The 54,299-nt window shown below is 63.8% G+C and carries 57 protein-coding genes and 2 pseudogenes (2 of these 59 only partly in view); 37 read left to right on the top strand and 22 right to left on the bottom strand.

Features of this window, described 5'->3' with window-relative positions:
- Positions 1-483, bottom strand: partial view of an alanine transaminase gene (gene alaC / locus LXM55_RS10460; RefSeq protein ID WP_047305701.1) — the start only. It extends 729 nt beyond the left edge of the window; the window shows 483 of its 1,212 coding nt (coding positions 1-483); its start codon is at positions 481-483; its stop codon lies beyond the left edge, outside the window.
- A 280-nt stretch (positions 484-763) separates the two neighbouring features.
- Between alaC and LXM55_RS10455 the strand changes: the two genes are divergently transcribed.
- From LXM55_RS10455 to LXM55_RS10415, 9 genes are all read left to right on the top strand, one after another.
- Positions 764-1,426: a LysE family translocator gene (locus LXM55_RS10455; protein WP_233320306.1), complete on the top strand. Its 663-nt coding sequence runs from the start codon at positions 764-766 to the stop codon at positions 1,424-1,426.
- Between the two features lie 69 nt (positions 1,427-1,495).
- Positions 1,496-1,984: a GyrI-like domain-containing protein gene (locus tag LXM55_RS10450; RefSeq protein ID WP_233320305.1), complete on the top strand. Its 489-nt coding sequence runs from the start codon at positions 1,496-1,498 to the stop codon at positions 1,982-1,984.
- A gap of 254 nt (positions 1,985-2,238) precedes the next feature.
- Complete coding sequence (gene kdpF, locus LXM55_RS10445) at positions 2,239-2,337, top strand: K(+)-transporting ATPase subunit F (protein WP_233320304.1); 99 nt, start codon at positions 2,239-2,241, stop codon at positions 2,335-2,337.
- Complete coding sequence (locus tag LXM55_RS10440; RefSeq protein WP_233320303.1) at positions 2,321-2,491, top strand: hypothetical protein; 171 nt, start codon at positions 2,321-2,323, stop codon at positions 2,489-2,491. Before kdpF ends, LXM55_RS10440 begins: the two co-directional genes overlap by 17 nt.
- A 13-nt stretch (positions 2,492-2,504) precedes the next feature.
- Positions 2,505-4,211 carry a potassium-transporting ATPase subunit KdpA gene (kdpA, locus tag LXM55_RS10435; RefSeq protein WP_233320302.1) on the top strand — a complete coding sequence of 569 codons (1,707 nt, stop codon included), beginning with the start codon at positions 2,505-2,507 and terminating at the stop codon, positions 4,209-4,211.
- A gap of 9 nt (positions 4,212-4,220) precedes the next feature.
- Positions 4,221-4,904: a potassium-transporting ATPase subunit KdpC gene (kdpC, locus tag LXM55_RS10430; protein WP_233320301.1), complete on the top strand. Its 684-nt coding sequence runs from the start codon at positions 4,221-4,223 to the stop codon at positions 4,902-4,904.
- 12 nt (positions 4,905-4,916) lie between these two features.
- Complete coding sequence (gene kdpB / locus LXM55_RS10425; protein WP_233320300.1) at positions 4,917-6,989, top strand: potassium-transporting ATPase subunit KdpB; 2,073 nt, start codon at positions 4,917-4,919, stop codon at positions 6,987-6,989.
- A gap of 59 nt (positions 6,990-7,048) precedes the next feature.
- The gene (locus LXM55_RS10420) at positions 7,049-9,742 is read left to right on the top strand and encodes a sensor histidine kinase (RefSeq protein ID WP_233320299.1); all 2,694 of its coding nucleotides are present in this window, start codon (positions 7,049-7,051) and stop codon (positions 9,740-9,742) included.
- Entirely contained in the window at positions 9,739-10,431 is a 693-nt protein-coding gene (locus LXM55_RS10415) for a response regulator (protein ID WP_233320298.1), read from the top strand. The genes LXM55_RS10420 and LXM55_RS10415 overlap by 4 nt, the downstream gene beginning before the upstream one ends.
- On the opposite strand, the gene LXM55_RS10410 is transcribed toward LXM55_RS10415, so the two are convergent.
- On the bottom strand, positions 10,410-10,562 hold the full coding sequence (locus LXM55_RS10410; RefSeq protein WP_233320297.1) for a hypothetical protein: 153 nt from the start codon (positions 10,560-10,562) through the stop codon (positions 10,410-10,412). The genes LXM55_RS10415 and LXM55_RS10410 overlap by 22 nt on opposite strands.
- Positions 10,563-10,784: 222 nt before the next feature.
- Here LXM55_RS10410 and LXM55_RS10405 point away from each other — a divergent pair, with 222 nt between their 5' ends.
- Positions 10,785-11,288 carry a GNAT family N-acetyltransferase gene (locus tag LXM55_RS10405; RefSeq protein ID WP_233320296.1) on the top strand — a complete coding sequence of 168 codons (504 nt, stop codon included), beginning with the start codon at positions 10,785-10,787 and terminating at the stop codon, positions 11,286-11,288.
- A gap of 71 nt (positions 11,289-11,359) precedes the next feature.
- Here LXM55_RS10405 and LXM55_RS10400 read toward each other — a convergent pair whose 3' ends face one another.
- Positions 11,360-11,845, bottom strand: a complete 486-nt coding sequence (locus LXM55_RS10400) for a GNAT family N-acetyltransferase (RefSeq protein WP_233320295.1) — start codon at positions 11,843-11,845, stop codon at positions 11,360-11,362.
- A gap of 182 nt (positions 11,846-12,027) precedes the next feature.
- Between LXM55_RS10400 and LXM55_RS10395 the strand changes: the two genes are divergently transcribed.
- The 4 genes from LXM55_RS10395 to LXM55_RS10380 all read left to right on the top strand — a co-directional run bounded on the left by LXM55_RS10395 (position 12,028) and on the right by LXM55_RS10380 (position 14,640).
- On the top strand, positions 12,028-12,462 hold the full coding sequence (locus LXM55_RS10395; protein WP_233320294.1) for a YybH family protein: 435 nt from the start codon (positions 12,028-12,030) through the stop codon (positions 12,460-12,462).
- A gap of 67 nt (positions 12,463-12,529) precedes the next feature.
- A complete protein-coding gene (locus LXM55_RS10390; protein WP_016968142.1) occupies positions 12,530-12,874 on the top strand; it encodes a YciI family protein in 345 nt (114 codons plus the stop codon).
- A 24-nt stretch (positions 12,875-12,898) separates the two neighbouring features.
- Positions 12,899-13,390, top strand: coding sequence for an SRPBCC family protein (locus LXM55_RS10385; protein WP_233320293.1), 492 nt, complete (start codon positions 12,899-12,901; stop codon positions 13,388-13,390).
- Positions 13,390-14,640: an RNA polymerase sigma factor gene (locus LXM55_RS10380; RefSeq protein WP_233320292.1), complete on the top strand. Its 1,251-nt coding sequence runs from the start codon at positions 13,390-13,392 to the stop codon at positions 14,638-14,640. Before LXM55_RS10385 ends, LXM55_RS10380 begins: the two co-directional genes overlap by 1 nt.
- A 31-nt stretch (positions 14,641-14,671) precedes the next feature.
- On the opposite strand, the gene LXM55_RS10375 is transcribed toward LXM55_RS10380, so the two are convergent.
- Positions 14,672-15,526, bottom strand: a complete 855-nt coding sequence (locus LXM55_RS10375; RefSeq protein ID WP_233320291.1) for a LysR family transcriptional regulator — start codon at positions 15,524-15,526, stop codon at positions 14,672-14,674.
- Between the two features lie 89 nt (positions 15,527-15,615).
- Between LXM55_RS10375 and LXM55_RS10370 the strand changes: the two genes are divergently transcribed.
- The 5 genes from LXM55_RS10370 to LXM55_RS10350 all read left to right on the top strand — a co-directional run bounded on the left by LXM55_RS10370 (position 15,616) and on the right by LXM55_RS10350 (position 19,727).
- Entirely contained in the window at positions 15,616-16,050 is a 435-nt protein-coding gene (locus tag LXM55_RS10370; protein WP_233320290.1) for a multidrug/biocide efflux PACE transporter, read from the top strand.
- Between the two features lie 189 nt (positions 16,051-16,239).
- A complete protein-coding gene (locus LXM55_RS10365; protein WP_233320289.1) occupies positions 16,240-16,848 on the top strand; it encodes a paraquat-inducible protein A in 609 nt (202 codons plus the stop codon).
- A complete protein-coding gene (locus tag LXM55_RS10360) occupies positions 16,848-17,462 on the top strand; it encodes a paraquat-inducible protein A (RefSeq protein WP_233320288.1) in 615 nt (204 codons plus the stop codon). Before LXM55_RS10365 ends, LXM55_RS10360 begins: the two co-directional genes overlap by 1 nt.
- Complete coding sequence (locus LXM55_RS10355; protein ID WP_233320287.1) at positions 17,455-19,146, top strand: PqiB family protein; 1,692 nt, start codon at positions 17,455-17,457, stop codon at positions 19,144-19,146. The genes LXM55_RS10360 and LXM55_RS10355 overlap by 8 nt, the downstream gene beginning before the upstream one ends.
- A complete protein-coding gene (locus LXM55_RS10350; protein ID WP_233320286.1) occupies positions 19,143-19,727 on the top strand; it encodes a PqiC family protein in 585 nt (194 codons plus the stop codon). Before LXM55_RS10355 ends, LXM55_RS10350 begins: the two co-directional genes overlap by 4 nt.
- 70 nt (positions 19,728-19,797) lie before the next feature.
- On the opposite strand, the gene LXM55_RS10345 is transcribed toward LXM55_RS10350, so the two are convergent.
- Positions 19,798-20,715 carry a LysR family transcriptional regulator gene (locus LXM55_RS10345; RefSeq protein ID WP_233320285.1) on the bottom strand — a complete coding sequence of 306 codons (918 nt, stop codon included), beginning with the start codon at positions 20,713-20,715 and terminating at the stop codon, positions 19,798-19,800.
- 199 nt (positions 20,716-20,914) lie between these two features.
- Here LXM55_RS10345 and LXM55_RS10340 point away from each other — a divergent pair, with 199 nt between their 5' ends.
- The 6 genes from LXM55_RS10340 (at position 20,915) to LXM55_RS10315 (ending at position 26,683) form a co-directional block, all read left to right on the top strand.
- Complete coding sequence (locus LXM55_RS10340; protein ID WP_233320284.1) at positions 20,915-21,673, top strand: 5-oxoprolinase subunit PxpA; 759 nt, start codon at positions 20,915-20,917, stop codon at positions 21,671-21,673.
- Positions 21,674-21,782: 109 nt separating this feature from the next.
- Complete coding sequence (locus tag LXM55_RS10335) at positions 21,783-22,025, top strand: acetyl-CoA carboxylase (RefSeq protein WP_233320283.1); 243 nt, start codon at positions 21,783-21,785, stop codon at positions 22,023-22,025.
- Between the two features lie 10 nt (positions 22,026-22,035).
- Positions 22,036-23,409 carry an acetyl-CoA carboxylase biotin carboxylase subunit gene (locus LXM55_RS10330; RefSeq protein WP_233320282.1) on the top strand — a complete coding sequence of 458 codons (1,374 nt, stop codon included), beginning with the start codon at positions 22,036-22,038 and terminating at the stop codon, positions 23,407-23,409.
- Positions 23,406-24,278, top strand: a complete 873-nt coding sequence (locus tag LXM55_RS10325; RefSeq protein WP_233320281.1) for a 5-oxoprolinase subunit B family protein — start codon at positions 23,406-23,408, stop codon at positions 24,276-24,278. The genes LXM55_RS10330 and LXM55_RS10325 overlap by 4 nt, the downstream gene beginning before the upstream one ends.
- Positions 24,275-25,249, top strand: coding sequence for a biotin-dependent carboxyltransferase family protein (locus LXM55_RS10320; protein WP_233320280.1), 975 nt, complete (start codon positions 24,275-24,277; stop codon positions 25,247-25,249). Before LXM55_RS10325 ends, LXM55_RS10320 begins: the two co-directional genes overlap by 4 nt.
- Before the next feature lie 111 nt (positions 25,250-25,360).
- Positions 25,361-26,683 carry a purine-cytosine permease family protein gene (locus LXM55_RS10315; protein WP_233320279.1) on the top strand — a complete coding sequence of 441 codons (1,323 nt, stop codon included), beginning with the start codon at positions 25,361-25,363 and terminating at the stop codon, positions 26,681-26,683.
- A gap of 27 nt (positions 26,684-26,710) precedes the next feature.
- On the opposite strand, the gene LXM55_RS10310 is transcribed toward LXM55_RS10315, so the two are convergent.
- Both LXM55_RS10310 and LXM55_RS10305 read right to left on the bottom strand, forming a co-directional pair.
- Positions 26,711-28,321 (bottom strand): inorganic phosphate transporter, encoded by a 1,611-nt coding sequence (locus tag LXM55_RS10310; protein WP_233320278.1) that lies wholly within the window; start codon positions 28,319-28,321, stop codon positions 26,711-26,713.
- Between the two features lie 171 nt (positions 28,322-28,492).
- The gene (locus tag LXM55_RS10305; RefSeq protein ID WP_233320277.1) at positions 28,493-29,515 is read right to left on the bottom strand and encodes a transporter; all 1,023 of its coding nucleotides are present in this window, start codon (positions 29,513-29,515) and stop codon (positions 28,493-28,495) included.
- Between the two features lie 275 nt (positions 29,516-29,790).
- On the opposite strand from LXM55_RS10305, the gene LXM55_RS10300 reads away from it, so the two are divergent.
- Positions 29,791-31,416 carry a methyl-accepting chemotaxis protein gene (locus tag LXM55_RS10300; RefSeq protein WP_233320276.1) on the top strand — a complete coding sequence of 542 codons (1,626 nt, stop codon included), beginning with the start codon at positions 29,791-29,793 and terminating at the stop codon, positions 31,414-31,416.
- A 205-nt stretch (positions 31,417-31,621) separates the two neighbouring features.
- Here the strand turns inward: LXM55_RS10300 and LXM55_RS10295 are convergent, their stop codons facing one another.
- Positions 31,622-31,939 carry a PepSY domain-containing protein gene (locus tag LXM55_RS10295; RefSeq protein WP_233320275.1) on the bottom strand — a complete coding sequence of 106 codons (318 nt, stop codon included), beginning with the start codon at positions 31,937-31,939 and terminating at the stop codon, positions 31,622-31,624.
- Positions 31,940-32,095: 156 nt separating this feature from the next.
- Here LXM55_RS10295 and LXM55_RS10290 point away from each other — a divergent pair, with 156 nt between their 5' ends.
- A complete protein-coding gene (locus tag LXM55_RS10290; protein WP_233320274.1) occupies positions 32,096-33,007 on the top strand; it encodes a sterol desaturase family protein in 912 nt (303 codons plus the stop codon).
- On the opposite strand, the gene LXM55_RS10285 is transcribed toward LXM55_RS10290, so the two are convergent.
- On the bottom strand, positions 32,985-33,665 hold the full coding sequence (locus LXM55_RS10285) for a helix-turn-helix domain-containing protein (protein WP_233320273.1): 681 nt from the start codon (positions 33,663-33,665) through the stop codon (positions 32,985-32,987). The two genes, LXM55_RS10290 and LXM55_RS10285, sit on opposite strands and share 23 nt — an antisense overlap.
- Entirely contained in the window at positions 33,666-34,793 is a 1,128-nt protein-coding gene (locus LXM55_RS10280) for a glycerophosphodiester phosphodiesterase (RefSeq protein WP_233320272.1), read from the bottom strand. It abuts the gene before it with no gap.
- Positions 34,794-35,040: 247 nt separating this feature from the next.
- Here LXM55_RS10280 and LXM55_RS10275 point away from each other — a divergent pair, with 247 nt between their 5' ends.
- Positions 35,041-35,376 carry a DUF2025 family protein gene (locus tag LXM55_RS10275; protein WP_233320271.1) on the top strand — a complete coding sequence of 112 codons (336 nt, stop codon included), beginning with the start codon at positions 35,041-35,043 and terminating at the stop codon, positions 35,374-35,376.
- 51 nt (positions 35,377-35,427) lie between these two features.
- Here the strand turns inward: LXM55_RS10275 and LXM55_RS10270 are convergent, their stop codons facing one another.
- Together LXM55_RS10270 and LXM55_RS10265 are read right to left on the bottom strand one after the other, a co-directional pair.
- Positions 35,428-35,751, bottom strand: coding sequence for an antibiotic biosynthesis monooxygenase family protein (locus LXM55_RS10270; protein WP_233320270.1), 324 nt, complete (start codon positions 35,749-35,751; stop codon positions 35,428-35,430).
- Positions 35,748-36,467, bottom strand: coding sequence for a CTP synthase C-terminal region-related (seleno)protein (locus LXM55_RS10265; protein WP_233320269.1), 720 nt, complete (start codon positions 36,465-36,467; stop codon positions 35,748-35,750). Before LXM55_RS10265 ends, LXM55_RS10270 begins: the two co-directional genes overlap by 4 nt.
- Before the next feature lie 88 nt (positions 36,468-36,555).
- On the opposite strand from LXM55_RS10265, the gene LXM55_RS10260 reads away from it, so the two are divergent.
- Positions 36,556-37,434 (top strand): LysR family transcriptional regulator, encoded by an 879-nt coding sequence (locus LXM55_RS10260; RefSeq protein WP_233320268.1) that lies wholly within the window; start codon positions 36,556-36,558, stop codon positions 37,432-37,434.
- 5 nt (positions 37,435-37,439) lie between these two features.
- Here the strand turns inward: LXM55_RS10260 and LXM55_RS10255 are convergent, their stop codons facing one another.
- The 5 genes and pseudogenes from LXM55_RS10255 to LXM55_RS10240 form a co-directional block, all read right to left on the bottom strand.
- Complete coding sequence (locus LXM55_RS10255; protein WP_233320267.1) at positions 37,440-37,979, bottom strand: DUF1003 domain-containing protein; 540 nt, start codon at positions 37,977-37,979, stop codon at positions 37,440-37,442.
- An 89-nt stretch (positions 37,980-38,068) separates the two neighbouring features.
- Positions 38,069-38,509, bottom strand: a pseudogene (locus LXM55_RS32645) (methyl-accepting chemotaxis protein); the annotation flags it as partial.
- Positions 38,510-38,662: 153 nt separating this feature from the next.
- Positions 38,663-39,298, bottom strand: a pseudogene (locus LXM55_RS32640) (PAS domain-containing protein); the annotation flags it as partial.
- Between the two features lie 448 nt (positions 39,299-39,746).
- The gene (locus tag LXM55_RS10245) at positions 39,747-40,817 is read right to left on the bottom strand and encodes a diguanylate cyclase (protein WP_233320265.1); all 1,071 of its coding nucleotides are present in this window, start codon (positions 40,815-40,817) and stop codon (positions 39,747-39,749) included.
- A gap of 181 nt (positions 40,818-40,998) precedes the next feature.
- Positions 40,999-41,607: a TetR/AcrR family transcriptional regulator gene (locus LXM55_RS10240; protein WP_233320264.1), complete on the bottom strand. Its 609-nt coding sequence runs from the start codon at positions 41,605-41,607 to the stop codon at positions 40,999-41,001.
- Positions 41,608-41,810: 203 nt separating this feature from the next.
- Between LXM55_RS10240 and LXM55_RS10235 the strand changes: the two genes are divergently transcribed.
- Positions 41,811-42,869, top strand: a complete 1,059-nt coding sequence (locus LXM55_RS10235) for an MBL fold metallo-hydrolase (protein ID WP_233320263.1) — start codon at positions 41,811-41,813, stop codon at positions 42,867-42,869.
- 101 nt (positions 42,870-42,970) lie between these two features.
- Positions 42,971-43,120, top strand: coding sequence for a hypothetical protein (locus LXM55_RS10230; RefSeq protein WP_233320262.1), 150 nt, complete (start codon positions 42,971-42,973; stop codon positions 43,118-43,120).
- On the opposite strand, the gene LXM55_RS10225 is transcribed toward LXM55_RS10230, so the two are convergent.
- Both LXM55_RS10225 and LXM55_RS10220 read right to left on the bottom strand, forming a co-directional pair.
- Positions 43,102-43,419, bottom strand: a complete 318-nt coding sequence (locus tag LXM55_RS10225) for an XRE family transcriptional regulator (protein ID WP_233320261.1) — start codon at positions 43,417-43,419, stop codon at positions 43,102-43,104. The genes LXM55_RS10230 and LXM55_RS10225 overlap by 19 nt on opposite strands.
- Positions 43,420-43,525: 106 nt before the next feature.
- Positions 43,526-44,317: an AraC family transcriptional regulator gene (locus LXM55_RS10220; protein WP_233320260.1), complete on the bottom strand. Its 792-nt coding sequence runs from the start codon at positions 44,315-44,317 to the stop codon at positions 43,526-43,528.
- A 114-nt stretch (positions 44,318-44,431) separates the two neighbouring features.
- On the opposite strand from LXM55_RS10220, the gene LXM55_RS10215 reads away from it, so the two are divergent.
- Positions 44,432-45,247, top strand: a complete 816-nt coding sequence (locus LXM55_RS10215; RefSeq protein WP_233320515.1) for a sulfite exporter TauE/SafE family protein — start codon at positions 44,432-44,434, stop codon at positions 45,245-45,247.
- Positions 45,248-45,325: 78 nt separating this feature from the next.
- Here LXM55_RS10215 and LXM55_RS10210 read toward each other — a convergent pair whose 3' ends face one another.
- The 3 genes from LXM55_RS10210 to LXM55_RS10200 all read right to left on the bottom strand — a co-directional run bounded on the left by LXM55_RS10210 (position 45,326) and on the right by LXM55_RS10200 (position 48,725).
- Positions 45,326-46,306, bottom strand: coding sequence for a hypothetical protein (locus LXM55_RS10210; protein ID WP_233320259.1), 981 nt, complete (start codon positions 46,304-46,306; stop codon positions 45,326-45,328).
- A gap of 157 nt (positions 46,307-46,463) precedes the next feature.
- Positions 46,464-47,711 carry a ribonucleotide-diphosphate reductase subunit beta gene (locus tag LXM55_RS10205; RefSeq protein ID WP_233320258.1) on the bottom strand — a complete coding sequence of 416 codons (1,248 nt, stop codon included), beginning with the start codon at positions 47,709-47,711 and terminating at the stop codon, positions 46,464-46,466.
- 750 nt (positions 47,712-48,461) lie between these two features.
- Positions 48,462-48,725, bottom strand: coding sequence for a DUF2790 domain-containing protein (locus LXM55_RS10200; RefSeq protein ID WP_016968107.1), 264 nt, complete (start codon positions 48,723-48,725; stop codon positions 48,462-48,464).
- A gap of 411 nt (positions 48,726-49,136) precedes the next feature.
- Between LXM55_RS10200 and acs the strand changes: the two genes are divergently transcribed.
- The 5 genes from acs to LXM55_RS10175 all read left to right on the top strand — a co-directional run.
- Positions 49,137-51,092, top strand: a complete 1,956-nt coding sequence (gene acs, locus LXM55_RS10195; RefSeq protein ID WP_233320257.1) for an acetate--CoA ligase — start codon at positions 49,137-49,139, stop codon at positions 51,090-51,092.
- Between the two features lie 612 nt (positions 51,093-51,704).
- Positions 51,705-52,481, top strand: a complete 777-nt coding sequence (locus tag LXM55_RS10190; protein ID WP_102860678.1) for an ABC transporter substrate-binding protein — start codon at positions 51,705-51,707, stop codon at positions 52,479-52,481.
- Between the two features lie 92 nt (positions 52,482-52,573).
- The gene (locus LXM55_RS10185) at positions 52,574-53,263 is read left to right on the top strand and encodes an ABC transporter permease (RefSeq protein ID WP_016968104.1); all 690 of its coding nucleotides are present in this window, start codon (positions 52,574-52,576) and stop codon (positions 53,261-53,263) included.
- On the top strand, positions 53,260-53,958 hold the full coding sequence (locus LXM55_RS10180) for an ABC transporter permease (RefSeq protein ID WP_022640331.1): 699 nt from the start codon (positions 53,260-53,262) through the stop codon (positions 53,956-53,958). The genes LXM55_RS10185 and LXM55_RS10180 overlap by 4 nt, the downstream gene beginning before the upstream one ends.
- 1 nt (position 53,959) lies before the next feature.
- Positions 53,960-54,299: the beginning of a succinylglutamate desuccinylase/aspartoacylase family protein gene (locus LXM55_RS10175; protein ID WP_233320256.1), read on the top strand. Its footprint extends 773 nt past the window's final position; 340 of the gene's 1,113 nt are visible here — the first part of the coding sequence; it begins with the start codon at positions 53,960-53,962; the stop codon falls past the right edge of the window.

Here is a 54,299-nt window from a genome sequence, read left to right as displayed (position 1 = left end):
CAGCTCGGCGAAGAAGTCCACGCCGGGTACCAGTGGCACCGAGCGCACCTGGGCGCCGGCGATCACCGCGCCGTAGATGTGGATCGGGTAGCTGGGGTTGGGTACCAGCACCGTGTCGCCCTGGTCCAGGGTGGCCAGCATCAGGTGCGCCAGGCCTTCCTTGGAACCGATGGTGACGATGGCTTCGCTTTCCGGGTCGATGTCGACCTCGTAGCGGTCCTTGTACCAACGGGAAATCGCCCGGCGCAGCCGTGGAATGCCTTTGGAGGTGGAGTAGCCATGGGTGTCTTCGCGCTGGGCGACGGTGACCAGTTTCTCGACGATATGCGGCGGAGTCGCGCCGTCGGGGTTACCCATGCTCAAGTCGATGATGTCTTCGCCGCGCCGACGCGCAGCCATCTTCAGCTCGGCAGTGATATTGAAAACGTAGGGGGGAAGACGATCGATGCGCGCAAAGCGGCGCGGCGAACCTTGTTCGGCCATTGTTGCCTCGAAAAGACGTAAGCGCCCGGAACCGTCCGAGCGACGTTGGCCACTGCGGTGGCCTGCGGGGCAGACGATAAGGGCGGCGCTGGCGCCTTGTCCAGAGGGGCGGAAGATTATTTTTGTGGCGCCGGGCGGATTTGCGAGGGCTGATGATTTGCCGATATAACGTGCACGCTTTTTGCCTGCAAGGGCTGCGATCCAGATCGGCCTGGGCGATTTTTCAGGGCTCGGCGGGCCTCGATACCTCTTCGAACAACAGCATCAAACGGGATGAATGATGGAGTTTACCAGCGGCTTCTTGCTGAGCCTTTCACTGTGCCTGGACATCGGCGTGGCCAATATCGCGATGATTACCCTGGCCATGCAGCGTGGCTATTTCCAGGGCTTCTGCCTGGGCCTGGGGACCTGCGTGGGTGACCTGATCTACGCGCTGCTGGCCCTGGCCGGGATGACCGTGCTGCTGCAGTACGAAAGCGTGCGCTGGGTGCTGTGGATTGGCGGGTCGGCACTGCTGGTGTACTTCGCGGCGAAGATGATCCATGCCGCGATTCATCACAGCACGACACTGGCCACGGCCGGGGAGGCGGACCGCGGTTCACCGCGCAAGGAGTTCTTGCGCGGGATCTTCCTGGCCATGTCCTCACCTAGCGCGATCCTCTGGTTCGCCGCGGTGGGCGGCACCCTGATTGCACGATCCGGGGGCGGCGGGATCGCCAATTCCGGGTTGTTCCTCGCCGGTTTCTTCTGTGCCGGGCTGCTCTGGACCCTGGGCCTGTGCCTGGCCGCGACCCAGGGCGGCAAGCTCTTGGGGGATAAGCTGCTGCGCTACTCCTACTTGGCATCTGCGGCGATCTTCTGCTATTTCGCGGTGTACGTGATCCTATCCGGTTACCAGGAGTTCATCGTCGGCGCTGGGGGCACCGACCTTCCGGCGCTCTGATCCTGGCCCAGGCGATTGGCTTCTATACTGGCTGGCGAACCCATCTTTTCTGCGGCAGGAGTGGCATTCATGGATGAGCAAAAACAGGGCGCAGGTCCCGAACCTCGCTTCGAAAGAGAGCGTTTTCTGCTGATCGCCGGCTTCAGCGAGCGGTTTACCCCAGGCGCCGGCCAGGACATCGGCCAGTTGTGGCAGCGCTTCATCCCCCACATCGGCCGGGTGCCGGGGCAGGTGGATGAGGTGACCTACGGCGTCTGCTGCAACCCCGACGGCCAGGGCAGCTTCGAATACCTGGCCGGGGTCGAGATCAGCAAGCTCGACGATCTGCCCGAGCGCTATCGCTGGATCGAAGTGCAGCCGCAGAACTACGCGGTGTTCGAGCACGGCGGTTCCCTGCAGGAGCTGCCACAGACCTTCAACTACATCTGGAAAACCTGGCTGCCCCAGTCCGGCCGCGAGGCCGCCGATGCTCCGGAATTCGAGCGCTACAGCGCCGATTTCAACCCCGAGACCGGCAGCGGCGTGGTGGAGGTCTGGCTGCCGCTGAAAAGTGAATGATCCCCTCGGGGGCGCTGGCCGGCCCCCGATTTTCCCCGCCTGCCGCGCAATCTATACGCCGTCTTAATACCGCCCCCCGCAATCAGTGCCCGACCTTGATGCGCCCTCACCTAACCTGCGTGGCGCAGAGGAGAGCGGTGGACGAGGCGTTCCCGACTCCCTGCCAGCGCCCGTTGCCGGGCGCTCTGACCGGTTGCGCGCCGGGCCGCTAGCTGCGGTCGCGGCGCCGCCTCAACGGATTAAGGGGAGCTGCCTTGCTGACACTGCAATTCATCTATGGCGCCAGCGGTTTCTGCGCCGTGCTGCTGTTCGCCTACCTGGGTTACGCGCTGATCCGTGCCGAGAAATTCTGATGACCGCACCCAGCGCCTGCCACGCATTTTCATTCGCCCGTCCGGGCATTTACGAGAAAGGAAACCAGCCATGTTCGACCTGATCTTCGTGGGCCTGCCCCTGGGGTTCTTTGTGCTGACGGCCCTGGTCATCGTCGCCATGGGCAAGATTTGAACGGAGTATCGACATGTTGAGTACTGTGCTGGAATACGCGGTGATCCTCGGTCTGATGACCGGGCTAGCCGCGCTGATGGGCCAATGGCTGGCCCGGGTGTTCAGCGGCCGTGGCCACGCCTTGCCGGAGCGCGCCACCTATCGCCTGCTGGGGATCAACCCCGCTGAAACCATGGGCTGGGCGCGTTACGGCTCGGCCTTGCTGCTGTCCAACGCGGCGATGATGCTGCTGGGCTACCTGGTCCTGCGCCTGCAAGGCATGACGCCTCTCAACCCCCTGGGGCTGGCGGCGCAGACCCCGGACCTGGCGTTCAACACCGCCGCGTCCTTTATCACCAACACCAACTGGCAGGCCTATTCCGGGGAAAGCAGCCTGTCGAACTTCAGCCAGATGGCGGTGATCACCTTCCTGATGTTCGTCGGCGCTACCGCAGGGGTTGTCGCGGCTGCCGGCTTCATTCGCGGCCTGAGCCGTTCCAGCTCGGCGGACATCGGCAACTACTGGGTCGACTTCACCCGCACCCTGTACCGGGTGATGCTGCCGCTGTGCCTGCTCATGGCCCTGGTCTATGTCTGGCAGGGCATGCCCCAGACCCTCAATTCCGAGGCCCTGGCCACCACCCTGGAAGGCGCCCAGCAGCAGTTGATCGTCGGCGCCGTGGCCAGCTTCGAGTCGATCAAGCACATCGGCACCAACGGCGGTGGCTTCTTCAGCATGAACGCCGCCCACCCGTTCGAGAACCCGACGCCGCTGACCAACGTCCTGCACATCCTCAGCATGTTGCTGATCCCTTCGGCGCTGACCTACGCCTTTGGCAGCATGCTGCTGCGCCGGCGTCAGGGCTGGGTGTTCTTCGGCACCTTCCTGGTGATGTTCGTCGGCTTCCTGGCCATCGTCTTCACCGCGGAGCAGGGCGGCAATCCGCTGCTGACCCAGGTCGGTGTCGACCAGCAACTGTCGGCGACCCAGAGCGGCGGCAACATGGAAGGCAAGGAGCTGCGCTTCGGCATCGCCGACACCGCGCTGTTCGTCACCACCACCACCGGCGCCACCACCGGTTCGGTGAACGCCATGCACGACTCGCTGACCCCCATGGGCGGCTTCGTGCCCCTGGCGCAGATGATGCTCAACTGCGTGTTCGGCGGTGACGGCGTGGGCTTTATCAACCTGATCCAGTACGCCCTGCTGACGGTGTTCCTGGTGGGCATGATGATCGGCCGCAGCCCGGAATTCCTCGGCAAGAAGATCGAGGCCCGGGAGATCAAGCTGGTGATGCTCTCGGTGCTCGCGCACCCGATCTGCATCCTTGGTTTCACCGCCCTGGCAGCGCTGTGGCCGGACACCATGAACAGCCTCAACAACCTTGGCCCGCATGGTTTCAGCGAGGTGCTCTACGCCTACGCCTCGGGCACTGCGAACAACGGTTCGGCGTTTGCCGGGCTGAACGCCAACACGCCGTTCTTCAACACCACCATCGGCCTGGCGATGCTCATGGGGCGCTTCTTCACCATGCTGCCGATGCTGGCCGTGGCCGGTTCCCTGGCGGCGAAAAAGAATATCCCGGCCGGTGCCGGCACCATTCCCACCGCCACACCGCTGTTCATGTTCCTGGTGGTGTTCGTGGTGCTGGTGGTCGGTGGCCTGACTTTCCTGCCGGCCCTCGCGCTCGGCCCGCTGGTGGAGCAACTGCAGTTGCTGGCCGGCCAGACCTACAAATAAGGGGTTGTGATGACTACGCAAATGCAAACCCAAGGCGCCACCACGGTGCTGTTCAAGGGCCTGTTGCGCCCGGTGCTGGTGTCGGCGGTGTTCTTCATGCTGCTCACCGGGCTGGCCTATCCGCTGGCGACCACGGTGCTGGCCAACCTGCTGTTTCCGTTCCAGGCCCAGGGCAGCCTGGTGCAACGTGACGGCCTGGTGGTGGGATCAAAGCTGATCGGCCAGTCCTTCAGTCGCCCGGAGTATTTCCAGGGCCGCCCGAGCATGACCCTGGGCAGCGATCCGTTGGACCCGAGCAAGAGCGTGCCCCAGCCCTACAACGCCGGGGCCAGTGGTGCCAGCAACCTGGGCCCCACCAGCCAGAAGCTGGTGGACAGCGTGGCGGCGCGGGTCAGCGCCTACCGCCAGCTCAACGGCCTGGCGGCGGACACTCCGGTGCCGGTGGACGCGGTGACCGCTTCGGCTTCCGGCCTGGACCCGCACATTTCCCTGGCCAACGCCCAGCTGCAATTGAACCGGGTCGCCCGCCTGCGCAACCTGCCGCTGGCCGATCTGCAGGCGCTGCTGCAGGACCACAGCGAAAGCCGCACCTTCGGCCTGCTGGGCGAGCCCCGGGTCAATGTGCTGCAACTCAACCTGGCGCTGGATGCCCAAGCGCCCCTGCATTCCTCGCCCGTTGCGGCCAGTGAGTAAGAGACGTCGATCATGAGTAGCACCCCTCGTATAGCGTTGTTCGACCGTGGGCTATTGCTCACCGCGTGCCTGGATGCCGTGAAGAAGCTGCTGCCCCAGGCGCAGTGGAAGAATCCGGTGATGTTCGTGGTCTACCTGGGCAGCGTCCTCACCACCCTGCTGTGGTTCCAGTCCCTGGGTGGCGCGGGCGAGGCCTCCAGTGGCTTCATCCTCAGCATCACCCTGTGGTTGTGGTTCACCGTGCTGTTCGCCAACTTCGCCGAAGCCCTGGCCGAGGGCCGCAGCCGGGCCCAGGCCGCCAGCCTCAAGGGCATGAAGCGCCAGACCCTGGCCAAGCTGTTGCAGCAGCCCAAGCATGGCGCCGCCTGGCTGCCGATGGCCGCCAGCGAGCTGCGCAAGGACATGGTGGTGCTGATCGAGGCCGGCGACCTGGTGCCGCTGGATGGCGAAGTCATCGAAGGCGTGGCCACGGTGGACGAGAGCGCCATCACCGGTGAATCGGCGCCGGTGATCCGCGAGGCCGGGGGCGACTTTTCCTCGGTCACCGGCGGCACCAAGGTGCTGTCCGACTGGCTGGTGGTGCGCATCAGCGTCAACCCCGGCGAGTCGTTCCTGGACCGGATGATCTCCATGGTGGAGTCGGCCAAGCGCCAGAAAACCCCCAACGAGGTGGCCCTGACCATTCTCCTGGTCGGCCTGACCCTGCTGTTCCTGCTGGTGATCGTGACCCTGAGCCCGTACTCGATCTTTGCCGTGGCCATGAGCGGCACCGGCAGCGTGATCAGCGCCACGGTGATGGTGGCGTTGCTGGTGTGCCTGATTCCCACCACCATCGGCGGCCTGTTGTCGGCTATCGGCGTGGCGGGCATGAGCCGGATGATGTCGGCCAACGTCATCGCCACTTCCGGGCGGGCCGTGGAAGCGGCGGGGGACGTCGACGTGCTGCTGCTCGACAAGACCGGCACCATCACCCTGGGCAACCGTCAGGCCAGCGCTTTTCTGCCGGCGCCAGGGATCAAGGACAGCGAGCTGGCGGACGCCGCGCAACTGGCTTCCCTGGCGGACGAAACCCCGGAAGGCCGGAGCATCGTGGTGCTGGCCAAGCAGAAGTTCGACATCCGTGGCCGCGACATCGAGGCCCTGGGCGCCAGCTTCGTGCAGTTCACCGCGCAGACCCGCATGAGCGGCGTCGACCTGCCGGAGGGCCGCAGCATCCGCAAGGGCGCGGCCGATGCCATTCGCCGGCACATCGAAGCCCTGGGGGGCAGCTTCCCGCCGGCCTTGCAGGCCAAGGTCGATGAAGTCTCGCGGCGCGGCAGCACGCCGCTGGTGGTCAGCGACGGCGTCCAGGCCCTGGGCGTGGTGGAGCTCAAGGACGTGGTCAAGGGCGGGATGAAGGAGCGCTTTGCCGAACTGCGGCGCATGGGCATCAAGACCGTGATGATCACCGGCGACAACCGCCTGACCGCCGCGGCGATTGCCGTGGAGGCCGGGGTCGATGACTTCCTCGCCGAGGCGCGTCCCGAGGACAAGCTGCAACTGATCCGCGACTACCAGGCTAAGGGCAAGCTGGTGGCCATGACCGGCGACGGCACCAACGACGCCCCGGCCCTGGCCCAGGCTGACGTGGCCGTGGCGATGAACAGCGGCACCCAGGCGGCAAAAGAGGCGGGCAACATGGTCGACCTCGACAGCAACCCGACCAAGCTGATCGAGGTGGTGGAAGTCGGCAAGCAGATGCTCATGACCCGCGGCGCCCTGACCACCTTCAGCGTGGCCAACGACGTGGCCAAGTATTTTGCTATCGTACCGGCCGCGTTCGTCGCCACTTACCCGCAGCTGGGGGCGCTGAACGTGATGCACTTGACCAGCCCGAACTCGGCGATTCTCAGTGCGGTGATCTTCAACGCGCTGATCATCGTGTTCCTCATCCCCCTGGCGCTCAAGGGGGTGAAGTACCGATCCATCGGCGCGGCGGCCCTGCTTAACCGCAACCTGCTGATCTACGGGCTGGGCGGGGTGCTGGTGCCCTTTGCCGGGATCAAGCTGATCGACATGCTGCTGGCCGGGCTTGGCCTGGTCTGAGGCAAGGACTGACAATGCGGCGCTCCCCGGAGCGCCGCATTGTTCATTTAAGGAAGCTCATGACTGTGCTCGATGCGAGTTCCCCGCCCCGCGACGGGCGTCCCGACCCCGACGCGCTGCTGGAAAAGCTGCAGCAGGATGAACAGGCCGCCCAGCGCGGCAAGCTGCGGATCTACTTCGGCTCCAACGCCGGGGTTGGCAAGACCTGCGCCATGCTCACCGCCGCCCGCAGCGAAGTGGCCCTGGGCCGCGACGTGGTGGCCGGGGTGGTGGAAACCCATGGCCGGCGGGAAACCGCCGAGCTGCTGCAGGGCCTGGAAGTGCTGGAGCGTCACCGCCTGATGCACCGCGACTACGCCTTGCCCGAATTCGACCTGGACGCGGCCCTGGCGCGGCATCCCGCGGTGCTGCTGGTGGACGAGCTGGCCCACAGCAACGTCCCCGGCTCGCGCCACCCCAAGCGCTGGCAGGACGTGGAAGAGCTGCTGCGGGCCGGGATCGATGTCTGGACCACCCTCAACGTCCAGCACCTGGAAAGCCTCAACGACATCGTCAGCGGCATCATCGGCATTCGCGTGCGCGAGACCGTGCCCGACCACCTGTTCGACGAAGCCCACGAAGTGCTGGTGATCGACCTGCCGCCGGATGACCTGCTGCGCCGCCTCAAGGACGGCAAGGTCTACATGGGGCCCCAGGCCGAGCGGGCTTCACGGCATTTCTTTCGCAAGGGCAACCTGTTGGCCCTGCGCGAGCTGACCCTGCGTCGCACCGCCGACCGGGTCGATGCGCAGATGCGCGACTACCGCCGCGAGCGCTCGATCAATGCCCTGTGGCCGGCCCGCGAGCGCCTGCTGGTGGGGGTGGCCGGCGACCCGGCGGACGAACGCCTGGTGCGTGAAGCCGCGCGCCTGGCGCAGAAGCTCGAAGCCGACTGGATGGTGGTGCACGTGGCCTCGGCGCAGCGCCGTGGCCACGGCTCCAGCCGTTATGCGGCGGCGATGAAGACCCTGGCCCTGGCCGCCGAATTCGGCGCCGAAACCGCGACGCTGCCCGGCCTGGACGTGGCCGAGGCACTGGTGGCCTGTGCCCGCGAGCACAACGCCAACCGCCTGGTGCTGGGCCATTACCCGCGCAAGGTCTGGCAGTTCTGGCACCAGTCGGTGAGCGACCGGATCAGCCGCCAGCACCCGGAAATCGATCAGATCGTGATCGCCAACGGCCCCTTGAGCCGACGCCCGGTGCCTGCGGATAAACCCGAGGCCGGGCTGCCGCCGAGCCGCGCGCCGGCCTACCTGTGGGCGAGCCTGGCGTGTTTTGCCGCGACCGCGGTGGCGGCGCTGCTGCTCAAGGTGTTCGACCCGGCCAACGTGGTCATGCTGTTCCTGCTCACCGTGGTGCTGGTGGCGCTGCGCTTTGGGCGCGGCCCGGGCGTCTGGGCGGCGATGCTGGCGGTGTTGTGCTTCGACTTCTTCTTCGTCCAGCCGGTGTGGTCGTTCACGGTCAACGACACCCAGTACTTCTTCACCTTCGCCCTGATGCTCGGCATTGCCCTGATCACCGGCCAGCTCACCGCACGCCTGCGCCACCAGGCGCGCACCGCCGCCGAGGGCGAGCGCCGCGCCACTTCCCTGGCCGGGTTGGCCAGGGAGCTGTCGGCGGCGCTGACCGAGGAACAGATTTGCGCCGTGGCCCTGCGCACCTTCAGCGGGGTGTTCGAGGCCCGGGTCGGGCTGGCGCTGCCGGATGCCGACAATCGCGTGCGCGCCCTGAGCGCCAATGTCCTGGCCATCGACGAGAGCATCGCCCAGTGGGCCTATGATCACGCCCTGCCGGCGGGACGCGGCACCGATACCCTGGCGGCGGCCAAGGGCTGCTACCTGCCGCTCAAGGCGCCGATGCGGGTGCGCGGGGTGCTGGTGCTGGAACTGGCGGATGCCGAACGCCTGGCCGAACCGGAGGAGCGGCGCCTGCTGGAGGCGTGCATGAGCCAGCTGGCGATTGCCCTGGAGCGCGTGCACTACGTCGAAGTGGCCCAGAGCACGGTGGTGCAGATGGAAGGCGAGCGCATGCGCAACACCTTGCTGGCGGCGATTTCCCACGACCTGCGCACGCCATTGACGACCATCATCGGTGCTGCCGACGCCGCCTTGCCGCACGCCGCGGACGGCCCGCTCAAGCACCTGCTGGGGGGGATTCACGACCAGGCCTCGTCCATGCAGCGGCTGATCGAAAACCTGCTGGACATGGCGCGCATGCAGGAGCGCGGCGTGCGCCTCAAGCGTCAGTGGAATTCCCTGGAGGAGATCGTCGGCAGTGCCTTGCGCCAGTTGCGCGAGCCCCTGGCCAAGCATCAGTTGCGGGTCGTCATGGCGCCACACTTGCCGCTGGTGGAGGTGGACGCGCTGCTGCTGGAACGGGTGCTGGTGAACCTGCTGGACAATGCCGCCAAGTACACCCCGGCCGGCACCCTGGTGCAGATCAGTGCCCGCCAGGTCGACCAGCAGATCATCCTGCAGGTCAGCGATTCCGGCCCCGGCTGCCCCAAGGGCAGTTCCCCGGACAGCCTGTTCGAAGCCTTCAGCCGCGGCCAGCAGGAGTCTGCCGTGGCCGGCATCGGCCTGGGCCTGGCCCTGGCCAAGCGTATTGTCGAGGCCCATGGCGGGCGCATCGAGGCCCAGCCTCACGCCGACGCCGGGCTGAGTTTTGTCATCACCTTGCCGGCGGGTCAGCCGCCTTCCATGGAAGCCCTATGAGCAGCGCACGCATCCTGATCGTCGAGGACGAAGCCAATATCCGCCGCTTTGTCGGCATTGCCCTGGAGGACGAAGGCTTCCAGGTATTCGAGGCCGACAGCGTCAAGCGCGCACTGATCCATGCCGCCAGCCGCCAGCCGGACCTGGTGATCGTCGACCTGGGCCTGCCGGACGGCGACGGCAAGCAGCTGATCAGCGAGCTGCGCGGCTGGCTGGCGGTGCCGATCCTGGTGCTCTCGGCCCGGGACCGCGAAGACGAGAAGGTCGCGGCCCTGGACGCCGGGGCCGACGACTACTTGGTCAAGCCGTTCGGCGTGCCGGAGTTGCTGGCGCGGATTCGCGCGCAGTTGCGCCGCCATGGCCAGAGCGGCGCGGCGGCGGCCACCAGCAAGGTGAGCTTCGGCGTGATCGAGGTCGACCTGGCGACCCATGAAGTGCACCGCGAAGGGCAGCCGGTGCACCTCACGCCGATCGAATACCGCCTGCTCTGCGCGCTGATCCGCGGCCAGAGCCGGGTGCTGACACATCGCCAGCTGCTGCTGGAGGTCTGGGGCCTGGATTACGTCGACCGGGCGCATTACCTGCGGGTGCACATGGCCCATCTGCGGCAGAAGCTGGAGGCCGATCCGGCGCAGCCCCAGCATCTGATCACCGAGTTGCAGGTGGGTTATCGCCTGGTGGGGCTCTGATCCTGGCGGGTGGCGCCGCTCAGGGATTTCTCGCCGCGGCGCCGCTCATGCACAAAGTCGATGTACAGGGTGATGCAGCCGAAGGTGGCGATGCCGAACAGCAGAAGAAGGCCGATCTGGATGTTGCTCATGGGGAAGGTCCTGTGGGCAAGACGCGGCACGACCGGCTCGACAGGGCCGGCCAGCAGGCGTCGGGGAGCTGATAGATAATCCCTGGGCGCCGCGCTTGCCAGGGTTTATATGAAAGCTTTACGGCGTCCCCGATGATCCCTATGCCCTGCATACGCCAGGCTCGGCGCGGCGCCACTCTTGCTAGAATCCGCCATCCTTCACCGACTTCAGGTTGCCGCCCCATGACCGCTTCGACCCCGCTGATCCGCACCGTAGTGCCCACCGACCTGGACCGTTGCTTCGCCATCGAAACCCTGGCCTACGAAGGCGACGAAGCCGCGACCCGGGAAAAGATCGCCACCCGCATCGCCACCTGGCCGGAGGGTTTTATCGTTGCCGAAGTGGAGGGCGTGGTGGCCGGCTTCATCAACGCCGGCGCCACCTTCGAGGTGCAGATGGCCGACGAGGCTTTCAAGGAACTGATCGGCCACGACCCGGCCGGTTCCGAAGTGGTGATCATGTCGGTGGTGGTGCACCCGGACTTCCAGGGCCTGGGTCTGTCCCGGCCATTGCTGAACGCCTTCATCGCGCGCATGGGCGAGCTGGGCAAGGCGCGTATCCACCTGATGTGCAAGGAACGCCATGTACCGCTGTACCAACGCTTCGGTTTTGTCTACGTCAAGGCGTCGGAGTCGGACCACGGCGGCATGGCCTGGCATGAGATGGTGTTGAGTCTTGCGCGCTAATGCTTTGAAACCGTCAGTTTGATGAAGGTAAACGCGGCGGATCTGGATCGTTCCGAGCCCATGCGGGCCACTCAGAACGCCAGCACCATCCGCCGTTCATAACCGATCCGGCCCTTGCAGGCCTCGCCGTTCTCCACCCAGCCCAGCTTGCGGTACAGCCTGAGGGCTGGCTGGTTGTCGCTGTCCACTGCCAGGTTCAGGCCCTTGAGCCCGGGCCACTCTTGGCGCGCGGCGGCGGGAATGGCTTGCAGGCAGGCCTGGCCGAAGCCTTGGCCCTGGAACCGCTGGTCCACCTGCAGGGCGTGCAGGCTAGCGCTGTCGGCATCGGCCCAGGCCGGCAGGCACGGCGGGCGCTTGAGCAGCAGGAAGGCCACCGGCCGCTCGTCGCTGAGCAGGGCAAAGCCCTTGATCGCACCCTGGGGCGCATTGACCAGGGAGTGCAGCGCGCCGTGAATGTCCCCGCTAAACGCCTTCTGTCCGGGCCGTACTTCAAGCTCCAGCAAGCGCGCATGCTGGTGGCTGTCGAGCTGTTCATAAGGCACGAGGCGTGTGGTCACGGGCAGGGCGATCCGGTCGGGAGAAGGGTGCGGATTCTAGCGATTTTGCCCAACGGGTAAATTTTTTTCTGTGCCTTGTCGATTGCGCGAACGGCCAGGCGACTAAGGGTGAACCGAACAGTCGACGGCGCGGTGCTGGGGCTGTTTAACCGCGGTTGAATTCACTCTTGAGGAGTTTCGCCATGCTCAATCCATCCAACGAAGCGCAGGTGCGCAGCCTGATCGACCATTGGCAGCAGGCAGTGGTGGCCCGGGATATCGAGCGCATCGTCAGCTATTACGCCGATGACATCACCTCCTTCGACGCAGTCGGGGCCTTGCAGTTCAAGGGCAAGGCCGCCTACCGCGCGCATTGGGAGGCGTGCATGCAGGTCTGCCCCGGCCCGGGCATTTTCGAGTTCCACCAACTGCAGGTGCGGGCCACCGAAGACTTGGCCTTCGCCCACTGGCTGGCCCATTGCGGCGGCACCGACGCCGAGGGCGTGACCAAGGCCTGCTGGATGCGTGTCAGCGCGGCCTATCAACGTCGCGACGGCCAGTGGCAGGTGGTGCACGAGCACTGGTCGGCGCCGTTCGACATGCTCACCGGGACCACCCTGTTCGACCTGCAACCCTGAACAGCGAGCGGTTCGCCAAAGTGCAAAACAGCGACCATAGTTGCTCAGCCCGAGTCCGGAGGTGCCCATGAAATACCTATGCCTGGTCTACAGCGACGAGCGCTTGCTGCACAGCCTGCCCGACAGTCCCGAGGACGCCGAATGCCTGGCCTATGCCGAGTCGGTGCAGGGCAGTGGGCGGATGCTCGCCGCCGAGGCGCTGCAATCGGTGCAGTGCGCCACCACGGTGCGCATGCGCGGCGGCAAGCTGTCGATCACCGACGGCCCGTTCGCTGAAACCAAGGAACAGCTGGCCGGTTTCTACCTGATCGAGGCCCGGGACCTGAATGAAGCGATCCAGGTCGCCGGGCATATTCCGGCCGCCCGGGTCGGCAGCGTCGAAGTGCGTCCGGTACGTGAATTGAATCCCTGATCCCCCTTAAACAGGAGTTTCGCGATGACTTTCCAAACCGCAGGCCACAGGCCCGCCGAGCATGAATTGTCGATCAGCCGCTTGATCGACGCGCCGCGCAACACGGTGTTTCGCGCCTGGACCGAGCCGGCCTTGCTGGTGCAATGGTGGGGGCCCCATGGCATGACCACCCCGGAGTGTGAAATGGACCTGTGGGTCGGCGGCCAGTTTCGTACCCTGATGCGCGCCCCGGATGGCAGTGAATACCCGACCATGGGGGTGTTCCTGGAGATCGACGCCCCGTCGCGGCTGGTGTTTACCGATGCCTACCTGCCGGGCTGGATTCCTTCGGGCAAGCCGTTCATGACGGCGCATGTGACCTTCGAGGAGCAGGGCAACAAGACCCTCTATACCGCCCGTGCCATGCACTGGAGCGAAGCCGACCGCAAGGCTCACGAAGCCATGGGTTTTCATGACGGTTGGGGGCAGAGCCTGGAGCGTCTGGTGGCCCTGGTGACCCAGGGCCTGCCGGACTGATGGCCGAGCAAGCCCGGGAGGCGGTAACGGCGCGGGTGGCGCAGGTCTACCGCGAGCAGTCGCGGCGGATCCTCGCCACCCTGATCCGCCTGCTGGGGGATTTCGACCTGGCCGAGGAGGCGCTGCACGAGGCCTTCTTCGTGGCCGTCGAACGCTGGCAGGACGCTGGCGTGCCCGACAACCCACGGGCTTGGCTGGTGTCCGTCGGCCGCTTCAAGGCGATCGACGCCCTGCGCCGACGGGCGCGCTTCGCGGCTTCCCAGGCGGCGCTGCTCAGCCAGTTGGAGCAGCTCGAACAGGGCGACTGGAGCGTCGAGGATGTGCAGGATGACCGCTTGCGCCTGATCTTCACCTGCTGCCACCCGGCATTGGCGGCGGATGCCCAGGTGCCGTTGACCCTGCGCGAGATCTGCGACCTGAGCACCGAGGAAATCGCCCGGGCCTTCCTGGTCACCCCGGCCACCATCGCCCAGCGCATCGTGCGCGCCAAGGCGAAGATCCGCGACGCCGGGATTCCCTATCAGGTGCCGCAATTGAGTGAATTGCCCGAGCGCCTGGAGAGCGTGCTGCGGGTGATCTACCTGGTATTCAACGAGGGTTACTCGGCCTCCATGGGCGCCGAGCTGACCCGAGATGAGCTGACCCGTGAAGCCATCCGCCTGGGCTACCTGCTGCTGGAACTGTTGCCCGAGGCGGAGGTGATGGGCCTGCTGGCGCTGATGCTGTTGCACGAGTCACGGCGCACGGCGCGGATCTCTGCCACTGGCGAGTTGATCCTGCTGGACGAGCAGGACCGTTCGTTGTGGCAGCAGGACTTGATCAAGGAAGGTTGCGCCCTGGTGGAACGCGGCCTGCGCAGCGGGCACGCGGGGCCTTATTGCCTGCAGGCGGCGATTGCCGCGGTGCATGCCGAGGCCGCGAGTGCCGAACAGACCGACTGGGCGCAGATTGTCGGTCTGTATGACATCCTGCTGCGCTTGCAGCCTTCACCGGTGATCCAACTCAACCGTGCCGTGGCCCTGGCCAAGCGCGATGGGCCGGCTGCCGGGCTGGAGCAAGTGGAAGCCATCCTGGACCGCGGCGACTTGCAGGATTACCACCTGGCCCATGCCGCGCGGGCCGATTTCTGCCGGCAACTGGGGCGCATCGCCGCCGCGCGCGAAGCCTACCAACGCGCCTTGGCCCTGGCCCGCCAAAGCCCCGAGCGGCGTTTTCTCGAACAGCGCCTGGCCCAGCTCGATGCCTTGTAGAGGCGGGCGACTCAGGAGCCGGTGAGTGCAGTCATTGCAGCATCCGCGCCAGTAACCAGCTGCCTGCCGGCCCCGGCGGATGCAGGCGTGACCAGAGCGCGTCCACCGCCACGGTGCGCGGCCAGCCGCGGACCTGCAGCTCCTGCAACTTGCCCGCGCCGAACCCTTCCACCAGCCAGCGCGGCAGGGGCGCCCAGCCAAAGCCGCCCTGGGCCATCTCCAGCAGCATCAGGTAGCTGGGCGCCGACCAGACCCGGCCCTGGCTGCGGATTTCGTAGGGGTTGAGCACGGTCGCCAGGCGCAATTCGCGGTGCTGGCGCAGGCTTTCCTCGTCCACGTGTTCCAGTTGCGCCAGGGGGTGCTTGCAGGCCACGAAGAGCGATATTTCACCGCGCTCCTCCATGGTCTTGTGCTCCAGGTCCGCGGGGTAGTCGGCCTTCATCTCGGCAAAGGCGATCTGCGCCCGGCCGCTTTGCACCAGGGCAATCAGGTCCTCGCATTCGGCAATCAGGCATTCCAGTTCAAGGTCCGGGTAACGCTGCTCGAAGGCGCTCAGGCTGCTTTCAAAACGGTCCGACTGGTACGTGTCGGACAAGGCCACGGTCAGTTTCGCCTCTATGCCTCGGGAAAACTGGCCGGCGGCCATTTCCAGGCGGCTGGTGGCGGCGAGGATTTCCTCGGCGCGCCGCAGCAGCACATGCCCGGCCGGGGTCAGGCCGGGCTTGCGGCTGGTGCGGTCGAACAGCTGGACATCGAGGTCGATTTCCAGGCTCGCCACGGCTGCGCTGATGGTGGACTGGCTCTTGCCCAGCTTGCGTGCGGCAGCGGAAAAGGAGCCCTGGGTGGCGGCCTGGACGAACGCCAGCAGCACTTCATGTGAGGCCATGAACTATCGCCTTGATCGATGGTTATTGATTATGAAGTATCGACCTGGTCCTGGAAGATCGCCAGCACATTCACTCCAGGAGTACGGCAATGAGCCTGCCTAAATCCCTTAACGAACGTATTTTCCAGGCGGTAGCCTTTGAGCTGCTGGCGGTGTCGATCTGTACTCCGCTGCTGTCCTGGATCATGGACAAGCCCATGGCCGACATGGGCCTGGTGACCCTCGCCATCGGCCTTCTGGCCCTGGGCTGGAACGTGCTGTTCAACGGTCTGTTCGATCGTTTGCTCAAGCGTCTGGGGCTTGAACACAATGCCAGGACCCGGGTCCTGCATGCCTTGCTGTTCGAGGGCGGGCTGGTGGCTTTCTGTGTGCCGCTGATTGCCTGGTGGCTGGATATCAGCCTGTTGCAGGCCTTCCTCCTCGACATCGGCGTGTTGTTGTTCTTCCTGCCCTACACCTACCTCTACCACTGGGCCTACGACGTGCTGCGGGACAAGTGGCTGCAAACGCGCCTGGTCCATTGAACGGGAGGGCGCTCCGGGATTGACCGCCTCCGGTGGCGGGCGGCGAAAATCTCCGGGGCGCCTATCATGGCGTAGACACCGGCGGCGATGCAGCAGACAAAACTGGACACTGTCCTGGTGTTTTTCTGAAAATATGCGCCAGCAGGTTCGAGACACTGAACCTGCCGCCCTCCCGACTATCTGAAGACCATGACTATTTCCCGCAACTGGATCATCTGCGAACACTGCGATTCGCTGTACGAATCCGTGCCGCTCGGCAAGGGCCAGACGGCCCAGTGCTCACGCTGTGGCGCGGTGCTGGCCCGCGCCCGCCACCTGAGCGTGCAGCAGCTGTTCGCCCTGTCGATCACCGCCGGGGTGTTGTTCGTCTTCGCCAACCTGTTTCCGGTGATCAAGATCAGCCTCGAAGGCCTGAGCAACGAGGCGACCCTCTGGCAATCGGTCGAGGCCCTGGCCCAGGGCCGCATCAGCCTGATTGCCGCGATCACCGGCCTGACCATCATTCTCGCGCCGTGCCTGCAGATCATCCTGCTGTGCTGGGTGCTAGGCTTTGCCAACGTCGGCCGCGCGGCGCCGGGCTTCAAGGCCAGCATGCGCGCCCTGGAACACCTGCGCCCCTGGAGCATGCTCGAGGTGTGCCTGCTGGGCATCCTGGTGGCCATCGTCAAGCTGGCGGGCATGCTCGATGTGCATCCGGGGATGGGGCTGTGGGCCCTGGCGATGCTCACGGTGCTGATCATCCTGATTTCCGGCAAGGACATCCGCTACCTCTGGGATGACCTGGAGGGCCGCTACTGATGAGTGCGCCGCCCTACGCCCGGGATTACCAACTGATGCTGTGCCACACCTGCGGCCAGGTCTGCCAGGACTTCGAGCACCGCTGCCCGCGCTGCGACTCCGTGGTGCATGCGCGCAAGCCCAACAGCCTGGCGCGCACCTGGGCCTTTCTCCTGGCCAGCCTGATCTTCTACATCCCGGCCAACCTGCTGCCGGTGATGCACACCAGCATCTTTGGCAGCGCCAGTGAAAACACCATCATGAGCGGCGTGGTGGAGTTCTGGAGACACGGTTCCTGGGACATCGCCCTGCTGATCTTCATTGCCAGCGTGGTGGTGCCCTGCAGCAAGTTCTTTGTCCTCGGCACCCTGCTGGTGACCTGCCAGCGCCGCAGCCTCTGGGCCCAGCGCGAGCGCGCCAAGCTGTATCGCTTCATCGAGCTGATCGGCTACTGGTCGATGCTCGACGTGCTGGTGGTGGCCCTGGTGGCGGCGCTGGTGCAGTTTCGTGCCCTGAGCTCGATCGATCCGCGCATGGGCATTCTGTTTTTTGGTTTGGTGGTGGTGCTGACGATGTTGGCCGCCATGAGTTTCGATCCCCGGCTTATCTGGGACGCAGAGGTTGAAGATGTCTGAACATCCAGGTTCCAACGCACACAATCCGCTGCCCGCTCCTGGCGCCCCGGCGCTGCGCACGCGGCGCTTCAACGTCTCGCTGGTGTGGCTGGTGCCGATCGTCGCGGCCCTGGTGGGGCTGTCGATGGTGGTACACAAATCCCTATCGGCGGGGCCGGAAATCACCATCAGCTTCCAGACCGCCGAGGGCCTGGAAGCCAACAAGACCCAGGTCAAGTACAAGAACGTGGTAATCGGCAAGGTGACCTCCATCGCCTTGAGCGACGACCGCAAGAAGGTGTTGGCCAAGGTTGAGCTGGACCAGTCCGCCGAACCCTTCACCGCCGACGACTCGATGTTCTGGGTGGTGCGTCCGCGGATCGGCGCCAACGGCATTTCCGGGGTCGACACTCTGCTTTCCGGGGCCTTTATCGGCGCCGACGCCGGCAAGTCGGAAAAGCGCAAGGACAGCTTCAAGGGCCTGGAAACCCCGCCGCCCATCACCTACGGGCAGAAGGGCAAGCGCTTCACCCTGCACACCGATGACCTGGGTTCGCTGGACATCGGCTCGCCGGTCTATTACCGGCGCATCGAGGTGGGGCAGGTGGTGTCCTACCAGTTGGCCAACAGCGGCAAGGGCGTGGACGTGAAGATCTTCGTCAACGCGCCCAACGACAAATACGTCACCACCGACAGCCGCTTCTGGAACGCCAGCGGCGTCGACGTGACCCTCGGCGCCAACGGCCTGAAGGTCAACACCGAGTCGGTGTCGTCGATCCTCGCTGGCGGCATTGCCTTCGTCGAGCCCAAGTACAGCCCCAATGCCCAGCCGGCCGAAGAGAACGCCGAGTACACCCTGTTCGGCGACCAGGACACCGCCCTGGCCCCGCCGGACGGCGCGCCGTATTACATCCGCATGCGTTTCGACCAGGCCCTGCGCGGGCTGTCGATCAATGCCCCGGTGGAGTTCCTCGGGGTGAACATCGGCAAGGTGGTGTCCATGGACCTGGACTACGACGAACAGCGCAAGTATTTCCCGACCCTGGTCGGCGCGGTGATCTATCCCGAGCGCCTGGGCAAGGCCCATGAAAAACTGGTGAAGCAGACCGGCGGCGAAGACGACGGGCGCTCGGCCAAGCTGATCGGCGCCTTCGTCAAGAACGGCCTGCGCGCTCAGCCCCGCAGCGGCAACCTGCTGACCGGCCAGCTGTACATCTCCCTGGACTTTGTCGCCAACGCCAAGCCGGTGGCCTATGACCCTACGGCGCGGCCGCTGGAGATCCCGACCATCCCGGGCAGCATGGACAAGTTGCAGGAACAATTGCAGGCCGTGGTCGACAAGATCAGCAAGCTGCCGATCGACGCCATCGCCGCCAACCTCAACGGCAGCCTGGTGGAAATGCAGAAGACCCTGAAGCAGGTCAACGGCGAAGTGCTGCCGCAGATGCGCGACACCCTGGAACAGTCGAAGAAGACCCTGGCCAGCGCCAACGAGAGTTTCTCCGAGGATTCGCCACAGCGCCAGAAACTCGGCCAGGCCATGGAAGAAGTGCAGCGCACCGCGCGTTCGGTGCGGGTCCTCACCGACTTCCTCGGGCGTCATCCTGAAGCGCTGATCCGCGGGCGCCTCAAAGACAACCAACCGGATGCCTACTCGTCGCCATCCTCCTCTGTTCGCGAATCCGTACCGGAAGCCCAGCCATGAAAACCCGTGCCCTGTTGCTCTGCCTGACCCTGGGGCTGGCCGCTTGCAGCTCCGCGCCTACCCATTACTACACCCTGCTGCCACCGGTCGCCGAAGGCAGCGGCGCGGCCCGCGCTGGCGGGCCGCAGTTCGAAATGTCCACGGTGCGCATTCCGGTGCAGGTGGACCAGCCGCAACTGGTGGTACGCCAGGACAGCGGCACCCTGGCGATTCTCGAAACCCAGCGCTGGAGCGCGCCGCTGGTGGATGAGTTCCACGATGCCCTGGCCAGCCAGATGGAGCAGAAGCTCGGCACCCGCAACCTTGAAGGGTTGCCCAAGCAGCCCGGGCGCCCGGTGCTGTCATTGCAGACCGATGTACGGCGTTTCGAATCGCTGCCCGGTCGCTATGCGCTGATCGATGTGGTCTGGAGCCTGCGCCTGCGGGGCGAGGGCGGCCCGGCCCGCAGCCTGACCTGCAGCAGCCAGATCCGTCAGCCGGCGGGTGTTGAACTGAGCAGCCTGGTGCAGGCCCACCAGCAGGCCATCGCCCAGTTGGCCGGGCAGATCGCCGCCGCCGCGCAACGCTGGACCTGCCCCTGAATCAGCCCTGTAGATGCCGTCTTGCCCGGTAACGGGCAAGGCGGCATCTACAGCAGGGGGCGCAAGAGGCTCAGCGCCGGGCCGAGAGTTGCTGGGGTGCGAGGAAGGCGTCGTGGAAGTAGGCACGCAAGGCCTGCATCGCCGGGGTGAAGGTGCGTTCGCGATGCCAGGCCAGCCCCACGCTCATCGGCGTGACCGCGTCGCTCAGGCTCAGGGTCTCGATGCGCTTGCCCTCCAGGGACCAGGGCCGGTGCACCAGGTCCGAAAGAATTGCCACGCCGCTGCCGTTGGCCACCATGCTGCGCACCGCCTCCACCGAGCTGGTGCGCACCCGCACGTTGGGCTGCTGGCCGGCCTGTTCCCAATAGCGCATGGCGCTCTGTTCGGCTTCGTCGACGGTGAGCAGGATGAACGGCTCCTGGGCCACGTCCGCCAGGCTGATGCTGGTGCGCTCGCACAGCGGATGGTGGGCCGGCAGCCACAGCCGGCGCTCGGAGTTGAACAGGGTCTGCGAGACGATGTCCGGGTGGGTCAGGTTGGCGGTGAGCACCACCGCCATGTCGAAGCGGCCTTCCAGCAAGCCTTGTTCGATGGCCTGGCGTTCCTGTTCATGCAGCTCGATGGTGACGTCCGGGTGCCAGTGCTCCAGGCGTTGCAAGTGGTGCGGCAGGAAGTAGCCAATCACCGTGTAGCTGGCTGCCAGGTGCAGCACGCCGCTGGCCCGGTCATCCGGCAACGGGCTGTTCAGCGCATCTTCGACGCTGCGCAGAATCACATAGGCGCGGTTGAGAAAGTGCCGCCCGGCATCGGTCAGGCTCATGCCCTGGGCCGAGCGCACGAACAACTGCACCGCCAGCATGGCCTCCAGTTCCTTGATCGCCGTGGTCACCGCCGACTGCGAAATGTTCAAGTGAATCGCCGCCTGGGAGATCTGCCCGATCTCAGCCGTAGCCACGAAGTAGCGCACCTGGCGCAAGGTCAACGACATGGCCCATTCCCCCCTTGCCCTGTAGGAGCCGGCTTGCCGGCGAAAGCGATCGTGCGAACGCCGTTGCCGTCAAACACAACGCTGCTCGATAGATTTATCTGTTTTTCAGAAGAAGCTCTATCTGATAATAGATCTTCCCAAGGGGTCAAGGCCGCTCTAATTTCCGTTGCACGAAGTCACAAGAGTTGGAGCAATAGTGATGCAGGCAGTGGATTTCAATTCGGACATGGGCGAGAGCTTCGGCCCCTGGACCATCGGCGATGGCGTCGACAACGAGCTGATGGGCTTTATCAGTTCGGCCAATATCGCCACCGGCTTCCATGCCGGCGACCCCGGCACCATGCGCCGCACCATCGAGCAGGCCAAGCGCCTGGGGGTGGCCATCGGCGCTCACCCGGGGTTTCGCGACCTGGTGGGTTTCGGTCGCCGGCACATCAATGCCCCGGCCCAGGAGCTGGTGGACGACATGCTCTATCAGCTCGGCGCTCTGCGTGAAATGGCCCGGGTACAAGGCGTGAAGCTGCAACACATCAAGCCCCACGGCGCGCTCTACATGCATTTGGCCCGGGACGAGGAGGCGGCGCGTCTGCTGGTGGAAAACCTGCGCAAACTGGAGCCCGAGCTGCTGCTGTATTGCATGCCCAACTCGGTGATCTGGCACGTGGCCCGGGAACTGGGGCAGCCGGTGATCCGCGAGTTCTACGCCGACCGCGACTACGACCTCAGCGGCTCCATCGTGTTCACCCGCAATGTCCGCGCCCTGGACCCGGCCGCCGTGGCGGCCAAGGTGCTGCGCGCCTGCCAGACCGGCCTGGTGCGCACCGTCGAAGGCGAGGAGCTGGCCATCGAGTTCGACTCCATCTGCCTGCACAGCGACACCCCGGGCGCCCTGGACTTGGTCGAGGCGACCCGCACCGCGCTGGACCAGGCCGGCATTGAGGTGCGCGCACCGCGCTGAGCGCATCGAGAGTAAGCACATCGACAAGAAGCACCGCGCACAGACGCGGGCCTCACCCGGGTTTTGAATTTTTGCCTGCCTTTCTACAACTATTCCAAAAGGAACAGACATGGCCGAACACAGTGTTATCACCCCCTTGCCGGGCACCTTCTATCGCAAGGCCACCCCTGAATCGGCGCCTTTCGTCGAGGTCGGCGACCTCGTCAGCGCCGATACCGTGATCGGCCTGATCGAAGTCATGAAGCAGTTTTCCGAACTGACCGCCGGGAGCGCGGGCCAGGTCAGCGCCTTTGCGGTGCAGGACGGTGATCCGGTGGAACCGGGTCAGGTCATCGCGACGCTCAAGCAGTGAGGGCCGGGGCATGACTCAAGCAATCAAGAAGTTGCTGGTGGCCAACCGTGGCGAGATCGCCGTGCGCATCATTCGTGCGGCCAAGGCCCTGGGCATTCCCACGGTTGCCGCGTGCAGCGAGGCGGATGCCGACTCCATGGCCGCGCGTATGGCCGATGAAGTGCAGATCATCGGTCCGGCTCGGGCCGACAAGAGCTACCTGAATGTCCAGGCCCTGCTCGCGGCCTTGCAGGCCAGCGGTGCCAACGCGGTGCACCCGGGCTATGGCTTTCTTTCCGAAAACGCCGGTTTCGCTGAGGCGGTGGTCGAGGCCGGGGCGATTTTCGTCGGGCCCAGCGCCGAGACCATCCGCCGCATGGGCGACAAGGCCGAAGCCCGGCGCACCGCGCAGGCGGCCGGGGTGCCGGTGGTACCGGGCTCCCCAGGCGAACTCTTCGACCTGGACGCCGCGCTCAAGGCCGCTGAAAGCGTGGGCTTTCCGTTGTTGATCAAGGCCAGTGCCGGTGGTGGCGGGCGCGGGATCCGCCTGGCCCAGGACGCTGCGCAATTGGCCGAGGAGTTCCCGCGGGCGCAACGCGAAGCCCAGACCGCGTTCGGCAATGGCGCGGTGTACCTGGAGCGTTTCATCGGCCGTGCGCGGCATATCGAAGTCCAGGTATTGGGCGATGGCCAGCACGCGGTGCACCTGTTCGAGCGCGAGTGCTCGCTGCAACGGCGGCGGCAGAAGATCTTCGAGGAAGCGCCGTCGCCGGTGCTCAGCGCCGCGCAGCGTGAGCAGTTGTGCAGCAGCGCCGTGCGCCTGACCCAAGCCTTGGGTTACCAGGGCGCCGGCACCCTGGAGTACCTGTATGACGACAGCACCGGCGAGTTCTTCTTCATCGAGATGAACACGCGGATCCAGGTCGAGCACCCCATCAGCGAGCTGATCACCGGTATCGACCTGGTCCAGGCCATGTTGCGCATTGCTGGGGGCGAGCCCCTGGGGTTGCGCCAGAGCGACATCCCGCTCAACGGCGCGGCCTTGCAGATGCGCCTGAATGCCGAAGACCCGGCACGGGATTTCTTCCCCAGCCCGGGCCAGGTCGAGCAACTGATCTGGCCGCAAGGGCCGGGAGTGCGGGTCGATAGCCATCTGTACCCGGGCTATGCTGTGCCGCCTTATTACGACTCGCTGCTGGCCAAGCTGATCGTTCACGGTGCTGATCGCGACGAGGCCCTGGCGCGGGCGCGGCGGGCGGTGCAAGAGACCACCCTGACCGGCATGGCCAGTACCTTGTCGCTGCACGGTGAACTGCTGGCCGAACCCTGGTTGCAGCAGGCCGATTTTCACACCGGAACCCTGGAAACCTGGCTGGCCGCGCGCCGCGCCGGAGGTGTCGCATGAGCCAGCCGATTCGCTACAGCTTTGGTGCCGACGAGCACCTGTTCGCCGAAGTCAGCGACAGCATGTCCCTGGAAGCCTTCTTCAAGGGCATGGCGGTGACCCGCGCCGTGCAGCGCCTGGAATTGGACGGGGTGCTGGATGTGTGCCTGGCCAATGCCTCGTTCCAGATCCGTTTCGACCCGGACCGCATCGCCCCGCAAGACCTGCTGCAGGCGGTGCAGCAGGCCGAGGCCGGAGCGGTGGCCGAGCGCAGCCTGCACACCCGGATCATCGAGATCCCGGTGCTGTACAACGACCCCTGGACCCATGAAACCCTGATGCGCTTTCGCGACCGGCACCAGGACCCCAGCGTCACCGACCTTGAGTACGCGGCGCGGATCAACGGCCTGGCCGACGTCGAGGCCTTCATTGCCGCCCACAGCGGTGCGCCCTGGTTCGTCTCCATGGTGGGCTTCGTCGCCGGGCTGCCGTTCATGTTCCAGATGGTCGAGCGCCAGCGGCAGTTGCAGGTGCCCAAGTACCTGCGGCCGCGCACGGATACGCCAAAGCTGACCCTGGGCCACGGTGGCTGTTTCGGCTGCATCTACTCGGTGCGTGGCGCCGGCGGCTACCAGATGTTCGGCGTCACGCCGGCGCCGATCTACGACCCGCAGCAGCAACTGGCCTACCTCAAGGCGCACATGGTGTTCTTCCGTCCGGGGGACATCGTGCAGTTCAAGCCCATCGACCGCGAGGCCTATGACCTGGCGGTGGCCGAGGTCGAGGCCGGGCGCTTCGACCTGCGCATCCGCGAGGTGGAGTTTTCCCTGGATGCCTTTCTTGCCGACCCGGTCGGCTATCCCAAATCGCTGCAGGAGGTGCTGGCATGATCAAGGTCATCAAACCGGGCCTGGCCACATCGGTGCAGGACTTGGGTCGCGAAGGTTTCTATCACCTGGGGATTCCGCCGTCCGGGGCCCTGGACCAGTACGCCCTGAGCGCGGCCAACCAGTTGGTGGGCAACCCGGCAGGCGCGGCCGGGCTGGAATGCACATTGCTCGGGCCGGAACTTGCGTTCAGCGCCGACGCCCTGGTGGCGGTCTGCGGCGCGCACATGACCCCCAAGCTCGATGGCGTGGACATGCACCTGGACACCGCCTTTGCGGTCAAGGCCGGGCAAGTGCTGCGCTTCGACTTTCCCAAGGCCGGGGCCCGAGCCTATCTGGCGGTGGCCGGTGGCATCGATGTGCCGCTGGTATTGGGCAGCCGCTCGACTTACGCCCTGGGCGCCCTGGGTGGTTTCCAGGGCCGGCGCCTGGCGGTTGGGGATGAACTGCCAGTGGGCGTCGCCAGCGGCAAGAGCCGCCCGGGCGCTAGCCTGCCCATGGCGCTGCGCCAGTCCCTGGGCGGCGAAATCACCCTGCGGGTGGTGCCGGGCCTGTACTACGAACGCTTGAGCGACGCGGCCAAGGCCAGCTTCTTTGCCGAACCCTGGACCGTGGGCTCGGAGGCGGACCGCATCGGCTATCGCTTCAAGGGTGGCAGCGCCTTGAGCTTCCAGCCCCGGGAGCAGCCGTTCGGCGCCGGTTCCGACCCTTCGAACATCGTCGACAGCTGCTACCCGATCGGCTCGATCCAGGTGCCGGCGGGGCTGGAGCCCATTGTCCTGCACCGGGACGCGGTGTCCGGTGGCGGGTACGCCATGATCGGCACGGTGATCAGCGCCGACCTTGACCTGATCGGCCAGATGCAGCCCAACCAGAAGGCCCGCTTTGTCGCGGTGACCCTGGAGGAAGCGCTGGAGGCTCGGCGCTCCTACAAGAAAAAGCTCAGCTGTCTGAGCAAACTGTTTCCTTCCTGATTCTGCCCGCCGCATCGCGCGGGCCATGCCAAACGGTACGCCAACGCCGCACTTCGGTGCGGTGACGGCTGCCCGCGCTTCAACCCTTGATCGGTTCTGGAGTTCACGCACATGGCAGCTTTATCGCAAGCGAATCAAACCGGGCAGACCCCGGCCAACGAGGCCCTTCCCAGCGATGCACGCATGGGCCGACTGTCCCTGACCATGGCCTGGTGGGCGGTGTGCAGCGCGATGTTCTACATCGTGGTCGGCGCCTCTCTGGCCTTGTCCTACGGCACCCGCAATGCCTTGATCGGCATGCTCCTGTCGGTGCTCAGTTATGGCCTGATCAACAGCGTGCTCAGCCGCTTCGCCATGCGCAGCGGGCTCTCGGTGGCGCTGTTCTCGCGGTTGCTGTTCGGCAGCACCGGGGCTTGCCTGGCGACCCTGATCTTTTTCTCCACGGCGATCTATTACGCGGTGTTCGAGGGTTCGGTGATCGCCGTGGCGCTCAATCACCTGTACCCGCAATTGCTGTACCCGCTGGCGGCCCTGCTGGTGGTGCTGTACAGCGTGCCGCTGATCCTGGGCAGCGTGCAGCACTGGCTGGACAAGCTCAACGGCGTGCTGCTGCCGGTGTACCTGGGGGGCTTGTTGTTCGCCGTGGGCCTGTCGATCGCGCGTTATGGCTACCAGCCGCAATGGCTGGATTTCGGCCCGGCGAGCCCGAGTGGTAGCGGCTGGTGGGATTGCTTCGTGGCCTACATGGGGGTGTGGATCCTGATGCTGTTCACCTTCGACTACGCGCGCTTCGGCAAGCCCGAAGACGCCGCCTACCACGGTCGCTGGAACTTCGGCATGCCGTTCTACGCGGTGACCTTTTTGCTCAACGGCGCGGCGGGGATCTACCTGGTAAGCAGCATTCCCCATGAGGGCGCGCTCAATGAAGTCTCGGTGGTGATGGCCATCCTGCAGTTGATGGGGTTGTGGGGCCTGTTGTTCGTCTGGGCCACCCAGACCCGGATCAACACCGCCAACTACTACCTGGCGACCCTGAACATGCAGGCGTTCTTCGCCCGCTTCGGCTTGCGCGGTTCCTACCTGATGTGGGCGGTGGCCGTGGGCATCATCGTCTACGGCCTGATGCTGGCGGATGTGTTCGCCTACCTGCTCAAGGCCCTGGCCTATCAGGGGATCTTCGTGGTGGCCTGGGTCGGCGTGGCCCTGGCGCAGATCCTGCTGGGGCGTACCGACGGCGCGGCGCTCGATCGCGTGGCGGCCTTCAACCCGGTGGGGCTGACGGCCTGGTTCGGCGGCACGGCCCTGGGCCTGATGCTGATGTGGGCGGGGGGCGGCCTGGCGAGTTTTTCCGCGCCACTGACCGGGGTCCTGGCGTTTGCCTTGCAGGCTGGGCTCGCCGCTCGCTTGCACCGCCGCCTGCCCGCCGTGGGCTGAGCGGGCGACGGCGCAGGCGGTGGCTGATCAGAACAGTTGGGTGAACAGCCAGTACAGGCTGCCCGACAGCAGGATCGCCGCCGGCAAGGTCAGGACCCAGGCCATGGCCAGGTTGCGGATGGTGCGCATCTGCAACCCGCCGCCGTTGGCCACCATGGTCCCGGCCACCCCCGACGACAAGACGTGGGTGGTCGACACCGGGAGGCCGAACAGGTCCGCCGCGCCGATGGTCAGCATCGCCACGGTTTCCGCCGAGGCGCCCTGGGCATAGGTCAGGTGGGTCTTGCCGATCTTCTCGCCGACGGTCACCACGATGCGCTTCCAGCCGACCATGGTGCCCAGGCCGAGGGCGATGGCCACGGCGATCTTCACCCACAGCGGAATGAAGCGGGTGGCGTTGTCGATCTGCTGCTTGAACAGCTGCAGCTTGTCCCGGGTGTCCTGGTCGAAGTGGCCGACCTGGTGCTTGTCCATCAGGCGGATCGCTTCGCTGGTCAGGTACATGTCGTTGCGCACGTTGCCCATGGCTTCGGCGGGCACCTTGGCCAGCGAGCCGTAGCCCTTCACTTCAGTGCCGATGGCGCCGGTCAGGGCGGCCAGCGCGGGGATCAGTTCCGGTGTCGCTTGCTTGCTGCGCATGTACTCCGAGAGCACCGCGCGAGGATCGGCCGGCGCCGGTTGCGGGGCGCTCTTGATCAGGGCCTGCTGGGTGACTTCGGCCACTGCGGCGAACTGCAGCGACTGGTCGGCGGGCATGGTGCGGTTCAGCGCGTAGGCCATGGGCAGGGTGCCCACCAGGATCAGCATGATCAGGCCCATGCCTTTCTGGCCGTCGTTGGAGCCGTGGGCGAAGGACACCCCGGTGCAGGTCAGGATCAGCAGGCCGCGAATCCACCACGGTGGCGGCGCGTCGCCCTTGGGCGCCTTGTACAGGGCGCGGTTCTTGACGAACAGGCGCAGGGCCAACAGCAGCAGGGCGGCGAACACGAAGCCGATCAGCGGCGAGAACAACAGCGCGTAGCCGACCTTGGTGGCCTGGCTCCAGTCCACGCCGCTGGTGCCGTCGCGGCCGTGCATCAGCGCGTTGGCCACGCCGACGCCGATGATCGAGCCGATCAGGGTGTGGGACGAGGAGGCCGGCAGCCCCAGCCACCAGGTGCCGAGGTTCCACAGGATGGCGGCGATCAGCAGGGCGAAGATCATGGCGAAGCCGGCGGAGGAGCCCACTTGCAGGATCAGCTCCACCGGCAGCAGGGCGATGATGCCGAAGGCCACCGCGCCGCTGGACAGCAGCACCCCGAGGAAGTTGAACAGGCCGGACCAGACCACCGCGAACTGCGGCGGCAGCGAGTGGGTGTAGATCACCGTGGCCACGGCGTTGGCGGTGTCGTGGAAACCGTTGACGAACTCGAAGCCCAGGGCGATCAGCAGCGCCACGCCCAACAGCAGGAACGGGGTCCAGGTGGTGACGGTGGTGCCCAGCTCGTGCATGTCGTGCACCAGGCTGTAGGCGGTGAACAACAAGCCCATGGCCAGCACGGCGAAGAAGATCACCAGGGTGAAGGCACCGGGTTTTTTATCCAGTTGCGGTTTGCTGTCGAGGCTGGAGGAGGTGGCAGTCAGGGACGGGGTGGCCATTGCTGGACAATCCTGTTGCTGGAAAGGAGTGCCGCCCATGATCGTTGCCAAATGTTACAGGTAGACTGCCTCAGATCAGTGTTTGCGCGATTGAGCCGTTCCGTTGATCCGATCCAGCCCGCACCGCCATCGTGCTCATGCTCATTGCGCCATCCCGTAGGCGCCGGTGATTCAGTAGTCCTGGCGCTTGCGGAACGCCCAGCGCCCGGCGATCAGGGTGAAGGTGGCCACCAGCGCCACTAGGATCCAGAAGCCCTCCGGGTCGCCGGAGAACGGAATGCCGCCGACGTTCATGCCGAAAAAACCGGCAATGATGTTGATCGGCAGGGCCAGCACGGTGACCACGGTCAGGGTGAACAGGGTGCGGTTGGTCTGCTCGTTGAGGTTGGCGGCAATTTCTTCCTGCAGCAGTTTGATCCGTTCGCCCAGGGCCGTGAGGTCGTTGATGATCAGGGCGAACTCTTCGGTGGATTTGCGCAGCTCCTTGACGTCGTCCTTCTGCAGCCATTGCGGCGGGCGGTTGAGCAGGCGCAGCAGGGAGCCCGGTTCCAGGGCCAGCAGGCGCTGCAGGCGCACCAGCACCCGGCGCATGGCCCCCAGTTCGGCACGGTTGCTGGAAACCCGGGCGGCCAGGAGCTGGTCCTCGATCTGGTCGACGCTGAGGCTGGTCTTGCGCACGATCTGGGTCAGCACCTCGCCCTGGTCGCGCAGCAGGTGCACCAGCAGTTCCAGGGGCGAGCGAAAGCGTTCGCCGGCCTTCACCGAGGAGCGCAGCTTGTCCACCGAGTGCAGGGGTTGCAGGCGCGCGCTGATGATCAGGTTGCCGCGCGCACAGACCCAGAGGGTGGAGATGTCCGAGGAGACCATGCTGCTGAAGTTGAACACCACGTCGTTGACCACCGCCAGCAGGGCCGAGTCGACGTGTTCGATGCGGGTCGAGCGTGAGCCTTCGTGCAAGGCCTCGAAAAACTCCTCGGGCAGTTGCAGGTGGGCCTTCATCCAGCGCTCGCACGCGGCGTGGGCCAGGTTCAGGTGCAGCCAGAGGAATTCATCGGTGTCCTGGGGGTGTTGCAGGGCTTGCAGGGCCTTGGCTGAATCCAGTTCGCGGCCACGTTCGCCGGGGCGGAAGCTGAAACCGTAGAGCAGGCCAAACAGATCGGCGTCGCGGTGACTCTGGTCGAGGCTGTGGTTCATGGAGTCTCACAGGGGGGAGCAGTGCCTGGTGCGGGTTTTTCAGGTTCACTTGGGCCCCATCATGGCAAGGCTTTTTGACAGTTTTGTGACGTTTTCGCGTGCACAATCCAGGGCGCCATACCAGTGGTCGGCGGCGCTCAAGAATGCCGCGCGGATGCCGATCACGCTCACATGCAATACGCATTCGACCCTCGTCGAGTGCTCCTGACAGGGAAGTTCGGACCTACGCATGCCCTTGACTGGGCTTGCTCTATCCCTGCCATGAGATCTTCTCGATGTTTTTGCAAAAATCCCTGAGAGCGCAAATTCTTGCCCTGCTGAGCGGTAGCCTGCTGGCGATGCTGTTGATCGCCCTGGCGTGTTTTCACTTGCTGTCCGGTGGCGTGCAGAGCTACCGCGAGCTGATCGACGGTCCGCTGCGCAGTTCGCAGCTGATCGACGAGGCCAACCTGCAGTTCAAGAGCCAGGTCCAGGAGTGGAAGAACGTGCTGCTGCGTGGCAAGCAGCCCCAGGAATTGAACAAGTACTGGCAGCAGTTCGAAGACCGCCAGCGCGATGTGCAGAACATCCTCGGCCAGTTGGCCCAGACTCCCGGGCTGGAGGCTTCTCTCAAGAGTCGGGTGCAGCGTCTGGCGGATGAGCATCGACAGTTGGGTTCGGCCTATCAGAAGGGCCGCGATGCCTACGTGGCCGGCGGTGCCGACCCGAGCGCCGGTGACGCCGCGGTGAAAGGCGTGGACCGGGCTACCAGCGAGCAGATGAGCGAGTTGGTGACCGAGTTGCGCAAGCACGGCGAACAGCAATCCCGCGAGATCAGCACGGCGGCCGACCGTACGGTGTGGATGGGGATCCTGGTGATGCTGGTGTCCGGCCTGCTGATCGGCCTGCTCAGCCTGTGGCTGGTCAACCGCAGCCTGGTGGAGCCGATCCGCCAGTTGATCGACTACGTCGCCCAGCTCAGCCGCGGCCAGTTGGCCCAGCGGGTGGCCAGCGAGCGCCAGGATGAACTGGGCAAGCTGGCGATGGCGGCCAATACCCTGCGGGATTTCCTGGCCCAGACCTTCAACAGCCTGCAGCGCAGCGCTTCGGACCTGGACACCTCCAGCGGCGAGCTCAATGCCATTGCCACGCTGATGTCCCAGGGCACCAATGAACAGTTCAGCCGCACCGATCAGGTGGCCACGGCGATGAACGAAATGTCCGCCACCGCCCAGGAAGTGGCACGCCACGCCGCCGACGCCGCGCGTGCCGCGGACGATGCCGACCAGTCGGCGCAGCAGGGCGAGCAGGTGATGCAGAGCACCATCCACAGCATCACCCAGATGCGTGGCGAGATCGCCAACACCGCCACCGTGATCCGCCGCCTGGAAGCCGACAGCGGGCGCATCGGCAAGGTCCTGGAAGTGATCCAGGGCATTGCTGAGCAGACCAACCTGCTGGCGCTCAACGCCGCCATCGAAGCGGCCCGGGCCGGTGAGGCCGGGCGTGGTTTTGCCGTGGTTGCCGACGAGGTGCGCAGCCTGGCGCAGCGCACCGCGGCGTCGATCACCGAGATCAACCAGATCATCCAGAGCGTGCAGACCGGCGCGGTGGATGCTGCCCAGGCCATCGAGAGCGGCCAGTCGCGCAGCGAGCAGAGCGTGCAGCAAGTGACCGAGGCCGGGGCCATGCTGGAACGTATCACCGAGGCCGTGGAGGCGATCCGCGACATGAACCGGCAGATCGCCACCGCCGCCGAGGAGCAGACCTCGGTGGCCGAGGACATTTCCCGCAACCTCACCGAGATCACCTCGATTGCCAGTACCAACCTCGACAACGTCCAGCGCACCGAGGCGGCGAGCCGCAACCTGCATGGTCTGTCGGGGCAGTTGAACGAGGTCACGGCGCGTCTGAGCGCTTGAGGCGGGCGGGTGTGTCGGCCTGCTTACCCGGCCGATACACGATCATTCTCACGTGGTGCGGGTCGATGACCGAGCAAATTCCTGCAACCAGGACAGACGCCAAGCTCAGCATCACTGCCTGATTGATCGGCAAATGCTCGGTGGATGGCCCAACGCACAAGGCCGCGCTCCCGAAACGGGGCGCGGCCTTGTGCTGTATGGCGCGTTACTGGTCTTGCTTGTTGCTCAGGACCTTGCCGGTCTTGGCATCCAGGTCCACGTCCCACTCCACGCCTTTGCTGTCACGCAGTTCCACCTGGTAGACGTAGGCGCCGCTGGCGGTCTGCTCCAGCTCGGTGTCGGTGATGCTGGCGGCGGTGCTGCCGGGGTGCTGGGCCAGGGCGGCCTGGTTGAGTTTTTCCAGGTCCATGATGGCGCCGGACTTGAGCAGGCCGGGAATCAGGTCCGGACGTACATCGGCCTGGGCCAGGCCAGCGGTCAAGGTCAGGGCGGCGGCAGCGAACAGGGCGTGGAGCTTGGTCATGGTGGGATTCCTTGGGTTGATGGTTTTCGATGGACACAGGTTAACCAGCGCAACTTAATTCACCCTTAATTCAGCGCACTCTTTGCGTCGTTTGTTCAAGCCGGGCCTGGGCGCCGGGTTGCAAGCTGCCGTTTTCCCCTACAGGAGCTGCAGCGAATGAAACGAATGCTTGCGTGGTTGTACGGACCCTTGATGTGGGGTGGATTCATCGGTGCCGGGGTGGGGTGGATGAGCGCGGGACCGGCCTCGCCGATCGGGTTGCTGGTGCTGTTCGTGGTGGCGCTGGGCGTGTCGTTCCTGGCGGAGTGGTGCCTGCCCTATGAGCCTTGCTGGAACCGCCCCCAGGCTGATCGGCTGCGGGACATGCTGCATGCCCTGGTCAATGAGAGCCTGAACGCACTGGGCCTGCTGGCCCTGCCCGGGCTGGTGGCGCTGCTGGCCCACGATGGGCTATGGCCCCACGGCTGGCCGCTCTGCGGGCAGCTGTTGCTGGCGATAGTGATCGCCGATTGCGGCATTACCCTGGCCCATTACGCCAGCCATCGCCGGGCCTGGCTCTGGCGCTTGCACGCGGTGCACCACAGCGTGCTGCGCATGTATGGCTTCAACGGTTTGCTCAAGCATCCGCTGCACCAGTTGATCGAAGCCTCGGCGGGTTTGCTGCCGCTGGTGCTGCTGGGCATCCCGCTGCCGGTGGCGCAGTTGCTGGCCCTGGCCATCGCCATCCAGCTGCTGTTGCAGCATTCCAATGTCGACATGCGCCTGGGGCCATTGCGCTGGATCTTTGCCTGGGCGCCGCTGCATCGTTTTCACCACATGAAGTACGGGCGCGCCGGGGATGTGAATTTCGGGCTGTTCTTCAACCTCTGGGACTGGCTGCTGGGCACTGCCTTCTACCGCGACGGCTATTGCATGCGCCAGGGTGACCTGGGGATCGGCAGCCGTGCCGACTACCCGGCGGACTACTGGCCGCAGCTGCTGGAACCGTTCCGGGCCCAGCGCTACGGGGCGGAGCCCGAAGTGCCCGAGGGCCTGCGCCGGCGTGTCAGTCCAGCAGGCGAGGCTTGAGGTGCTTCAGGGCCTGGCTGGCGGTGACGCCGAACAGGCTCTTCAAGGTGCGGGAGAAGTGCGCGCTGTCGGCGAACCCGGCACCGTGGGCCGCCGCGGTGTGGTTCTGGCCCTCCAGCACCAGGGCCATGGCCAGGCGCAGGCGGCGCCAGAGCACCAGGCGCCGTACTGGCAGACCGACGTCGCGGGCGAACAGGCGCTCCAGCTGGCTCAGGGACAGATTGGCTTGGGCCGCCAGTTGCGCGGCGGCCACCTTGCCTTCCAGGGCGGCATCCACGGCCCGCAGCGCCCGGGCGACGCGCGGGTCGGCTATGGGCTGGCGCGGGCAACCGCGCAGGGCCGCTTCCAGGCCGGGCAGCGAAGGTTCGGCGCCACTGACGCTGGCGTGCAAGTCGTCGGCGGCGATCAGCAGCGGCTCGGCAAACACCGTGAAGGCCAGGCCGGGAGCCTGGAGGATGGCGTGGCGCTGCAAGGCCTGGATCAACAGGTAATGAGCGCTTTGGTACCCGCCCGCAAGCTCCACCGTGACGGCGTGCCCGGGGGCGATGATCAGTTGATGGGCATAGTGGGCATGGGGCTCGGTGGGCCCCATTTCCCCGTGGACCAGGCCAAAGTCCCGGCCCAGCCAGAGCTCGCCGCGCCAGTCCGAGGCCGGCATTCAGTAGCCGCTGGCGTCGAGCAGTTGCGCCACGTTGGCGCTGGCCGGGCGCTTGAAGTACTTGAGCAGCTCGGCGCTGCGGTTGGTGAAGATGCCATCGACCCCGGCGTCCATGACCTTCTGGAAATCCACCGGCTCGTCGATGGTGTAGACGTGCACCAGCAGGCCCTGGTCGTGGGTGTACTGGTTCATCCAGGGTTGCACCAGGTCCGCGTAGCTCTGCTCGCCACCGCCGCTCAGGGCCGCGGAAGGGCCAGTGCCGATGGCGCCCCGGGCCTTGGCGAAATCCACCCAGCGCTTGAACTCGGCCTGGTCCTTGGGCTGTTGCCTGGCATAGAACGCGGCCTTATCGGTTTCACCGCTGCTGGCGAAGGTCTGGCCGGAGGCCGGCTCGATGCTGCCGGGAGCGACCCACAGCAACAGCACTTTCGGCACCTTGGGCATTTCCTGGTGCAGCAGTTCCAGGCTGTGCTTGTCGAAGGTCTGCAGCACCACCTTGCCCTTGCCCTGGCCCACCGCCAGTTCGCTTTTCGCCAGCTTGGAACCAGCGGGGCTCAGCCAGCCCCGGTCCTGGAGCTTTTCCTTGAGGTCGTGCTCGATGCCGGGGAACAGCTGCGGCTCCTTGGTCTCGATATACAGCCCGGGCTTGTGCTGGGGATTGCTCTGGGCGATGTCGATGATTTCATCCAGGGTCAGGATCTTCAGCCCGGCAAAGCCGGGTCGCGCGCGGTCCGGGTGGGCCTGGTTGAACCAGCTGCCGGCGTCGAGGGTTTTCAGCTCGGCCATGGTGAAGGCGTTGGCCGGGCTGTCCTTGCGCGCGGGGAATTTGTGCGCCACGTCGGTGGTGCGTTGCAGGTTGTTGTCGTGCAGGGCGAACAGCACGCCGTCCTTGCTGCGCTGCAGGTCCATCTCCAGGTAGTCGGCGCCCAGGTCCCGGGCCAGCCTGTAGGCCGCGGCGGTGGACTCGGGGGCGTCGAAAGACGCGCCGCGGTGGGCGATCACCGCCGGTTGCGGAATCCCCTGACGGGCGGCCAGGGCGTCTGGGTCAAGCTGTTCAGAGGCCTGGGCCAGGCCGCAACCGAGCATCAGGCCCAGCATCAGAGCACTAGGGGTGAAGGTCACTGGCATGCTCGAAATCCTTTCGTGGAGGCGTAGGCAAGGAGGTATCTTTTAGCAACTGGATGACGCTTGTGCTATCTCCAGAGCGACATAAATCCCTCTCATTTGCATTTTTCGGCGCTTTTTTTCGCGGCTTTGCAGTACTCTTGGGCCCTGCAGTTTCCCCGTCAGAGGGAAGCCCTGAAAACTCCGCTGTCCCTTGCCTCGCGTGTAGACCATTGATCACCTGTCCTGCGGGACTCTAGTGAGGTTTACCATGAGCATCACCTCCGAACTCATCTGCCAGGCTGCCGACCAGCTCAAGGGTTTTGTCGGCTTCAATCGCAAGACCGGCCGCTACATCGTGCGTTTCAGTGAAGATTCGTTCGGCATGGACGTGGCGGACGACGCCATAGTGCCGGCCCATGAATTTGTCTGGGCCCCCGTCTCCGATCAGGCCATGAGCCTCAAGCGCGAGCAGATCCAACTGCTGCTGGATCAGAACATCGACGACCGGATCAACATCAGCGAGCCGCTGCGGGTGTACATGCGCCGCAGCGACCTGCCGGAAATCCAGGCCGTGCGCAGCCTGTTGTCGAGCGCACAGGGCTGATGACGTTGGCGCCCCCGGACCGCCCCGGGCGGTTCGGGGGCTGCTCGCTGCTCAGCCCGTAAAACGGTAGGCCCGTTCGACCTTGCTCACCCGGGTATGGCAATGCAGGTACCAGTCGGCGCGCCCGCGTTCGCGGATGGCGCTGTGCTCGGCATGCTGCTTCCAGGCCAGGATCGCGGCCTCGCTGCTCCAGTAGGACACGGTGATTCCGAAGCCATCCTCACCCCGCGCCGATTCGACCCCGAGAAACCCCGGCTGCTGGCGGGCCAGTTCGAGCATGCGTTCGGCCGCCTGCTCGTAGTCGGGATCGGCTTTGCCGCGCTGGGAGCTGAAGATCACCGCGTAGTAGGGCGGGGTGGGCGTCTGCTCAATCATGCTTGCAACGCCTGGCAGGCCTTGAGCAAGGCCTTGGCCAGCGGCGGCGTGCGCCCCTGGAGGGCGGCGCGCTCGGGCTGGAACAAGGTGGCGACGAAGAACGGATGGCCGTCCAGTTCGATGGCGCGCAGGTCGCCGGCACTGTCATGCCCCGTGGGGAGCAATGGGCCACTGAGCAGGGCGTTGGCGAAATCCGGGTTAATGCCATAGCGGCAGCGATAGCCTTCCTCGATGCGGGTGGCACCGTAGGCCTCGGCGATGCGGCTGTCGGTGTGCAATTGAATCGAATCACGGGCTTCCACCAGGGCGCAGGCCAGGGGAGTGAGTACTGCGCGTTCGGCGTCGGGCGCGGTCTCGCCATGTTCGGCGTCGGCCCAGCCCAGCACGTTGCGGGCATATTCCAGGACGGCGTGCTGAAAACCGCCGCAGGTGCCAAGAAAGGGCCGCTGCTGTTCCCGGGCCAGGCGGATCGCTAGCAGGGCTCCGTCGACATGGCGGTAAGGGCTGCCGGGAACGCACCAGATGCCGTCAAAACCCTGCAGGTCCTGTTCCTGGTGCAGGTCCGCCGTCGCCAGCCACTGATAATCCAGCGTGGTGGCACTGTCGAGCGCCGCGCGCTGCAGCGCCAGAGGAATGGCCTGATGCGCAGTGATTTGCGGGTCGTAATCCCCCACCAGGGCAATGCGGATGGTGGCTGCTGTGGCGCGTGGGTGCATGGGGTTCTCCGGTTGCGGCGCTGACTTGTCGGTTGCTGGAGGCCACTATAGATTGGCGTCCACGCAAGCAATATTGGCACTACCCCAAATGATCATTGCAGCAACGCACTATCAGCTGGACTATCCCGACCTGTCGCTGATCCTGGCACTGGTTCGTGGCGGCTCCCTGGCGCGGGCGGCGGCCTTGCTCAAGGTTGATGTCTCGACCGTGTTTCGCGCCGTACGTCGGCTGGAGGCCGGGCTGGGCCAGCAGCTGTTCGACAAGAGCCGCGCCGGCTACCTGCCTACCAGCCTGGCCCAGGCCCTGGCGCAGCAGGCCGAACAGGCGGAGCAAGCCCTGGAGGCGGCGCGTATCGGCGTGGCCCGGGGCGGTGAGGTGATCAGCGGCACGGTACGCCTGACCTGCACCGATTCGGTGTTGCAAGGCTTGCTGTTGCCGGCTCTGGCGCAGTTCATGGCGAACTACCCGGCGCTGGTCATCGAGCTGTGCACCTCGAATGATTTCGCCAACCTCAATCGGCGCGATGCGGATATCGCCGTGCGCCTGACCGCAACGCCACCGGAGCATCTGGTCGGACGCTGCCTGGGGGCGGTGGCGTATCGCGTGTGCGCCAGCCCGGCCTATCGGCAACGGGTCGACTGCACTGATCTGTCGCGGCTGGCGTGGATCGCCCCGGATGATTTTCTGCCCGATCACCCCACCGTGGTCTGGCGTCGCCAGCAATGGCCCGGGGTGCAGCCCAGTTATCGCTGCAACAGCATGCTGGCGGTGACCGAGTTGGTACGCGCCGGCCTCGGTGTGGCGGCGTTGCCGGACTTTCTCATCGGCAGTGGCGGGCTTGAGGCGCTGAGCGAACCCCTGGGGCATGAAACCGCGCTGTGGTTGCTGACCCGCCCGGACTGTCGGGCCCTGCGTTCGGTGGTGACGCTGTTCGACGAATTGGCGCGGCACTTGCGCTGGCCCTGAGGCGTTCAGGCACTGGGTTGTTCCTTGCGCACAAAGTGTTCATGCATCTCGCTGGTGAGGTTCTCGATGCGCTCGGTCAGTTGCTTGGTCATTTCCGTCAGGCGGGTGTTCTGCTCCAGCAGTTCCATCAGTTGCGCGGTGGTCTGCGCCGCTTGGGCCTGGCGCTCGCTGTTGGCAATGGCCAGGGCTTCGCGGTGCTGGGCATCGGCATCCGACTGGGCCTTGTCGCGCGCTGCCTGGCGGGTCTGGGCCAGGAGAATCAGGGGCGCGGCGTAAGCGGCCTGGAGGCTGAAGGCAAGATTCAGGAGGATGAAGGGGTACACGTCGAACTGGGTGACGCCACTGAGGTTGAGAGCGATCCAGACCACCACCACCAGGGTTTGTGCGCCGAGAAAGGTCGGGGTGCCGAAGAACCGGGCGAAGGCTTCGGCCTTCAAGGCGAAACTGTCGGTGCCGAAGGTCGGCGCCAGATGGGCGTGGGCGCGGTGAAAGCGCAGGTGATCGATGACCGGGGTGGTTTCTTTCGGTGTGTTGCTGGAACTCATGATGGCCTCCGCCAGGCGCTGGGACGTCAGGCCACTATAGCCCCACGGACCAGGCCCGAGGTCACTGATGACCTCGGGAAAATGTGCCCTCAGAGTGCTCCGCGTTCTTCGGCGAACATGCTCACCGCCTGCACTGCATCGCTGGCGCCATCACGAATCTGCAGGATCACCGTGCCCGCCTGATTCGCCAGTTGCACGCCCTTGGCCGCTCGCTCGCGGGTCCCGTCCATGCTCTTGATCGCTTGCTGCGTTTCGTTCTGGATCATGTCGATCATGCTGGAGATTTCCGCCGTCGAGCCGCTGGTGCGCGCCGCCAGTTGCCGGACTTCATCGGCCACCACGGCGAAACCCCGGCCCTGGTCCCCGGCCCGGGCGGCCTCGATGGCGGCATTGAGCGCCAGCAGGTTGGTCTGGTCGGCAATCGCGCGGATGGTGTTGACGATGGCGGTGATCTGTTCGGAACGTTCACCGAGCCGGGCGATCAGCGTTGAAGAGCCCTCGATGTTCTCGGCGATCTGGCGCATCTCACTGGCGGCCTGCTGGATGACGCCGGTGCCCTGTTCGGCGACTTTACGGGTCTGCACCGAGATGTGATAAGCCTGGCTCGCGCTCTGCGCATCCTGCTCGTGTTTCTCGACCTGCTGGGTGACGTCGGCGGCGTACTTGACCACTTTGCACAGGCGCCCGCTGGCGTCGTAGACCGGGTTGTAGTTGGCTTCCAGCCACAGCGTACGGCCATGCCTATCGATCCGTTCGAACCGGCCATTGAAGAATTCACCCTTGTTCAGGCGGTTCCAGAAGTCCTGGTAGGCGCTGCTGCTGACCAGCTCGGGCTTGCAGAACATCCGGTGATGCTTGCCCTTGATCTCGGCCAGGCTGTAGCCCAGGCGGCTGAGAAAGTTGGCGTTGGCACCGATGATGCTGCCATCGAGGTTGAACTCGATCACCGCCATGGCGCGGTCGATGGCGTCCAGCTTGTTCCGCGCTTCAACCTCTTCCTGCACCCGGGCGGTGACGTCGAGGGCGTACTTGACCACCTTGTACACCGCGCCGGAAGCGTCGCGGATCGGGTTGTAGCTGGCTTCCAGCCACAGGCTCTGCCCGTTGCTGGCCACGCGTTCGAAAGTGCCCGACTTGAACTGGCCGTCCTTGAGGGCATTCCACAGCTGTTGATAGTCGCTGCTGCGGGCGTATTCGGGGGTACAGAACAGGCGATGGGGCTGGCCCAGCACCTGATCTTCGCGATAGCCCAGGGTCTTGAGAAAGTTGTCGTTGGCCCGCAGGACGGTGCCCTGCAGGTCGAACTCGATCACTGCCATGGAGCGGTCGATGGCTTCCAGCAGGCGGGACTGTTCGGCGATGGTTTGCTGCAGGGAATCGATGGTCTTGTTGTGGCGGTTGAATAGCATGTTGACGGGTGCTCTGTGGGAGAAACGTTACGTCGATCCCTATTGATTGCGCTGGTATGCCAAATGCTCCTCGGCGATTGGCATTATCTGCTCAATGTCAGCGTTCCATGACTGACAGACAAACCCGTAGCGGTGAAGCGGACGACGTTGCGCACAGGCGTCGTTGGCCGCCTCAAGAGGAGACGTAGTGGCTGCGGATCGATTTGGTTGGGTGGGTGAGCCACGGTATCAGCCCCCCATAGGGAGGACTTCTACGGTAGCGAAGTGACGGCATTATGATGGCAATTACTGGGGAAAATCCAAATTAACTTGTACAAAAATGTTTTTTACTTCCTTTTTGTATAAGTTTTTTGGGTTTTTATGCCATTTGTGTTTGTGCGGGGCGGGCTTCGTCGTCATTGCTGGCTATTCGATTACGGCCGCTGTTTTTTGCCTGGTACAGGGCTTTGTCGGCGGCGTGCAGCCAGCTGGAGGGATCCTTGAACGCGGGGTCGAATGCGGCCAGGCCAATACTCAGGCTGACTTTCAACTCCGCCACTTGCGGATGCTGGTACTGGCTGAATACCTGGCGCAGGCGCTCCATGACATCCAGTGCCTGCTGTGGGCTCATGCGCGGCAGTATCACGCAGAATTCATCGCCGCCGTAGCGGCCGGCAAGATCATCATGGCGCAGGTTGCGCCGCAGTTCGCTGCTCAAATGGCGCAGCACCGTATCGCCGATGATGTGCCCGTAGGTGTCGTTGATCGCCTTGAAGTAGTCAATGTCGATCAGGGCGATGCTGGCATCGATCTGGCGCTGTTGGCACTTGTGGAACTTGATGTGCAGCAGGTCCTTCCAGGAGCCGTGGTTGAGTAGGCCGGTGAGGCTGTCGGTGCGGCTCAGTGCGCTGAGGGCGCGCTTGTGCTCGGACAGCTTGATTGCCAACCGGTAGCAGACCGTGCCCACCGCCAGCGGATAGAACGTGAGCATCGGCAGGCAGGCGTAGATCTGCAACGGGCTGATCTGACTGCTGAAGTGCACACCGAACAGCAGCCATGACAGGAGTATCCCGGCGCACTGTGCCAGGCCGCCACGGATGAACAGGCGCAAGCCGCCTGCGGCGACGTTGTTCATGGCCATCATCGACAGGATGGTCACCGCAGGCAGCGGATTGAACTGCATGGTGGCGGCCCAGAAACCGCCCAGCATCGAGTCGTACAGCAGGTTGCGACGTTCAGCCTGATAGGGAAAGGTCGAGCGGGTGGAGAGTTGATAGGCCAGGTGGGGCCAGAGCAGGCCGTTGAACAGGAGCAGGGCCCATGTCCAGCCCGGCAGTGCCAGGGGATAGAGCGCGGCGAAGACACTGATACCGCCGATACCCAGGCCGATGATCCTTGGACGATAGATGCGCCGGGCAAATGACAGGCCCCTGCCGCGTTGATTTTCCATAAATTCCTGCACCAGGTTCTGTACTGAAACACCGTGTGGTGTTCTTTCGGCTTAGCCGTTTATCGGATCAGTCTGGTGAATATTGTCATTTATTCCACTGAGAATAATCAGTGTCCTTCGAAGCCATTTCACAGTGGCCGGAAGCGTCGGGGGGGAGTCACGGCACAGATTGCGCGGGCGTTCAGGCCTGGTAGTGGCCGAGGAACATGTCCAGCGCCGACTCGACGACCCGGGTTTGCATGTCCGCAGCCAGTGGCGGCTGGCCCATGGTGATCTGCGGCCAGAAGGCGAAGCTCTTGAGCAGGCCGTGCATCTGGGTCGCGGCGAATTCCGCGTCCACGGGCTTGAGCCGGCCGTCGGCCAGGGCGGCGCGAATCCACAAGGTCAGGCCTTCTTCCCGTTCACCGAGGCGCGCCACCATGTTCTGCGCCCGTTCCGGTGAGTGAATGGCGGCGGCGATCGCTACCCGGGCCAGGTCGAGGAAGTTGTCGTCGGCCAGCAGTTGCAGCTTGGCCCGCAGGAGGTTTTCCAGCTGCTGGCGCAGTGGCAGGTCGCTGCAATAGACGATTTCCGATTGCGCACTGATGCTGGCCCAGAGCTTGTGCAGGATCTCGGCGAACAGCTCCTCCTTGCTGGGAAAGTGGTTGTACACCGTGCGCTTGGACACTCCAGCCGTAGCGGCAATCTTGTCCATGCTGGTGATCTCGAAACCGCTGGTGCGGAATTCGCTGATCGCCGCCTGGACGATGGCACTGCGTTTGAGGTCGGTGAGGCGCTTGGGGGCTGTCATAAATTGGGTTCGATCAGGGTGGGCGGTAGGAGCACTGGGCAGTCTACTTTGTCTTTTTTCTGTTGCAATGTAGAAACTACACTGTGTAGTGTAGTTCGTCCTCGAAACGATGATTGGCGGCTGATGCTTGCGTGCCTTGGCCAGTAGATCGTCCTGCAACGCCACGTCGGAACCTTGCCGCGTTCCATGGAGTCATTTCAATCATGGCCACTGTCTCGTCCAGCATTACCCGTGCTCCCCGCGAGGAAACCTCGCGCCAGGAGCAGGGGGCCTTCCGTAATCATGCGCCGGTGCGTCGTGCCAGCTTTGGCAAGACGCTGCAGATATTCTGGAACATGTTGTTCCACAAGCCCCGCAACACCCGGCCGGCCGGTGCCATTCCGGTGCAGCCACTGACCCGCGAGCAGTTGTTCGCCGCGCCCAATCACAGCGTATTCCGTCTGGGGCATTCCACGGTGCTGCTGAAGATGCGTGACAAGTTCTGGATCACCGATCCGGTGTTTGCCGAGCGTGCATCACCCGTGCAATGGGCCGGCCCGAAACGCTTTCACCAGCCGCCCATCAGCCTGGAGCAGTTGCCCGAGATCGAGGCGGTGATCCTGTCTCACGATCATTACGATCACCTGGATCGCAAGACCGTGTTGACCCTGGCAGGCAAGGCCCGGCATTTCCTCACTCCGCTGGGGGTGGGCGACACCTTGGTCAAATGGGGCGTGCCGGCGGCCAAGGTGCGGCAACTGGATTGGTGGCAGGGCAGCGAAGTTGCGGGAATCCGTTTCGTGGCCACGCCATCGCAGCATTTTTCCGGGCGCGGCCTGTTCGATGGCAACCGCACCTTGTGGGCCTCCTGGGTGATGATCGACGGCCCGACGCGGATCTTCTTCAGTGGCGATACCGGCTACTTCGACGGATTCAAGCGCATTGGCCAGCAGTACGGCCCATTCGACCTGACGCTGATGGAAACCGGAGCCTACAACGTCGAATGGCCCCATGTGCACATGCAGCCCGAGCAAACCCTGCAAGCCCATATCGACTTGCAAGGCCGCTGGCTGCTGCCGATCCACAACGGCACCTTTGATCTGGCGATGCATGCCTGGCATGAACCCTTTGATCGAATCCTGGCCCTGGCCTGGGAGCGCAGCATCCACATCACCACGCCGCAGATGGGCGAGGCCTTCACCCTGGCGCAACCTCAACGGGGCGGTGCCTGGTGGCTGGAGGTGGACGGTACGCAGGAGCTGGTTGGCGTCGAGCCCGCCTGAGCCAGGCCCGGCGGTGGGCCGCTGGGCAAAGCCGGCTCAAGGTTAAAGCCGGCTCAAGGTTGTAGACGTCTGTTGGAGGTTCGCCGCAAAGGAGCTGCGTCATGGCCAACAGAGTGCATATATTCGGCGCCACCGGTTCCGGGACCACCATCCTGGCCTGCCCGCTGCTTCGCCTGGATTCGACTCACTCGTCAGTGCCGGCCTTGTGCGAGCAACTGCTCAGGGCACTGGATCATTCGATCATGGCGTAGTCGGGGCGCTCCATCGGGTTGGGAGTGGCCCCTCTGATGTTCATGCCGCGGCCTGGGGCGAAGCCGGGGAAGAACACCAGGCCCTGGGCTTCAAGGCAGAACGCCAGGGCCAGGCGGGTGACATCACGAACTTCATAACCGGCTTCAAAACGCTGGATGGCTTGCACCGAGACCGCAGACTCGCGTGACAGCTGATCCATGTCCCAATCCAGCATGTCCCGGGCCTGGGCGCAGTGCTGTGGGGTGAACTGATAGAGCGCGATACGTTCCAGGGTGATTTTCATCGCTAGAGAGGCCATGGTTTTCTCCGGGAGGTTAAGCAGTGCGTTGGCTTGATACTGGTTATTTGTACAGTTGTTTTGCCCGCGGATCAAACTCAATTTCTGCTGCCGCCCCGGCCATTGGTCACAAGGTTTTTCCTGGAGACGGATGCTCCTGATCCAGGTAGGTACTAGGGGCTTGCCCCAGCACCCGACGGAACATGGTGGAGAACGCACCGGGGCTGTCATAGCCAAGATCCAGCGCAATGCGGGTGACCGGCTCGGCTGTCGCCAGCCGTGCCAGGGCCTGAATCACACAGGCCCGTTGGCGCCACTGCACGAAGCTCATGTCGGTCTCTTGGCGAAACCAGCGGTTGAAGGTACGCAGGCTGATATGCAGTCGGTCAGCCCAATGTTGGGGAGATTGATGGACATCGGGGTGAGCGAGAAAAGCCCGGCACAATTCCAGCAGTGGGCCATCGGCCGGCAAGGGGATGTGTAGCGGCAGGCGAGGGCAGCGCTGGATTTCGTGCAGCAGCAGGCCGACCAGCAACCCGTCACGCCCGTGCTGATCGTATTCCAGGGGCATGTCCACGGCCTCCAGCAGCAGTTGGCGCAGCAGTGGCGAGATGCCGACAACCCGGCAGCCGTTGCTGTCCAGGGGGGCGGCGGCAGGTTCTATATAAAGGCTGCGAGTGCTGACCCCAAGCATCAGCACTTCATGTTCTACCCCTGGCGGAATCCACACCGCACGTTGCGGCGGGACCACCCAGTTGCCCTGATCGGTACTCACCTGCATCACCCCGGTGGCGCCATACAGCAGTTGCGCCCGCCGATGCCGGTGGCGTGGCAGGCGTTGTCCATCGGCGTAGTCGGTGCCGATGGCCAGCACCGGGCGTGGGGTCTGATCCAGCTGGTCGATGGAAATATTGCGCATGCCGACAAAGTCCCGTGCTTGGCGTAAACGCAAACATTATTGGCTGACTTGCTGAAGCCGGCCAAGCGCGGGCGCTCTATCGTCCAGGGCTTCTATCTGGAAGGAAGCGGCTCGATGTTCTATCTATTGCTGGCATTCTTTGGTTGCCTGACGGGCATCAGCGCCGTGCTGTTCGGCTTTGGCGGCGGGTTTGTGGTGGTGCCGCTGCTGTACTGGATGCTGCTTGGCACTCAGGGCGCCGACTCGGCGGTGGGGCAGGTGGCCATGCATGTCGCGGTGGCCACTTCGACCTGCGTCATGATCGTTAACGCCCTGGTTGCGACCCGTCGGCACCGGCGCGCCGGCAACCTTATCCGTCGCTACCTGTGGCCTCTTGGGGGCTATATCGGCGTGGGAGCGATGTTTGGAGCGGCCGCCGCCATGTGGGTGAGTGGCCAGGTGATCAGCTATGCCTTTATCGCCTATCTGGCCATCACCATTGCCGACTGTGTGCTGCGGCGTGGCTTTCTTGAGCCGTCGAGCGGGCAGCAACCCCGTGACCTCGGGGCAGGCGAAACCCTCTTTGGTGGTGTAGGAATAGGCGTTATCGCGACCTTTCTCGGGGTGGGTGGCAGCGTCATGACGGTCCCTCTGTTACGCCGTTGTGGCCTGAGCATGACCCAGGCCACCTCCATGGCCAATCCGCTAAGTGTGCCGGTGGCGCTGGCGGGCACCGCAACCTATATGGCGCTGGCAGGTTACAGTCGGTTCGATCTGGGGCCCTGGTTCATCGGTTATGTCGACCTGCTGGGGTTCTGCGTGCTGACCCTTGGCTCGTTGCTGGGCATTCGCCTGGCCGCGCCCTGGATTGGCAGGATTCCTGACCGGGTGCATGCACGGGTGTACGTCGGCCTGTTGCTGCTGGTGCTGTTGAGCATGTGCCTGAAGTGATAGCGGTATCCGGCCCGGCGGCTCAAGGGCCCCGGGGCGGTCGCCGTGGAATGGCTCCAGCGCTGAAAGCGATGGCGGTTATTTAGCCTCCAGCCCCGGCGCCTCGCGGATCACGAAGTGGTCCAGGTTCTCGATATTGGCGCTGAAGACGCCGAAGGTGGCTTCGGGATTTTTCTTGCTCGGCACCTGCTTGAGGGTCGGAGTGACGCCATAGAAGAAACAGTACAACTCACGCTGGCTGTCGGCGGCGCCCTTGATCTCTTCGAGGAAGGCGTTGCGCTTGCGGTAGTTGTCGATGAGTTTCTTGCTCAGGTAGACGTTGACCGAATAGGGCTTCTTCTTGGCCTCGCCATCGTCCTTGAACCAGACCTTCTGCTCGAAATCGATGCGAAAGCTCTGGGTGTAGTCCTTGATTTCCTTGATCTTGCCCCAGTAGATCAGCCCCTTGTTGTCCAGCAGGTACTCGATCTTCTTGAAGAACGACGCGTAGCTCGCCGTGTGCTCGCCGATCTTCAACGGCATGCGCTTGAGCAGTTCCTTGTCGTCGATGTTCGACACAAAGCACTCCACCGGATGGGCGAAGACGCTGGTCTTGTCCGGAGTGCTGTCGCGCGCGACGTTTGGGGTGTGCGACGTGGTCGTGGCGACTGACGGATGGTCCCGTGGGGTATCGAGCGCGGCTGCCGGGCTGGCGGGTTTGCGCACGTATTCGCGGCGGGTCAGCAGCAATTCCGAGGGGAAGTGCTCCTCGCGCTCATCCGCGGCCATTGCCCCCTCGACGTTGCCAGCACCTTTGCCGACGCCATAAGGGCAGCCTTCTATATGCAGGGTGGTGGGCAGGTTCTTGAAGTGCGGGGTACGGATGTAATTGACGTTCTTGGCATTGAAGGTGCCCAGTTGATTGGCTGCATCGAACGCCGCGCGACATTCGTCATTGGGGCACTGGAAACTTTCCTTGGCCGAATCGAAGACCAGGGTTTCATCGAAATTCAGATCCCGCACGTCATAGATCGACAACTTGTCATCGAGGCTGATGCAGTAGGCCGTATCGAATTTCATGAGCGCTTTGATCCTTAAGCGAAAGAGGGCTCTTTTATAACGGCAGGCCTTGAAGCCTGCACCTACTTTAATGAGCCTGGTCTGGTGCATGTTTCCACGGGCAATAAAAAAGCCCTGAGCAAGTCAGGGCTTCTTATTTGTTTCATTGACCCGGGAATCAGTCCCAGCTCAACGCGCCGCCAGTTTGATACTCGATCACGCGGGTCTCGAAGAAGTTCTTCTCTTTCTTCAAGTCCATGATCTCGCTCATCCATGGGAACGGGTTGGTGGTGCCTGGGTACTCTTCCTTCAGGCCGATCTGCGACAGGCGACGGTTGGCGATGAACTTGAGGTAGTCCTCCATCATCGCGGCGTTCATGCCCAGTACGCCGCGCGGCATGGTGTCGCGAGCGTATTCGATTTCCAGTTGGGTGCCCTGGAGGATCATCTGCGTGGCTTCTTCCTTCATCTCGGCATCCCACAGGTGCGGGTTTTCGATCTTGATCTGGTTGATCACGTCGATGCCGAAGTTCAGGTGCATGGATTCGTCGCGCAGGATGTACTGGAACTGCTCGGCGACACCGGTCATTTTGTTGCGGCGGCCCATGGACAGGATCTGGGTGAAGCCGCAGTAGAAGAAGATGCCTTCCAGCACGCAGTAGTAGGCGATCAGGTTGCGCAGCAGTTCCTTGTCGGTGTCGACGGTGCCGGTTTCGAACTTCGGATCGGAGATCGAACGGGTGTACTTAAGGCCCCAGGCGGCTTTCTTCGCGACCGATGGAATCTCGTGGTACATGTTGAAGATCTCGCCTTCATCCATGGCCAACGATTCGATGCAGTACTGGTAGGCGTGAGTGTGGATCGCCTCTTCGAACGCCTGGCGCAGGATGTACTGGCGGCATTCCGGGTTGGTGATCAGGCGGTACACGGCCAGTACCAGGTTGTTGGCAACCAGGGAGTCGGCGGTGGAGAAGAAGCCCAGGTTGCGCATGACGATGCGGCGCTCGTCGTCGGTCAGGCCTTCCGGGTTTTTCCACAGGGCGATGTCGGCGGTCATGTTGACCTCTTGCGGCATCCAGTGGTTGGCGCAACCGTCGAGGTACTTCTGCCAGGCCCAGTCGTACTTGAACGGCACCAGTTGGTTGAGGTCGGCGCGGCAGTTGATCATGCGCTTTTCGTCAACCGCGACGCGGGCGGAAGAGCCTTCCAGCTCGGCCAGGCCTTCGGCGATGTCGAGCTGGTCCAGGGACGCCTTGGCGCGGGCAACGGCAGCCGAGTCGTTGGCGGTCACGGCGCGGGCTTCCAGAGCCGCAGCACCACCGGCGCTGTCGAGGCGGTCCATGTTGGCTTCAGTGGCGTGGCCGGCGTTGGCGCCTTTGACTGTAACTTCGCCTTCTTCTTTGTCGAATTCGTCCCAGCTCAGCATGACGTGTCGTCTCCTGCTTGAGGGCCAGATGCCCGTGTGAAAACAAAAGGGTTGGCTTTTCACACGGCGCTACTGGCCGCGTTAAATCAATGGAAATCGTTTGTTGCAGCAGTGAACGCAGGCAATAAACAGAAATACGTGTCCGGGTGCCTGGCGGCCGCTGTCGGGCGGAGCTTGAGGTGTCAGCTCCTGCGCAGGATTCAGCAGGTCGTTTTCATCCGGTAAGGGAATGTTGCAGGCCCGTTTTGAGGACGCATTATAAGGATATTTTCCGGGCCGTGGGGCGACCGATGGGCGCAGGCGAGGCGGAGAAGGGCTGGGATCTGGGGCAGAGCGCGGGTTTACAAGGCTTTGGCCGCTGAAGATTTTTTTTTGCGCTTGAAAAAAACAATCGGGAATGGCCAAAAAATAGCCAATTTTACTAGATGTTGTGTTTTTGCAAGCCTTTTTCAGGTTTTGAACACAACTCGAATTGCTCGGTCTGGCCCTTGAAAATCTCCTGGTGCAGGTCTTCAAGGTTGACCGGATTGCCCTCGCCGAAGTCGTCGGCGCAGGTGCTCGAAAGGTCGTTGGCGGTGCTATGAGAAGGCCATCAACCATCCTGGGAAAAGTGCGTGCGATTGCCGTGGTCGCACGTCGTCGGGGGAGGCCCTTTACTGTCCCTTGAGCGGGCAGTTACCAGGCTTCTTTGCCGCAAGAGGGATTTCTTGCGGCCGGCAGTCATCAAAGTGCAGGCAATGAACTTGGCTATTAGCCGTTAGAGCAACCGTTGCCCATTACGCGATATTGAAGAATATGCCGCTGACCGTGGGAGTCTTCATATTCCATGCGTGCTGGTACAACTTCACATACTTCTGGAACTTCGCTCATGGAGATAACTTTGGCGATATCCAGATCAGTCGAGTAAGTGTATTCCTCTACTGGTACTTGCTGCTGTGCGACATCAGTCGGGATCTCATCAGCCATCGCGGTTACGCACAGACTGCTGAGGGCCAGAACTAATAAAGCTTTCATTTGCGTTTTACCTTTCTAAGGTCGTGTGGGGTCACGCAGCCTTTGTAGGGCTGCGTGTGGAACTTGAGTAGAAGTTTGATTAACTGCCTTCGTGGGGGCTGCAACTTGGTTAATCAGATTGCCTGTTGGGCGAGACAGATTTTAGGCGGGAGGGCCGCCATCATATAGGCGTACTTTTGATAAACACCTTTGACAGTTTTTGTAACAATCGCCGAAAAAGGGCTGTTCCGCAGCCTGCTTGAACTTTTTTGCCCAGGGTGAACGTCGCTGTAAGGCGCATTCTTGAAGGGTTATGGCAAATGACAGGGCATTTCGCAGGGGGTTGTTACTACCATCGTCGAATGGTTCTATAGACGCCCCCCGGCTACAACGGGGTCATACAAAAACAACTATGTCACCGAGGTAAGAAAGATGAGTGCGGCTTCTCTGTATCCCGTTCGTCCCGAGGTTTTGGCCAACACGCTGACTGACGAGGCGACCTACAAGGCCATGTACCAGCAGTCGGTCGTGAACCCGGACGGTTTCTGGCGCGAACAGGCCAAGCGTCTCGACTGGATCAAACCTTTTACCACGGTGAAGCAGACTTCCTTCGACGATCACCACGTCGATATCAAGTGGTTCGCCGATGGCACCCTGAACGTCTCCTACAACTGCCTGGATCGCCATCTCGCCGAACGTGGCGATCAGATCGCGATCATCTGGGAAGGTGACGATCCTGCCGAAAGCCGCAACATCACCTACCGCGAACTGCATGAAGAAGTCTGCAAGTTCGCCAACGCCCTGCGTGGCCAGGACGTACACCGCGGCGACGTGGTGACTATCTATATGCCGATGATTCCCGAGGCGGTGGTGGCCATGCTGGCCTGTACCCGTATCGGTGCGATCCACTCGGTGGTGTTCGGCGGCTTCTCCCCTGAAGCCCTGGCCGGACGCATCATCGACTGCCGCTCGAAAGTGGTGATCACTGCCGACGAAGGTATTCGCGCCGGCAAGAAAGTGCCGCTCAAGGCCAATGTCGACGACGCCCTGACCAATCCGGAAACCAGCAGCATCCAGAAGGTCATCGTGTGCAAGCGCACCGGTGGCGACATCAAGTGGAACCAGCATCGCGACATCTGGTACGAAGACCTGATGAAAGTCGCCGGTAGCGTCTGCGCGCCGAAAGAGATGGGCGCCGAAGAAGCGCTGTTCATCCTCTATACCTCCGGCTCCACCGGCAAGCCCAAGGGCGTGCAGCACACCACCGGCGGCTACCTGCTGTATGCATCGCTGACCCATGAGCGCGTGTTCGACTATCGCCCGGGTGAAGTCTACTGGTGCACCGCCGACGTCGGCTGGGTCACTGGCCACACTTACATCGTCTATGGCCCGCTGGCTAACGGCGCGACCACTGTGCTGTTCGAAGGCGTGCCGAACTATCCGGACGTGACCCGGGTGGCGAAAATCGTCGACAAGCACAAGGTCAACATCCTCTACACCGCGCCAACCGCGATCCGCGCCATGATGGCTTCGGGCACCGCCGCCTGCGAAGGCGCCGATGGCAGCAGCTTGCGCCTGCTGGGCTCGGTGGGTGAGCCGATCAACCCGGAAGCCTGGGACTGGTACTACAAGAACGTCGGTCAATCCCGTTGCCCGATCGTCGACACCTGGTGGCAGACCGAAACCGGCGCCACCCTGATGAGCCCGCTGCCTGGGGCGCATGCCCTGAAGCCGGGTTCTGCCGCACGTCCGTTCTTCGGTGTGGTGCCGGCCCTGGTGGACAACCTGGGCAACATCATCGAGGGCGCCGCCGAAGGCAACCTGGTGATTCTCGATTCGTGGCCTGGCCAGGCGCGGACGCTGTACCGCGACCACGATCGCTTCGTCGACACCTACTTCAAGACCTTCCGTGGCATGTACTTCACCGGTGACGGTGCTCGTCGCGACGAGGATGGCTACTACTGGATCACCGGTCGGGTGGACGACGTGCTCAACGTCTCCGGGCACCGCATGGGTACCGCCGAGATCGAAAGCGCCATGGTTGCGCACCCGAAAGTCGCCGAAGCGGCAGTGGTGGGCGTGCCTCATGACATCAAGGGCCAGGGCATCTATGTCTATGTGACCCTCAACGGTGGCGAGGAGCCGAGCGAAGCGCTGCGTCTGGAACTGAAGAACTGGGTGCGCAAGGAGATCGGTCCGATCGCCTCGCCGGATGTCATCCAGTGGGCGCCGGGCCTGCCGAAAACTCGCTCCGGGAAGATCATGCGGCGGATTCTGCGCAAGATCGCTACGGCGGAGTACGAGGGTCTGGGCGATATCTCGACCTTGGCTGACCCAAGCGTGGTGCAGCATCTGATCGATACCCACAAGACCATGAACGTCGCCTGAGGCGGGTTCTGAGTCACCCAGCCCCGCCCGGCCTTGCGCCGGGCGGGGCTTTTTGTGGCCGCACGATTTGCCGGCAAGCCGGCTCCTGCGAGGCTGTGTGGTGGTTGTGGGGGTTGGCTTGCCAGCGAAGAGGGGCGAATAAATATCGGATTTATCCATCTGCTGGGTTCGAATGTTACCGATGCAGGTGAGGATGTAACCCCGCGCCCATTTTCGGGGCAATGGGAAACGCCAGGCCCCGTTTCAGGGCCTTTTATACCCTTATAAAAAATAAGTCATCACGCTGCGCTTGCCGGAATAGAAGGCTTTGCCAATAATAGGCCCGCAATTTGCAGCATAGATCGGTTCCCCGTCTCTCGCTCTTGCATAGAATTGAAGAGCTGTCAATGTGTTGGCCTGGCATTCTCGATGCTTCTGTAATTTGTTGTCGCATTGAGGAAATATCGGCTTCAAGCCTGTCGTTAGAATGCCGGTCACTCGCTCGTCGTTGCCTGTGTGTGAGTCCCCTCTGGGCTACCCAGGACGCAGCGCCGCTATTTGCTGTTTCACCCATTCGCATATTGGGCTGTCGCTCACTCTGCCGTTTTCGCCCTTTACCGATGGAGTTCTAAGATGAAGAAACTCGTGCTTCTTGGCGCCCTGGCACTGTCCGTGCTCTCCCTGCCGACTTTCGCCGATGAAAAGCCCCTGAAAATTGGTATTGAAGCGGCCTACCCTCCGTTTGCCTCCAAGGCCCCGGACGGCAGCATCGTCGGTTTCGACTACGACATCGGCAACGCCCTGTGCGAAGAAATGAAGGTCAAGTGCGTCTGGGTCGAGCAAGAGTTCGACGGCCTGATCCCCGCACTGAAAGTGCGCAAGATCGACGCCATCCTTTCGTCCATGTCGATCACTGACGATCGCAAGAAGTCCGTGGACTTCACCAACAAGTACTACAACACGCCAGCGCGTCTGGTGATGAAGGCCGGCACCCAGGTCAGCGACGGCCTGGCCGAGCTCAAGGGCAAGAACATTGGCGTGCAGCGTGGTTCGATCCACGAGCGTTTCGCCCGTGAAGTACTGGCTCCCCTGGGCGCGCAGATCAAGCCTTACGGCTCGCAGAACGAAATCTACCTGGATGTGGCTGCCGGCCGCCTCGACGGCACCGTGGCAGACGCTACCCTGTTGAATGACGGCTTCCTGAAAACCGACGCTGGCAAGGGCTTCGCCTTCGTCGGACCGGCCTTCACCGACGTCAAGTACTTCGGCGACGGCGTAGGGATCGCTGTGCGCAAAGGCGACAAGGCCGATCTGGACAAGATCAACGCCGCTATCGCTGCCATTCGCGAGAACGGCAAGTACAAGCAAATCCAGGACAAGTACTTCGATTTCGACATCTACGGTAAGTAAGACCGTCGAATCAGTCAGTCCGAGATGGCGCAAGCAGCAGAATCTCTGAAGTTTGCGCCATTTTTTCATCCCAATTTTCGAGGACCTGAATCATGTTGAAAGGCTACGGGGCTGTCATCCTCGATGGCGCTTGGCTGACGCTTCAGCTCGCCTTGTCGTCCATGGCCCTGGCCATTGTTCTGGGTCTGATCGGGGTTGCGCTGCGCCTCTCGCCGGTGCGCTGGCTGGCCTGGCTTGGCGATCTGTACTCCACGGTGATCCGCGGCATTCCCGATCTGGTACTGATCCTGCTGATCTTCTATGGCGGCCAGGATCTGCTTAACCGCGTGGCTCCGCTGCTGGGCTACGACGATTACATCGACCTCAATCCGCTGGCGGCCGGTATCGGCACCCTGGGTTTCATCTTCGGGGCCTACCTGTCGGAAACCTTCCGTGGCGCCTTCATGGCGATTCCCAAGGGGCAGGCGGAAGCCGGCATGGCTTACGGCATGAGCAGCTTCCAGGTGTTTTTCCGGGTGATGGTGCCGCAGATGATTCGCCTGGCGATTCCCGGCTTCACCAACAACTGGCTGGTACTGACCAAGGCGACTGCGCTGATTTCCGTGGTAGGCCTGCAAGACATGATGTTCAAGGCCAAGCAGGCGGCGGATGCCACTCGCGAGCCTTTCACCTTCTTCCTTGCAGTGGCGGCGATGTACCTGGTGATCACCAGCGTCTCGTTGCTGGCATTGCGTCACCTTGAGAAGCGCTACTCGGTAGGCGTAAGGGCGGCTGATCTATGATCTTCGACTACAACGTCATCTATGACGCCTTGCCGCTGTACTTCAGTGGCCTGCTGACCACCCTGAAGCTGCTGGCGCTGTCGCTGTTCTTTGGCTTGCTGGTGGCTTTGCCCCTGGGCTTGATGCGGGTGTCCAAGCAGCCGCTGGTGAACATGACGGCCTGGCTCTACACCTATGTGATCCGCGGCACGCCGATGCTGGTGCAACTGTTCCTGATCTACTACGGCCTGGCTCAGTTCGAAGCGGTGCGCGAGAGTTTCCTCTGGCCCTGGCTGTCCAGCGCAACCTTCTGCGCCTGCCTGGCCTTTGCCATCAACACCAGCGCCTACACCGCGGAAATCATCGCCGGCAGCCTCAAGGCCACGCCTAATGGCGAGATCGAGGCGGCCAAGGCCATGGGCATGTCGCGCTACAAGATGTACCGCCGCATCCTTCTGCCATCGGCCCTGCGCCGGGCGCTGCCGCAGTACAGCAACGAAGTGATCATGATGCTGCAGACCACCAGCCTGGCCTCCATCGTGACGCTGATCGACATCACTGGCGCGGCACGTACGGTCAACGCGCAGTACTACCTGCCGTTCGAGGCCTATATCACCGCCGGTGTGTTCTACCTGTGCCTGACCTTTATCCTGGTGCGCCTGTTCAAGCTGGCCGAAGGCCGCTGGCTGCGCTACCTGGCACCGCGGAAGCACTGATATGGAGCGCATCGATCATCCATTGCCCTGGAACCACCTGGGCAGCGAGCGGCACATCTCGGTGTTCCGTTTCGGCAGCGGCGAGCGCAAGGCCTATATCCAGGCCAGCCTGCACGCCGATGAACTGCCGGGCATGCGCACCGCTTGGGAGCTGAAGAAGCGTCTTGCCGAGCTGGAAGCCCAGGGCGCCCTCAACGGCGTCATCGAGCTGGTGCCGGTGGCCAACCCGCTGGGCTTGGGGCAGTTGCTGCAAGGCAATCACCAGGGGCGTTTCGAGGCTGGCAGCGGCAAGAACTTCAACCGCGATTTCGTTGAACTCAGCGGGCCTGTGGCGCTGCGCC

It is taken from the genome of Pseudomonas sp. Au-Pse12, from assembly GCF_021341665.1.
Classification (GTDB): Bacteria; Pseudomonadota; Gammaproteobacteria; order Pseudomonadales; family Pseudomonadaceae; genus Aquipseudomonas.
This window is presented reverse-complemented; position numbering and strand designations above follow the sequence as displayed.

Coding starts and splice junctions, on each gene's coding strand:
- LXM55_RS10390 (WP_016968142.1), top strand. CDS start 12,530: ATGAAATACCTATGCCTGGTCTACAGCGACGAGCGCTTGCTGCACAGC.
- LXM55_RS10210 (WP_233320259.1), bottom strand. CDS start 46,306: ATGAAATTCGATACGGCCTACTGCATCAGCCTCGATGACAAGTTGTCG.
- LXM55_RS10205 (WP_233320258.1), bottom strand. CDS start 47,711: ATGCTGAGCTGGGACGAATTCGACAAAGAAGAAGGCGAAGTTACAGTC.
- LXM55_RS10315 (WP_233320279.1), top strand. CDS start 25,361: ATGGCAGCTTTATCGCAAGCGAATCAAACCGGGCAGACCCCGGCCAAC.
- LXM55_RS10180 (WP_022640331.1), top strand. CDS start 53,260: ATGATCTTCGACTACAACGTCATCTATGACGCCTTGCCGCTGTACTTC.
- LXM55_RS10225 (WP_233320261.1), bottom strand. CDS start 43,419: ATGGCCTCTCTAGCGATGAAAATCACCCTGGAACGTATCGCGCTCTAT.
- LXM55_RS10420 (WP_233320299.1), top strand. CDS start 7,049: ATGACTGTGCTCGATGCGAGTTCCCCGCCCCGCGACGGGCGTCCCGAC.
- LXM55_RS10395 (WP_233320294.1), top strand. CDS start 12,028: ATGCTCAATCCATCCAACGAAGCGCAGGTGCGCAGCCTGATCGACCAT.
- LXM55_RS10385 (WP_233320293.1), top strand. CDS start 12,899: ATGACTTTCCAAACCGCAGGCCACAGGCCCGCCGAGCATGAATTGTCG.
- LXM55_RS10240 (WP_233320264.1), bottom strand. CDS start 41,607: ATGACAGCCCCCAAGCGCCTCACCGACCTCAAACGCAGTGCCATCGTC.
- LXM55_RS10185 (WP_016968104.1), top strand. CDS start 52,574: ATGTTGAAAGGCTACGGGGCTGTCATCCTCGATGGCGCTTGGCTGACG.
- LXM55_RS10455 (WP_233320306.1), top strand. CDS start 764: ATGGAGTTTACCAGCGGCTTCTTGCTGAGCCTTTCACTGTGCCTGGAC.
- LXM55_RS10290 (WP_233320274.1), top strand. CDS start 32,096: ATGAAACGAATGCTTGCGTGGTTGTACGGACCCTTGATGTGGGGTGGA.
- LXM55_RS10255 (WP_233320267.1), bottom strand. CDS start 37,979: ATGAGTTCCAGCAACACACCGAAAGAAACCACCCCGGTCATCGATCAC.
- LXM55_RS10370 (WP_233320290.1), top strand. CDS start 15,616: ATGAGCCTGCCTAAATCCCTTAACGAACGTATTTTCCAGGCGGTAGCC.
- LXM55_RS10355 (WP_233320287.1), top strand. CDS start 17,455: ATGTCTGAACATCCAGGTTCCAACGCACACAATCCGCTGCCCGCTCCT.
- LXM55_RS10300 (WP_233320276.1), top strand. CDS start 29,791: ATGTTTTTGCAAAAATCCCTGAGAGCGCAAATTCTTGCCCTGCTGAGC.
- LXM55_RS10245 (WP_233320265.1), bottom strand. CDS start 40,817: ATGGAAAATCAACGCGGCAGGGGCCTGTCATTTGCCCGGCGCATCTAT.
- LXM55_RS10310 (WP_233320278.1), bottom strand. CDS start 28,321: ATGGCCACCCCGTCCCTGACTGCCACCTCCTCCAGCCTCGACAGCAAA.
- LXM55_RS10295 (WP_233320275.1), bottom strand. CDS start 31,939: ATGACCAAGCTCCACGCCCTGTTCGCTGCCGCCGCCCTGACCTTGACC.
- acs (WP_233320257.1), top strand. CDS start 49,137: ATGAGTGCGGCTTCTCTGTATCCCGTTCGTCCCGAGGTTTTGGCCAAC.
- LXM55_RS10365 (WP_233320289.1), top strand. CDS start 16,240: ATGACTATTTCCCGCAACTGGATCATCTGCGAACACTGCGATTCGCTG.
- LXM55_RS10375 (WP_233320291.1), bottom strand. CDS start 15,526: ATGGCCTCACATGAAGTGCTGCTGGCGTTCGTCCAGGCCGCCACCCAG.
- LXM55_RS10405 (WP_233320296.1), top strand. CDS start 10,785: ATGACCGCTTCGACCCCGCTGATCCGCACCGTAGTGCCCACCGACCTG.
- LXM55_RS10260 (WP_233320268.1), top strand. CDS start 36,556: ATGATCATTGCAGCAACGCACTATCAGCTGGACTATCCCGACCTGTCG.
- kdpB (WP_233320300.1), top strand. CDS start 4,917: ATGAGTAGCACCCCTCGTATAGCGTTGTTCGACCGTGGGCTATTGCTC.
- LXM55_RS10325 (WP_233320281.1), top strand. CDS start 23,406: ATGAGCCAGCCGATTCGCTACAGCTTTGGTGCCGACGAGCACCTGTTC.
- LXM55_RS10335 (WP_233320283.1), top strand. CDS start 21,783: ATGGCCGAACACAGTGTTATCACCCCCTTGCCGGGCACCTTCTATCGC.
- LXM55_RS10285 (WP_233320273.1), bottom strand. CDS start 33,665: ATGCCGGCCTCGGACTGGCGCGGCGAGCTCTGGCTGGGCCGGGACTTT.
- LXM55_RS10220 (WP_233320260.1), bottom strand. CDS start 44,317: ATGCGCAATATTTCCATCGACCAGCTGGATCAGACCCCACGCCCGGTG.
- LXM55_RS10345 (WP_233320285.1), bottom strand. CDS start 20,715: ATGTCGTTGACCTTGCGCCAGGTGCGCTACTTCGTGGCTACGGCTGAG.
- LXM55_RS10415 (WP_233320298.1), top strand. CDS start 9,739: ATGAGCAGCGCACGCATCCTGATCGTCGAGGACGAAGCCAATATCCGC.
- LXM55_RS10380 (WP_233320292.1), top strand. CDS start 13,390: ATGGCCGAGCAAGCCCGGGAGGCGGTAACGGCGCGGGTGGCGCAGGTC.
- LXM55_RS10330 (WP_233320282.1), top strand. CDS start 22,036: ATGACTCAAGCAATCAAGAAGTTGCTGGTGGCCAACCGTGGCGAGATC.
- LXM55_RS10200 (WP_016968107.1), bottom strand. CDS start 48,725: ATGAAAGCTTTATTAGTTCTGGCCCTCAGCAGTCTGTGCGTAACCGCG.
- LXM55_RS10190 (WP_102860678.1), top strand. CDS start 51,705: ATGAAGAAACTCGTGCTTCTTGGCGCCCTGGCACTGTCCGTGCTCTCC.
- LXM55_RS10230 (WP_233320262.1), top strand. CDS start 42,971: ATGGCCAACAGAGTGCATATATTCGGCGCCACCGGTTCCGGGACCACC.
- LXM55_RS10360 (WP_233320288.1), top strand. CDS start 16,848: ATGAGTGCGCCGCCCTACGCCCGGGATTACCAACTGATGCTGTGCCAC.
- LXM55_RS10270 (WP_233320270.1), bottom strand. CDS start 35,751: ATGATTGAGCAGACGCCCACCCCGCCCTACTACGCGGTGATCTTCAGC.
- LXM55_RS10450 (WP_233320305.1), top strand. CDS start 1,496: ATGGATGAGCAAAAACAGGGCGCAGGTCCCGAACCTCGCTTCGAAAGA.
- LXM55_RS10265 (WP_233320269.1), bottom strand. CDS start 36,467: ATGCACCCACGCGCCACAGCAGCCACCATCCGCATTGCCCTGGTGGGG.
- LXM55_RS10215 (WP_233320515.1), top strand. CDS start 44,432: ATGTTCTATCTATTGCTGGCATTCTTTGGTTGCCTGACGGGCATCAGC.
- kdpA (WP_233320302.1), top strand. CDS start 2,505: ATGTTGAGTACTGTGCTGGAATACGCGGTGATCCTCGGTCTGATGACC.
- LXM55_RS10340 (WP_233320284.1), top strand. CDS start 20,915: ATGCAGGCAGTGGATTTCAATTCGGACATGGGCGAGAGCTTCGGCCCC.
- LXM55_RS10275 (WP_233320271.1), top strand. CDS start 35,041: ATGAGCATCACCTCCGAACTCATCTGCCAGGCTGCCGACCAGCTCAAG.
- LXM55_RS10320 (WP_233320280.1), top strand. CDS start 24,275: ATGATCAAGGTCATCAAACCGGGCCTGGCCACATCGGTGCAGGACTTG.
- LXM55_RS10280 (WP_233320272.1), bottom strand. CDS start 34,793: ATGCCAGTGACCTTCACCCCTAGTGCTCTGATGCTGGGCCTGATGCTC.
- LXM55_RS10350 (WP_233320286.1), top strand. CDS start 19,143: ATGAAAACCCGTGCCCTGTTGCTCTGCCTGACCCTGGGGCTGGCCGCT.
- LXM55_RS10235 (WP_233320263.1), top strand. CDS start 41,811: ATGGCCACTGTCTCGTCCAGCATTACCCGTGCTCCCCGCGAGGAAACC.
- LXM55_RS10410 (WP_233320297.1), bottom strand. CDS start 10,562: ATGAGCAACATCCAGATCGGCCTTCTTCTGCTGTTCGGCATCGCCACC.
- kdpC (WP_233320301.1), top strand. CDS start 4,221: ATGACTACGCAAATGCAAACCCAAGGCGCCACCACGGTGCTGTTCAAG.
- LXM55_RS10305 (WP_233320277.1), bottom strand. CDS start 29,515: ATGAACCACAGCCTCGACCAGAGTCACCGCGACGCCGATCTGTTTGGC.